We start from the raw sequence: 57671 nt of genomic DNA on the forward strand, positions 1-57671 counted from the left end.
AAATTGGTAGACGCACCATCTTGAGGGGGTGGCGCCTGAATGGGCATGGCAGTTCGAATCTGCTCCTAGGTACTTCCGAAAAACTAAAAAAGCCCTGCATGTGCAGGGCTTTTGTTTTATAGCTATTTTTCTATTTATTCTTAAATCTTATTGGCTTTCACGGTGATTTCTGCAATATCCAACACCTGAATCTCCTGCTCTTTATCTTTCTCTTTAACGCCGTCACGCAGCATCGTCATACAGAAGGGGCAGGCCGCAGCAACCACGGTCGCTTGGCTTTCAATCACATCTTCAATCCGCTCGATATTCACATCTTTGGTTCCTTTTTCAGGTTCCTTAAACATTTGAGCTCCACCGGCGCCACAGCAAAGACCATTCGACTTGCAGCGCTTCAGCTCTACTAAATCAGCATCCAAAACCTCCAGGGCTTTGCGCGGTGCTTCATACACATCATTGGCGCGGCCCAGGTAGCAAGGGTCGTGATAGGTTATCTTCTTGCCTTTAAACTCATGTCCGTCGGCAGGTTTAAGCTTGCCTTCGTCAATAAGCGATTGAATCAGCTGGCTATGGTGAATCACCTCGTAATACCCACCCAGGCTAGGGTATTCGTTTTTCAGGGTATTGAAGCAGTGCGGGCAGGCGGTGACAATCTTTTTGATTTCATAGCCGTTCAACACGTCAATATTCATCATGGCCTGCATTTGAAACAGGAACTCGTTGCCAGCGCGCTTCGCCGGATCACCGGTACAGCTTTCTTCCGCACCTAAAATAGCATACTTAATACCTACATGATGAAGGATCTTGCAGATGTCACGGGTAATGCGTTGTGCCCTTTCGTCGAAACTGCCGGCACAGCCAACCCAGAATAACAGATCAGGGCTTTCGCCTTTGGCAATCAATTCAGCAACGGTAGGGATATGTATCGTGTTTTCCATGTGTTTTCTTCTTATTGTTGGGTCCAATTCGCACGGTCGGCCTGCGCATATTTCCAAGGCGCACCGTTATTTTCCAGGTTCGAGAACATGTTGTTGATGCTAGATGGCGCTTGCGATTCTTCCATCACCGCATACTGTCTTAAACCAATGATAATTTCCAGGGGATTGATGTTCACCGGACATTGCTCTACGCAAGCATTACAGCTTGTACAAGCCCATATCTCTTCCCGGGTGATATATGTATCCAAAAGCGATTTACCATCGTCCTGGAAACTTCCATTCTTATCGATGTTCTTGCCGATTTCACTGATCCGGTCGCGGGTATCCATCATAATCTTCCGTGGCGAAAGCAGCTTGCCGGTGATATTCGCTGGGCAGGCCGATGTACAGCGTCCGCATTCGGTACAGGTATAAGCATCCAAGAGGTTCTTCCAAGTTAGGTCTAGGGCGTCTTTTACCCCGAATCGGCTCGGTTCTCCCGTTGGAGGAGGTAAGGAAGGATCCAGCATAACTTTCACCTCTGCCGTAACGGCAGGCATGTTATCAAATTTACCTTTCGGCTCCAAACGCGTAAAATAAGTGTTCGGGAAAGCCAGCAGGATATGTAGGTGTTTAGAAACAACCAAGTAGTTTAAGAATGCAAAAACCCCGATGATGTGGAACCACCAGCAAAAGCGTTCGATCAGTACCAGGCTGCTAGCTGTATCGGGAAGTATGCCCATCAGGTAGCTGCTGATTGGGAAAGCCCCGGCAATATGGTAATGCGGATCGCCTAAGCTTTGCAATTTCGCATCGGCAGCATTCATCAGTAAGAAAGCAGACATCAATAAGATTTCCGCAATCAAGATGAGGTTAGCATCCGTTTTCGGCCAATTATTCAACTCCGCTTGGTTCAAGCGTTTTAACTTCAAAACATTCCTACGGATAAAGAAGATGACACATCCTGTTAATACCAAGAAGGCCAGAATCTCAAAGGAATAGATCAGGAAGTCGTAGAAACCGCCCATAAAGGAAAATACACGGTGGGTGCCGAAAAGCCCATCGGTAACAATTTCAAGCATTTCTATATTGATGATACAGAAACCCACATACACAAAAAGGTGCAGTAGGGCAGGGATGGGCCGCTTGAACATCTTCTTTTGTCCAAAAGCTACCAATAGCATGGTCTTGATGCGCTCGGAAGGGCGATCAAAACGGTTTACCGCTTTCCCCAATTTAATGTTGCGGTAAATTTTCTTGGCATTGATAAAAAATAAAAGAAGAGAGGCGATTAATAATACGCCGAATATGAGCTGACCTATCATAGTTTACAAATTAGCTTGAACAAATATAATTAATTCGATTATACTATGCACGCATAATAAATTATTTAGAAAGATTAAAAATAATTGTCCTGATGAAATAAGTGAATACCCTGTTTTTCCATATTGTAACAAAATAGCATTATTAATTTGATTCCCGTTAAACTGCTTCTAAAAATTAAGGAAGAACTCGTAAATTGCCGGGAATTAACCAAACTTAACGGCCGGTTGGCAGGCTTGGTACAACGAAAAACCTCAACCCTATAAACCGTTATCTATAGAAAAACGATATGGCATCTGAAACGAATAAATACGATGTAATTGTAATTGGCTCCGGTATTTCGGGCGGATGGGCCGCCAAGGAATTCTGTGAAAAAGGATTGAAGACCCTCGTGCTGGAAAGAGGATACGACGTCAAGCATATTAAGGATTACCCCACTGCTTATACTGATCCTTGGCAGTTCGACCACCGCGGCGCCTTGAGCAAACAAATTAAAGAAGAAAACCCCATTGCCTCCAAATGCTATGCCTTCAAGGAAGATGCCATGCATTTCTTTACCAAAGACAAGGAACAGGAATATATCCAAGAGCATCCCTTCGATTGGATCCGTGGCTACCACGTAGGAGGGAAATCCCTCATGTGGGCCCGCCAGGTACAGCGGTGGAGCGATCATGACTTTGAAGGACCTGCCAGAGATGGCTTTGCCGTCGACTGGCCGATCCGCTATAAGGATATCGCACCTTGGTACAGTTATGTGGAGAAGTTTGTTGGAGTTTCCGGAAACCGCGATGGCAATGCGGCCATGCCTGATGGCGAGTTCTTGCCGGCTTTCGACCTGAATGCGGTCGAGCGTATGGTGCAAAGTAAGCTGCCGGGCAAGTATCCCGATCGTCAGGTTATCGCTGGACGCTGTGCGCATATTTCAAAACCCGAGCCTATCCATATTCAGCAGGGGAGAACCCAATGCCAGAACCGCACGATGTGTCAACGTGGCTGCCCTTTTGGAGGCTATTTCAGCTCCAATGCATCCACCTTACCTTGGGCCGAGAAAACAGGCAACCTCACCCTAAAACCGAACTCCATTGTCGATTCCATCATCTTTGATGAGGAAACACAAAAAGCTTCCGGGGTAAGGGTGATTGATGCGGAAACCTTGAAAACAACCGAATACCAAGCCAAAGTGATTTTCTTGAATGCTTCGGCCTTGGCTTCTAATATGGTGTTGTTAAACTCAACATCCAAACGATTCCCGAACGGATTAGGAAATGATAATGGCCTGCTTGGGAAGTATGTGGCCTTCCACAATTACTTAGGTAGCTTGGGGGGAACCATTGAGGGCTTTGAAGATCAGTATTATTTTGGTCGCCGTCCAACCCAACCCATCATTCCCAACTTCCGCAATGTGAAAAAACAAGAAACCGACTTCTTGCGCGGCTATGCTTCCTTCTTCAGTGCTTACCGTGGCCGTGGTGCCGGATCGGAAATGCAAGTAGGGGGCGACTTTAAAGATAGCCTTTGCGAACCTGGAGGATGGGGGATAGGCATGATGATGCAGGGCGAAACCATCCCTAAGGAAACCAACCATGTGCGCTTAAGTGCCGATAAGAAAGATAAGTTTGGCATGCCCCAGTTGATTACCTCGGTGCAATACGATGAGAACGATCAGAAAAGCATGCAAGACTTCCTGAACCAAGGTTCTGAAATGCTGGAATACATAGGCGCTAAAAATATCTATACGCATAACAGCAAGCAAAACCCCGGATTAGACATCCATGAGATGGGCGGTGTGCGTATGGGCTTAGATCCGAAAACATCCCTGTTAAATAAATGGAACCAGCTGCATAACTGCTTAAATGTATTTGTTACCGATGGCGCTTGTATGACCTCAACCGGAACACAAAACCCGTCGTTAACCTATATGGCTTTGACCGCGCGTGCGGCCAACTTTGCCATGGACGAAATGAAAAAGGGAAACCTCTAACCTTAGAAATTCCCCTAAATAGAAAAAGCCTCGATACCGAGGCTTTTTCTATGTAATCATATCGTTCTGCTTATTTCTTTGCAGCTGGTGCAGCAGCAATACCTAATTTAGATTTGATATCTGCTGTTAAGTCATCACCACCACCGAAGTAAGGAATTCCACCGTTAGAGATATCCAATACATAAGCATATCCTTTTTCTTTTGCTACAGCATTGATCGCTGTGAAAACTTTCTGCTCGATAGGGGCATAAAGCTCTTGTTGCTTTTTACCGATATCTTCTTGCGCTACACGTTGAACTTCTTGAATACGAGTTTCCATTTCACGCATAGAATTTGCAATTTCTTGAACTTCAGCATCCACGGCAGTTTTGTTCGCTTCGCTTCTGTTTCTCAATTTCTCGTTCGCATCGTTTTGTTTTTTCTGATACTCGGTATACATCCCTTGAAGTTCTTTTTGTTTTGCATCACTCAAGGTTTTCATTTGTTCTTCAGCAGCTTTAAATTCTGGAGTAGCTTGCACAATTTCCGCCGTGTTAATATGGCCGATCTTTTGTTGGGCACTTGCTGTGTTAGCTGCCAATAATACTCCTGATGCTACTACTACACTTTTCAATAAATTTTTCATGCTGTTTTTGTTAATTCCTTATATGCTGGATATAAGTGCTTTTTGCTATTTTAAATATTCTAGTTAAAAATTAGTTACACAATAATAGTAAAAAATCTTAGTTTGCTAAGGAAGGATTTGGTCTCAATCCCAATTTAGTCACAACATCGTTGCTTTTATCCATCGCCGGGTTGGCATATAAAAACGATACTTCGCTGCGTTTATCTAAAATGAAATCAAATTGTCCTGCTTTGGCAACATCCTGAACCGCTTTCTGTATCCGGTCCTGAATAGGTTTCATTAATTTTTCACGTTGTTGAAACAACTCCCCATCCATGCCGAATTTACCGCGTTGGAAGTCTTTCACTGCTTTTTCTTTGTTTACAATCTCGTCTTCACGACGTCTGCGCATGTCCTCATTCAAACGAGGAGCATCATTCTGATAAGCCTTGTACATGCTTTCAATAGCTTCATACTGCTTATCCACTTCGGCTTGCCATTGTTTGGACAAGTTATCTAATTGACTCTGGGCCGATTTATATTCAGGGATGTGTTTCATCACATATTCCGAATCTACATAAGCCACCTTCTGCGCATATGATACACTACCCATAAAGGCTAGCATAGCTACTAATACTAATATTCGTTTCATAGAGGTACAAATTTTAATCATTTCTTTGTTTATGACAAATATTGTGCTAAAAAGTTTAATCTAGAAACCACCCATGTTCTGAATAATACTGAACGTGAAGTTTTGCTTCCATTGTGAAGTCTGCATTCCAGGGATCGGATCTAAGGCATGACCGTAGTCAATACCTAGCATACCGAAGATCGGTAAGAAGATACGAGCACCCACACCTACAGCACGACGTACTTTGAATGGATTCACCTCGCTGAACTTGTTCCAAGTATTACCTGCCTCAGCAAAGGCTAATGCAAATACAGTCGCTTGCTCGTTCAACATAATCGGATGACGAAGCTCGATCTGGTATTTCGTGTAAATAGGGCTACCTGATTGTTGTGCAATACCCTGCATACCATTTCCTGTACTCGCTGGAATAACGGTACCATTGGCATAACCACGCATCGCGATAATCTCAGAACCTTGTAAGAAGTCAAAACCTTGCATACCATCACCACCCAGTTTGAAACGCTCGAATGGCGAGGTTGGCGACTCATCACCGTAAGTGCCTAAGTAACCGAATTGTGCTTGGGTTTTCAAGACTAACTTACCTACGATTTTAGTATACCATTGGGAGTCGAATTTCCATTTGTGGTATTCTGTCCATTTGTATTTCTCACGATCTGGCGCTGTCGCATAGTTAATGTCATTCCATAAGGAATAGGGAGGAGTCACCTGTACCGAGAATTTCAAGTGTGAACCTGAAGTCGGGTAGATTGGCGCATCGATCGAGTTACGGCTAATTTCTTGCGTAAAGTTAATGTTCGTTGCAGTACCATCCGAGAATAGGAAGTAGTTACCGTAGTTCTCCAAAGCATAGCGTTGGTAAGATAGGGAACTGTTAATCTGGAAGTAGTTATCTGGCCATTGCAAACGCTTACCTAAGGTTGCTGTCACCCCGTGCATATTGATCTTAGGGTTGTTCGCATAACCTTCGTAACGTCCTGTTTGGTAGTTGTAATACTGCGATTGCGAATTGGAGATATAAGCACTCAATCCGAAGTAGATTGGCTTTTTACCACCTAACCAAGGCTCGGAGAAAGAGAAGCTATACGATTGGTATCTTTTTCCGGAAGTTTGACCACGAATACTTAGTTTCTGACCATCGCCACGAGGAAGTGGTTTCCAGGCTTCTTTCTTGAAGAAGTTGCTGGTCGAGAAGTTATTGAAGGTCAATCCTAACGTTCCGATTACCTGACCGGCACCATAACCACCGGAAAGCTCTACTTGATCGGAAGGTTTCTCCGCTACGGAGAACTCGATGTCGGTTGTACCGTCTTCGTAGTTTAAGTTGGTTGGCATTGGCGTAATCTTCTGCTCGTCGAACATACCCAATTGGGAGATCTCACGAACGGAACGAACCAATAATTCACGGGAATATTTTTGACCTGGTTTCGAGTAGATCGAACGTAACACCACACGGTCGTTCGTCACATCGTTACCCTTTAAAATCACATTGTTAATCGTGTATTGTTTTCCTTCGAACATCTGGATTTCCAAATCAACCGTATCTTTATAAATACGTTTGATCACGGGTTGAACGTTGAAGGTTAAATACCCATCATTTTGATAGATGGCAGCAATATCATCGGAATTACGGGTAGGGCCTGATAGTTTAGAGTTTAATTTCTCCTCGCTGTATACATCGCCTTTTTGAATACCTAATAAAATATTTAATACCGAGTCTTTGTATTTCGCATTCCCTGTCCAATCAATGTTACCCACATAATATTTAGGGCCTTCATAGATTTCGAAGTCAATAGCCACCTCATTTTTGTCGTAACGCCAGATGCTGTCTTTTAAGATCTGCGCATCACGGTATCCTTTATCTTGCATTTTGGCCACTAATTTCTCTTTGGCCTCTTCGTATTTGTCTTCTTTGAATTTACCCGGACCAAATACACGGAACCAGGCACGTGGTTTCACGCCTTTTAAAAATTTGCGAAGCTGCTTATCGCTGAAGGCTTCGTTTCCTTCAAAATCAACCTTACGCACTTTGATTTTCTTGTTGCGCTCTACATCCACCTGAACAATTTGATAGTTCTGCTGGGAAGAATCTTTAATGGTTTTGATTTTGATATCAGGGTAGAGGTAAGATTTCTCGCGTAAGAACTTTTCAACCGTAGAACGTGTTGTTTGCAACAAGTTTTCATTAACGATTTTTCCGGTGTTCGAATTTAAGCGCTTGCGCACCTCTTCGGTTTGCGATTTGCTTAAGCCATTTAGGTCAACACGGGTCAATCGTGGTCGCTCAACCACGCGGATTTCTAAAAAGATGGTTTCATCTTGAATTTTTGTCGCATATAATTGCACATCTTCAAAAAGATTCTGTGCCATTAAATCCTTAATAACTTTGGCTGTTTGTTCACTCGGCACTTCAATATATTGCCCTACAATAAGGTTAGAAATCGAGATCAATACCTCGGTGTCTAAGTACTGAGCACCCGTTACGGTCACCCCGCCAATGATGTAGTTCTTAGGTTCTAAGTAGCTGATTTCATCGGAGTTATTTAAGTTAATCGGTCGGTTCCCGGTAATTTGGGCTTGCGCAAAATTGAATAGGAATATAGTCAGTAATAAGGACAGTTTAATTTTATGCTTCATCTACTCTTTATTATGTCTGCTAAAGTACAGCAAAGTCTTGTTAATTTTTGTTAAAAGAAATATTACGAATTGGGGCCGTTAAACGCGCCAAAATCAAAATGTTGCAAAAGTAATGATTTCTTATAATTGTTCACTAGTTTTCCCAAATCTTCTTTCCCGGTTCTGGAAAAGGTATATACATTCGAAGAGATGTTCACGGGTAAATTCCGGCCACATGATCGGTAGAAAGAACAGTTCGGTATACGCTAATTGCCAAAGCATATAGTTGCTGATGCGTTGCTCTCCACTGGTACGAATCAGCATCTCCGGGTCTGGCATACCATGCGTATATAAATGATCGCTGAATACGGCTTCATTGATGTCTTCGGCTTTTAGGCTGCCTTCTTGCACTTTTTTGGCAATAGCCTGTGTCGCATCTAAAATCTCTTGACGCGATCCATAGCTTAAGGCCAGGGTCAGGGTACAGCCGGTATTCTGTTTCGTTTGGTCGATGGTGCTTTGCAGAGTAACCTGGCAATGATCGGGTAGATCGCTGGTGCGCCCGATGGAATTTACCCGAATGTTGTTCTTTTGAAAAAGTGGTAACTCTTTATTCAAGGAGTCTACCAATAATTCCATCAAGGCGTTCACCTCAAATTCAGGGCGATTCCAATTCTCCGTTGAAAAAGCATACAGGGTGAGGTAGGAAACCCCAATTTCTACGGCCGCTTCCAAGGCCTCCCGCACGGCAGTAACCCCATTGCGGTGACCAAATACCCGTAGTTCTCCTTTTTCTTTTGCCCACCGGCCATTTCCATCCATAATTATGGCAATGTGTTTAGGTAGGTTTGTTGTGTCTATATGCTCTTTATAATCCATTTGTTCCTATTCGTTTCAGGTGCTGTATGCAACAGCAGGGGGGCTTTTAACAGCCAGAGAACAAGGAGTTGGAATCCTAACCTTGCTCGTCCCCAGGTTTTTCGGTGCTAAGCCAGCCTATACACACGAAAGCATTGTTTTGTTTTATTTTTGTAAAGATACAGGTTTTAGTAGAATCCTAACACTTAAAATATCGTTAAAAAGCAGTTTAAACATGCTTTAATAATTTCGCACATCAATACCCCACAACAGCTTCTCGCGGAGAATGCCAAAGTATTGATCGCCTTTTAAGCGAATCAGGTTCACATGGTAGGGCGCCTTAGTAATCAACAGGGACGTCTTGCTCGATAGGGTATAGCTCTTGGAGTCGCAGCTGACGATGTATTTCTCGCTGCGGCTTTCAATTTCCAGCTTCAGCTGCATGTTCTCTGAAACAACAATAGGGCGCACATTTAAGTTATGTGGCGAAACCGGCGTAATCACAAAATTACCACTGCCCGGCATAATAATAGGGCCACCACAACTTAAGGAGTAAGCGGTAGAGCCCGTAGGGGTGGCTATGATCAAGCCGTCGGACCAGTAGGAGTTCAGTAACTCCCCATCCAAAATGGCATGCACGGTAATCATGGCCGAGGAATCGTAGCGGAAGACGGTAATATCATTTAAGGCGACAGACTCACTGCTTTGCAAGGTGCCGTCTGAACTTTCCACCTGCAATAGGGCTCGGGGTTGAACAGTATATTCGTTTTTCAGAATCTGATCTAAGGCTTCTTCCATGCGGTTTTTGGAGATGTTGGCCAAGAAGCCTAAGCGCCCAAAGTTAATTCCCGCAATCGGGATGCCCGAATCGCCAATTAAGGTCGCCGCCGACAGCATCGTGCCGTCACCGCCCAAACTCAACATAAAAGACACATCTTTCGGGAGGTCTTTATGCGATTTGAATTTCTTAAACTTAAAATCAACCTTGCACAACTTTTTTAGAAAGCTGTGGAAATCTTGATAAATATAGACTTGAACGTTTCTTTCGCGTAAATAGCTAAACAGTTCAACCACATAGCCAATGACCGATTGGTTAAACTCGCGCCCATAAACCGCTATTGACAGTTCTTTCATGCTCGATAATTACGTTTTTTTTCCAAAGATGAGAAAATCATGGAAATTAAATGTTCAAATAATTCATTAATAGGTTATATCGCTCTTGAATATCGTTCTGATCAGAGCCATCGTTGAAGGATGCTTTTACCACATAATCATGGCGCCATAGGGAGGCTAGTACCGAAGAGATATTGTTCTTGTTCACCTTGATGGTCAACTCTACCTTGCTCGACTCGGCAATAGCGCGAACTCCGGTGCTTAATATCTTGCAGTTCTCCGACTCGATAATATGCGCCACATGGGTCAGCGAATTATCCCGGTCTTCCATTTCCAATACGATAATAGCGCCCTTCTCTTGATTGGAGAGGGTTTGGTTGATTGCTATTAACACATCCTTTTGTGTAATGCAACCCACGTATTGGTTCTGCTTATTTAATATCGGGAGCAGATCGTATTGATAGGTCTCCAAATATTGTAAAGCATCGTAAATGTGTTGAAAATCGTATAGGTAGATAAAGGGTAGGGTGATTTTTACTTCCGAAAGCAGGTCGGTTTCATCTTCTACACTCAGCAGGTCTTCTTCGGTCAATAAGCCCTGGTATTCTTTACCCTTAACGACGGGTAATTGGTGAAAGTGTAATTCATTAACCTTATTCAAGGCAAATTCCACCGTGTCAGATGGCCTAAGTTCGGTATAAAGTGTAGTTATGATTTCGCCAATAAACATACAGTCGTTTATGTATTAAATAGAAAGAAAACCAAAAGGTTTAATTTTCCTTTAATGTTGCTCTTCAGCTAAGGTAACGAAAAATTAGTATTTCAGATAAAATAAAAAGATGTTTTACGCTACTTTAAACTATTTGTGTAATTTTACGCTACTTTAAAAGAGGGTTTATTATATGGACTTACTAGAGAAAGAGCAATTTATTAAAATCAGGGAAGTCATCCATAAGAAAAGTCCGAAGTTAGCCCGATGGATACCCAAACCCTTAGTCAGTTATTTAGAGCGAGTTATACACGAAGATGAGATAAACTACATCATGACCAAGTATCATGATGACATGGGTTTAGACTTTGTAGACTCCTTATTATCCGAACTTAAGGTACATGTACATCTGGAAGGCGTAGAAAATATTCCTTTGGATGAACCTGTTATTTTTGCATCCAATCACCCTTTAGGCGGGCTTGATGGCGTCGCTTTTATGCAGGCTATCGGCAAATACCGGAAAGACGTGAAATTTTTAGTTAACGATATTCTAATGAATATCCGTAACCTAGAACCCTTGTTTATACCGGTTAACAAATTGGGGGGGCAGAGTAAATCAGGCATTGCAGCTATCGAGAATGCCTACGCCTCCGATCAGGCTCTCTTGGTGTTTCCCGCAGGCCTGGTATCCCGCAAAATAAACGGCCGAATTGTTGATTTAGAATGGAAGAAAAGCTTTATCAGCAAAGCCAAAAAATATCAAAAAGATATCGTTCCGGTTTATATTGATGGAAGAAATTCGAACTTTTTCTACAATTTGGCACGATTAAGGAATAAAATTGGGTTAAAAGCTAACATTGAAATGTTATATTTACCTGATGAGTTGTTTGCCCAACGCGGAAAGGATATCACCATCCGCATCGGAAAACGAATCCCTTATACCCATTTCGATAATAGTAAAAATGAACGCCAATGGGCTGCAGAAGTCAAAGATATTGTCTATGCAATGGCCGGAGGTAAAAAATAATATATGCAAGAAATAATTGAACCAGTTGACAGAGCATTGTTAAAAGCGGAACTTACTAAAGATAAATTCGTGCGCTATACAAACAATGGGAATAATGAAGTTTACCTCGTAAACTACCACAGCTCGCCAAACATCATGCGCGAGATTGGCCGATTACGCGAAGTAACCTTCAGAGGTGCTGGGGGTGGAACAGGTTTACCTTTAGATATTGATGAAAACGATACATGTGCCCATAACTATGATCAGTTAATCGCTTGGAATCCGGAAGATGAAGAAATTATCGCCGGCTACCGTGTGATTACCTGTGATAAAGCCATTGACGCCGATGGAACCTTCCACTTATCCACCGCACATTATTTCGACTTCTCGGATAAATTTGTGAAAGAATACCTCCCTTATACCATCGAATTAGGACGCTCTTGGGTGCAACCGAAATATCAACCCGCCATCGATAACCGCAAAGGACTATTTTCCTTAGATAACCTGTGGGACGGATTAGGTGCTTTGGTTTTGTTAAATCCAGATATTAAGTACCTGTTCGGAAAAGTAACCATGTATCCGCATTACAATGAGGAAGCACGCGATTTATTGATCTACTTCATGAATCATTACTTCCCAGATAAGGATCACTTGGTGAAACCTGTAGACGAACTTTTCTTAGGCTACAAAACTGATATTGCTAAACACGAAGGCATCTTCGATGGCTTGGACTATAAAGCCGGCTATAAAGTGTTGAACACAAAAGTTCGTGAACTCGGCGAAAACATCCCGCCATTGATCAATACCTACATGAACCTCTCGCCAACCATGCGTGTATTCGGCACTGCCCGCAATAACGAATTTGGCGAAGTGGAAGAAACCGGAATTATGATTACCCTGGATGATATTTACCCCGCAAAAAAAGAAAGACATATGTCGACCTTCGAACGCGACAAGGCCTATGGAAGCCGCAATGTAACAGATTAGAAAATAACGCAGATAAAAATAAAAAGAGGCTGGATAACTAATGGTTATTCAGCCTTTTTTTTGTGGTGAGGTGCTGAGTAGGTGTTTTTTCTTGTTGTTTTTTCGACGTGCTGTCCTCGATTTGTCATCGTGCTGTCATGGTGTTGTCATGGTGAGCGGAGTCGAACCACGAACCACGAACGACTGGTACGTCAATGCGATCAATTGTGGTCAAGATGTTTATTAACAGATTTTTACATTGTGCCTTCGTTAATATTAGGCATGTTGTTTTGCATTGTTGATTGCACTGACGTACCAGTCGTTCGTGGTTCGTGGTTCGACTCCGCTCACCATGACAGCACCATGACAAATTGATGACAAATTGCCCAACCAGCTACTGCTTACCCCTTTTTCACTTCCCTTTCTCACCCCTTTCTCACCCGTATCAATCCCCTTTGCAATAAGGTTTGCTACGCTTCAATAAAAGGTTTAAAAAAAGCCAAATACTAACCAAACAAAAAGTAACTAAGGAGAAATTAACCCGGATAATAGGCCATTTCGATATGCGGAATATCATCTTCCAGGTAGCTTTCGCTTTCCTGCTTAAAGCCTAGGTTTTCGTAGAAGCGTTTCAGATATAATTGGGCACTGATGCGGATTACCGTATTAGGGAATGCTGCGCATTGCGCTTCGATGGCACGTTGCATCAGCTCCTTGCCGTAGGCATGGCTGCGGTGCTTGGGGTGTACTACCACGCGGCCAATAGAACTGCAATTTGGGTAGGAGAGGTTTGGTGGTAATAGACGCGCATAGGCAAGGCATTCCGCTTCATTCAAAAGGAAGAGGTGCTCGCTTTTGAGGTCTTTGTTATCACATTCCGGATAGAGGCAGTTTTGCTCCAGCATAAATACATCTATCCGGACTTTCAGAATTCGGTAAAGCTCTAAGGGCGTTAAAGCGTCAAAAGATTTAATTACCCAATTCATGTGATACAATTTTTAACTTAATAAGGATTTAACGACTTCTGAAATGGTACGACCATCGGCCTGTCCGGCTAATTTTTGGTTCGCTAAGCCCATTACTTTACCCATATCCTTGATGGAAGAAGCGCCGCTTTCGCTGATGATGCCTTTTACGATTTCTTCAATCGCGGCACGATCTAACTGCTTCGGTAAGTAAGCTTCAATAACTTCCTGTTCCTCCACTTCAATTTGGTATAAGTCTTCACGCCCCTGTTGTTGGTAGATTTCTGCCGACTCCTTGCGTTGCTTTACCAATTTCTGCAATACCTTGATCTCGGTGTCTTGGCTCATTTCATCGGCACCGCCTTTTTCGGTTTTCGCCAATAAGATTGCCGCTTTGATGGCGCGCAATCCGCGTAATTTTGCTTGGTCTTTGGCGATCATGGCCGCCTTAATATCTTGATTAATCTGTTGTTCTAATGCCATTTTATTTGCTGTTTGATCTGTTTACAATTGTTCCTGTGGCCTGTACCGTAGGCATCACCAATAAGTCATTGATGTTTACATGCGCAGGGCGTGATAGGGCGAACACAATAAGTTCGGCAATATCTTTCCCGCTTAAAGGGGTAAGCCCTTCATACACGGCATCGGCACGTTGCTTATCGCCATGGAAGCGTACTTCTGAAAACTCGGTTTCCACCATGCCCGGGTTAATGGCCGTCACCTTAATGCCTTTCGGCAGCAGGTCGATGCGCATTGCTTTATTTAAAGCGTCTACGGCATGTTTTGTCGCGCAATAGACGTTGCCGTTCGGGTAAACTTCCTTGCCCGCAATGGAGCCTAGGTTAATGATGTGGGCGTTTTTACTGCCTTCCATCATCGGCAGCACCTGGCGTGTGACGTATAATAAGCCTTTGACGTTGGTGTCGATCATGCGATCCCAATCGCCAATATCACCGGTCTGGATGGGGTCAAAGCCCTGGCTAAGGCCGGCATTGTTAATTAATACATCGATGTTTTTCCATTCCGCCGGAAGGTTGGAAAGGGTAGTAGCAACCTCGTCGGCGTTGCGTACATCAAGCTTGAATCGATGTACTTCGCAGGCTGGGTTGATTTGTTGGATCTGACGGCAAAGGTCGTCCAAGCGGTCGATTCTCCGAGCGCAAAGTAGGAGGCGATAGGTTTTCTCGCTTGCCAACTCTAAAGCACATGCTGCACCAATTCCGGAGCTGGCCCCTGTGATTAATACGGTTCTCATAGGCCTTGTTATTATTTATTTTGGGTTTATTGCTATTTATCGCATTCGTAAATGGTACAAAAGCCGAAGGTTTGCGGGCGCACCTTGCATTGTGCAAAGCCTACTTGATCGCAAATGGCGGCAAATCGTTGCCCATCCGGGAATTTAGCGACCGATTCAGGTAAGTAGGCATAAGCGCGGTTATCTTTAGAAATGAGTTTCCCCATGGCGGGTACCACCTTATGAAAATAAAACTGAAACAGTTGCATGATCGGAAATGCCGTGGGGTTGGAAAGCTCCAAGATGATGGCTTTACCCCCCGGTTTTAACACGCGGCGGATTTCGGAAAGCCCTTGTTCGAGGTTTTCAAAATTACGAACACCGAAGGCTACTGTCACGGCATCGAAGCTCTGGTCGGCGAAGGGAAGATTCTCCGAGTCGCCAAGTTTCACTTCAAACTGCCCGCCTAATCCCTTTTTCTGGGCCTTTTGTTCGGCTACATCCAGCATGCCTTGGGAAATGTCGACACCAATAATCTTCTTCGGCTGTAGAATACGAATGGACTCCATGGCAAAGTCGCCCGTTCCCGTAGCTACATCCAGCAAAACTTGCGGGTGTAAAGGCTTCAGGGTTTTGATGGCTTTTTTGCGCCAAATCGTATCGATACCCATCGTCATAAAGCGGTTTAATAAATCGTAAGTCTTCGAAATATTGTTGAACATATCGGCAACTTGTTCTTTTTTACCGCCTTCGGGGTTATAAGGTTTTACAGTAGAAGCATCGTTTGACATAGCGACAAAGATACAATAAAACCTGTAAAAATTTCAGGCGTGAATTTCAGAAGTTTAAACCTAAAGACCACCTCAACTAGGCTAAGTGCTTGACTATGAATTTAAAGAGTGAGGACTGCCAAAATTGTGTGCGAAGCTAGCCCGCTGTCAGGCTTTTCCACATCGACCTAGGTTATTAACATTTTGTTAACTGCTTGATTTTTAGCGCCTAATTTTGTAAATTAACAACTTATACACATACAGTGTGGAATACAGGGGGCTTGGTTTTCAAAACAATAGCATGATTGTTGAAGCACCTATTTTGACTGTTTATAACTTGTATGGGGCTGCAGTCTTATTTTTCTTACATTTGTTACCCTGTCGTAGCGAACTGTGTTCAACGAGCCGTATAATAATATAGAATATGTCCTTAGAAAACGAAATGTCAAACAACGCGTCTAGCCAGTCTAGCCGTGCCAACTTTAACAAGAAGCGTACAAACCTGAATAACTTAGTAAGTGGTTTAGGCAAACTGCCTCCGCAAGCGGTAGACTTGGAGGAAGCGGTATTGGGTGCCCTCATGTTAGAGAAAAATGCGCTAAGTGAGGTTATCGATATTCTAAAACCGGATTCATTCTATAAAGAATCGCACCAGAAGATTTTCCAGGCGATTTATAACTTATTCCAAAAAACATCGCCAATCGATTTGCTGACCGTGGTTGCTGAATTGCGCCAGATGGGAGCCTTGGAAATGGTGGGCGGTGCTTATTATATTACGCAGTTGACCGACCGGGTAGTATCGGCCGCAAACATCGAGTACCACGCACGGATTATTTCGCAGAAATATATCCAACGCGAGCTTATTAAGGTGTCTACCGAAATCATCAACTCTTCTTACGATGAAACCAGTGATATCTTTGATTTGCTGGATCATGCCGAGAAATCTTTATTCGATATTGCCCAGAACAACCTTCGCCGAGATTCCAGAAAGATGGATGATATTATGCGCGAAGCCATCAATAACCTGGAGTTGCTGCGCGACCGTACCGACGGTTTAACGGGTATTCCTTCGGGCTTAACGGCCCTGGATCGGATGACCTCCGGTTGGCAGCCTTCCGACTTAGTAATTATTGCGGCACGTCCGGCCATGGGTAAAACGGCCTTCGTATTATCGGTAGCCCGCAACGCAGCCGTAGATCACCAGCGTCCCGTGGTGGTGTTCTCCCTGGAGATGTCATCCGTACAGTTGGTGAATCGTTTGATTGCCGGTGAAACGGAAATTGAACAAGAGAAATTGAAAAAAGGAAACCTGGCCGACCACGAGTGGCAGCAATTGCACTCTCGGATTGGCCGATTGACCGAAGCGCCGATTATTATCGACGATACCCCGGCATTGAACGTGTTTGAGTTCCGGGCAAAATGTCGTCGTCTGAAAGCGCAATACGATATTCAAATGGTCATCGTGGATTACTTGCAGTTGATGCATGGTAAAAGCGAGGGCAAGGGTGGCGGTAACCGGGAGCAGGAGATCGGTAGTATCTCGCGTTCCTTGAAGTCCGTAGCCAAAGAATTAAATATCCCGGTATTGGCCCTCTCGCAGTTAAGCCGTGCCGTGGAGTCTAGACCTGGTAACTCCAAGCGTCCGATGTTATCCGACTTACGGGAGTCCGGATCTATCGAGCAGGATGCCGATATGGTGTTGTTCCTGTACCGTCCGGAATACTACGGTATTACCGAGGACGAGGAGGGACGTTCGACACAAGGTGTGGGTGAGGTTATTATCGCCAAGCACCGTAACGGGGAAACCGGTTTGGTGCCCTTGAAGTTCGTGGGTAAATATGTGAAGTTCGTGGATTTGGATGATGACTTCTCCGGTATGCCACCAGAGGGCGGAAGCTTCTCGGATTTGGGCGGCGGATTCGGGTCGGCCATGTCACCATCGGATAACTTCGGCAATTTCGGTGGAGGAATTACCATGCCTTCCCGCATGAACGATATGCCTGACGACGCTCCGTTTTAACAGAGCCTCGTTTTAGCGCATCGTATTCCTGCATTTTCCCGAAGCCCCTTGTGCATAAAAGTACTAGCATAGCTTAAGTATTTTTATTATTTTTGAATCCCCCTTAATAGAGGCTATACTTAAGTTAAAATTAGGAGATCATTTTGGATTATTTAGCAGGATTGAACCCTTCCCAACGGGCTGCCGTTGAACAAACAGAAGGGCCGGTGATGATTGTTGCTGGCGCCGGATCAGGAAAAACACGTGTAATTACTTATCGAGTTGCTCACCTTGTACAAAAAGGTGTAGATCCCTTTAATATTTTAGTGCTTACCTTTACTAATAAGGCTGCCAAGGAAATGCGCGAGCGTATTACGAAGGTGGTGGGCATTGAGGCCAAGAATATCTGGATGGGCACTTTCCACTCGGTGTTCTCGCGGATTCTACGTGTGGAAGCGGAGCTGATCGGCTATCCGCGTAATTTTACCATTTACGATACAGACGATACCAAGAGTTTATTGCGTTCTATTTTGAAAGAAATGAACTTGGACGATAAGCTCTATAATGTAAACCATGTATACGGTCGGATTTCTTCGGCTAAGAACAACCTCATTTCTCCGCAAGAGTATAATAAAAACGAAGCCATTAAGGCCGAGGATATCGCGAACGGACGTGGGCAGATGGGCGAGATTTACATGACCTATGCACAACGCTGCTACCGTGCCGGGGCGATGGACTTTGACGACTTGCTGTTCAAAACCAACGTGCTGCTGAATAAGTATCCGGATGTATTGCATAAATACCAACATCAGTTTAAATACCTGATGGTGGATGAGTATCAGGATACCAACTTTTCGCAATACCTGATTGTGAAACGATTGGCTGCGGTTAACGAAAATATATGCGTGGTGGGCGATGATGCGCAATCGATCTATGCCTTCCGCGGTGCCAATATTCAGAATATCTTAAACTTCCAGAAGGATTATCCGGATGTGAAGGTGTTTAAATTGGAACAGAACTACCGTTCGACGCAGATGATTGTGAATGCGGCGAACAGCATTATTGCCAATAACAAGAATCAGTTGGAGAAGAATGTTTTCTCTGATAATGAAGAAGGTGATAAGATTAAAGTGACCCGGGCATTCTCGGATAATGAGGAAGGGAAGATTGTAGCTGAGGGCATTGCCCAAGAAAAAGCCCTGAAAGGCTTAAAATATAAAGACTTTTCCATCTTATACCGCACCAATGCGCAGTCGCGTTCCCTAGAGGAGGCCTTGCGCAAGTTAAATGTGCCGTATAAATTGTATGGAGGTACTTCCTTCTACCAACGCAAGGAGATTAAAGATTTAATCGCTTATTTCCGCTTGACGTTCAATCCGAACGATGAGGAGGCCCTGAAACGGGTGATAAACTATCCGAGAAGGGGTATTGGTGATACGACCGTAGAACGTATAATGGTTGCTGCGGATAAGCAGCAGGTACGGTTATGGGATGTGGTAACCAATGCACAGATGTTTTTGGATGGCCGTAGTGCAGCATCGGTAGGTAACTTCGGTATGATGATCCAGAGCTTTCAGGCTTTGGCAAAGAACCATACCGCCTTCGATACTGCGATGCATATTGCGCAGCATTCGGGTATTCTAAAAGAACTCTACGAAGATAAATCCGTGGAAGGTTTATCGCGTTATGAGAATATCCAGGAATTGCTGAACGGTATCAAGGAGTTTTCGGAGCGAGAAGACTTGGAAGAAAAAGGATTAGATGTCTTTATGCAAGATATCGCCTTATTGACCAATGACGATAATGATAAGGATCCGAATGCGGATACCGTATCCCTAATGACGATCCACTCGTCAAAAGGATTGGAATTCCCGGTGGTATTTATCGTAGGCTTGGAAGAGAACCTGTTCCCTTCGCAGCTTTCCTTAAATTCACGATCGGAACTGGAGGAAGAACGTCGCTTGTTCTACGTGGCGGTTACCCGTGCAGAGAAAAAGTTATTTCTATCTTATGCTACTTCCAGATACCGTTGGGGAACCTTGAATAACTGCGAGCCGAGTCGCTTTTTAGATGAGTTGAATCCGGCTTGTTTAGATCTGGACTTTAAACCTCGCTTCCAACAAGGCGGCGGCGAAGAGTTCAGCAGCGAAAGGGTGAGCTGGCAACGGAAAGAAACATCGGGAGATGTTTTCTCGAAGCCGAAGCCAAAGGTGATGAAAACAACGTCTATTTTACCGAAAGCGCACGTGCCGACCGCCGGATTTGCGCCATCTGATACCTCAGGCTTGCAAGTAGGCATGGAAGTGGAACATGAACGCTTCGGATTTGGTAAAGTAATCAACCTGGAAGGCAATAAACCCGACATAAAAGCAACTATTTTCTTCAAGGAGTTGGGACAGAAGCAATTGTTGCTTAAATTTGCCAAACTTAGAATAATAGAATAATTCGTATATTACAAATTAAAGGACTCCTTGGGAGTAAACCACAACACATATGATTTTTGATTATAACAGTACTAGACCAAAGCTTATACTAGCTGAATATGGTAGAAATGTACAAAATATGGTAGACTACATCTGTACGCTATCGGATCGTGAAGAACGCAATCGCTTAGCTCAGGTCGTAATCGATATGATGGGAGTCTTGAATCCGCACTTGCGTGATGTTTCTGATTTTAAACATAAACTGTGGGATCACCTCTACATCATCTCTGATTTTAAAATCGATGTAGATTCCCCTTACCCTATTCCTAAGAAAGAGGAAATCCACCATAAGCCGCAGCCTTTACAATACCCTAACCATAATATCCGCTATAAGCATTATGGCCATACGGTAGAGCAGATGATCAATAAGGCTAAGGCGATTCCGAATGAGGAAGCACGTCAGAAAATGACCGTAGGTATTGCCAATTTCATGAAGATGGCTTACCTGACTTGGAATAAAGACTCGGTGTCGGATGACTTAATCATTGAAGACTTAAGAACCCTTTCCAAAGGGGAGTTGCAGTTGCCTGCAGATACCGTGCTTACCAAACTAGACTTCAAAACCCCGCCTCCGGGAAGTCGTGTTAAAACTGCTGGAAATACAAACAATAACAATAATAACAACAATAATTCCCAGTATAAAAGCAAGCACCAAGGCAATAATAACAACAATAATAAGTTAAAGAATAACAAGCTTAACATTAAAAGGAAGAAATAAATAAATCAACAATAAACAAGAAAGAAGCAATGGTTCAAACAATAAAAACGATTGCTTTTTTGTTTTTGTAAGCACATACTATGAATGCATTTGAAATACGTGGTGGTAAACCATTAAAAGGAGAGATTGTTCCTCAGGGCGCTAAAAACGAAGCCCTCCAGATTATTTCCGCAGTATTATTGACTGCCGAGAAAATGACGATCAGCAATATCCCGGATATCAAAGACGTGAATAAATTGATCGACTTGTTGATTGCCCTTGGCGTCAAAGTAAATCGCACCGCCGGAGATACCTACGAGTTTGAAGCCAGCGATATTAATATAGATTATTTCCAGTCTGAAGAATTTAAACGCAAAGGGGGAAGCCTACGTGGGTCTATCATGATTGTAGGTCCTTTATTGGCGCGCTTCGGAAAAGCAGCCATCCCGAAACCGGGAGGCGATAAAATCGGAAGACGACGCTTGGATACGCACTTCTTAGGCTTTGAGAAATTAGGGGCTAAGTTTGTATACGACGCGGAAACTCACTTCTTCAATGTGGATGCTACCCAATTGCAAGGTACTTACATCTTGATGGACGAAGCTTCGGTAACCGGAACAGCAAATATCGTGATGGCTGCTGTATTGGCCAAAGGAACAACCACCATTTATAACGCTGCTTGTGAGCCTTATTTGCAACAGCTGTGCAAGATGTTGAACCGCATGGGAGCCAAGATCTCTGGAATCGGTTCGAACTTGTTAACTATCGAAGGTGTAGAATCGTTAGGAGGAACTAGCCACCGCATGTTACCGGATATGATTGAGATCGGATCTTTTATCGGATTGGCAGCTATGACGGGTTCGGAGATTACCATTAAGGACGTTTGTTTCCAAGAGTTAGGGATTATCCCGACCGTGTTCTCTCGCTTAGGAATCAAATTCGAGCTACGTGGCGATGATATCTTTATCCCAGCACAAGATAGCTATGAAATCGATACATTTATCGATGGCTCTATCCTGACCATCTCGGATGCACCATGGCCTGGTTTTACCCCGGACTTATTGAGTATTGTGTTGGTGACAGCGATTCAAGCGAAGGGCAATGTGCTCATTCACCAGAAGATGTTCGAGAGCCGCTTGTTCTTCGTGGATAAGTTGATCGATATGGGCGCGCAGATTATCCTTTGTGATCCGCACCGCGCTACGGTAATCGGTCTGAATAAGCAGCAACAGCTACGCGGTATCGAGATGACGTCTCCAGATATTCGTGCAGGGGTATCCTTATTGATTGCAGCGCTATCGGCTCAAGGAAAATCGGTGATTTATAATATTGAGCAAATCGAAAGAGGGTATCAGCATATCGAAGAGCGTTTGAAAGCATTAGGTGCCGATATTCGTCGCATTGATGCGCAGCCTTTAGGCCATTAAGATTAAAATTTTCGTTACGCTATTGTCTGCTTAATGTTAAAATTAAAACTAAGCATTTGTAATCAAGTGACTGTAAGTTACCTTTGCAGGACTTTAAAAATAAATGTTCAAACACATAACATGAAAAAAATCACATTACTATCTGCAATTGCTGCACTTGTGTTAGCATCTTGCGCAGGAAATCCTGATGGCAAAAAAGCTGAAACTTCTGATTCTGTTGAAACTACTTTAAATGCTGACTCTGTTGCTACAGGAACAGCTTATACAGTAGATACAGCAGCTTCTAAATTGGTATGGACCGGTACTAAAGTTACGGGAAAACACACAGGAACAGTTAACATTAAATCAGGTTCTGTTCAAGTGGACAATGGTTCAGTTACTGGTGGAAACTTTGTTTTAGACATGAACAGCATTAGCTCTACTGATCTTGAAGGCGAGTACAAAGAAAAATTAGACGGTCACTTAAAAGCTGATGATTTCTTCGGCGTAGCGACTCACCCGGAAGCAACTTTTGCTATTACAGAAGTTAAACCAGGTGCTGCAGCAGGTGATTTAGTAGTTTCTGGTAACTTAACTATCAAAGGAATCAGCAAAAACATTACTTTCGATGCGAAAGTGGTTGATTCAACTGATACCAATGTAAAAGCGACAGCAAACTTCAATATTGCCAGAGCGGATTGGGGAGTGAACTACGAAGGTAAATCTGATGATTTAATCTCCAAAGAAATTAACTTTGACATTACTTTAGTTGCAAATAAATAATACTTCCTTTGGAAGTAACAGCGAAACCCTTGCCCTTACGGCGAGGGTTTTTTTATGCTTCCTATGGAAGGGAAAAATGGCGCATTAAAACTTTCGGAACTCTTTAAGAACCTTTATTTTTGCATCATGAAGATAAGTTTAATCTGTATCGGGAAAACCGACGATAAGTATATCGAGGAAGGTATTGCGGTGTATACTAAGCGGCTAAAGCATTATTGCAACTTTCAGCTGCTGGTGATTCCCGACATCAAGAATGTGAAGAACTTAAGCGAAAGTCAGCAAAAGGAAAAAGAAGCGCAGCTTATCTTAAAAAATATTTCCAATCAAGATTATGTGTTGCTGTTGGATGAGCGTGGAAAAAGCTATTCCTCCATGGAATTCTCCGCTTTCTTAGAGAAGCAGCAGATTGCTTCCGTTTCCCATATCGTATTGGTGATTGGCGGGCCTTATGGCTTTGATCAGACGGTTTACGACCGGGCGAACGGCAAACTATCCCTATCCAAAATGACGTTCTCTCATCAAATGGTACGCTTGTTTTTCGTGGAACAATTGTATAGGGCCTATACAATTATGCGCGGAGAACCCTATCATCATGAATAATTTTATGTATTTTTAATGTTAATTGCATCTTTAATATAAAGTAAGGAGGGAAAAATGGATTTAGATAAATTTAAAAGAGAATATAAATATAAAAGTCAGGAAGGAGCCCATGGCGGCGATTACAACAAATGGATCATTATCATTGGAGGCGCTTTGGTAATTCTACTGGCCTATATTTTCAGTTAGAAATTTTATAAAAGAAAATAAAAGATGGTCTTCGGATCATCTTTTTTTGTTTTTAAACCAAGTGAAAACTAAATGAAGAATATATTGTTAATTATTTAAGGAATTGTAATAAGATTTATGGAAAAGGGGCGGGGAGTTGTGTTATTTAAAAAAATAAGGCGATACGGGGAGTATCGCCTTAAAATCACACTAACTATTAATAAAACCCTATAGAACTAGGTGTTTTCAAAACGTAGATCACAAAGTTTTAATATACATTGCCTCATGACCTACTGTAAAAGTAAAAACCTTTTATTATAAAATCAAATAAAAGTTGCAACATTTATATTATAATTGAATTTTGTCAGTTGTTTTTAAAAATTCAACCCACGCTACTTGGTCTGTTTTAAAGGTAAGGTCGTTTTCTTCTAATTTCTCGATTGGAATTAATCTAAAAGATTGTAGCTTACCATCTACGTTTTTTTCCGCGAAATCGAACGCTTTTGTCTTAATATTTAATTCTATTTTATTAATAGGACGAACTTGGTAATAAATGGAAATAATTTGACTATCATTAAAACTTGATTTTTCCCAGAAATCGGTGGTGTAAATATGCTTTAGCACCTCAATTTCCATCCCTGTTTCTTCCATGTACTCTCTTTTTAGGGCGTCCAAAAGACCTTCCCCATATTCTAATCCGCCCCCTGGGAATTTCGTGAATGAAACGTTCTCCGTGCGCTCATCAGAGATCAACACTTCGCCGTTATCATTAATCAGAATCCCATAGACCCTCACATTAAATAAAAACATGCTTATTATTTTATATTCGTATTCTTTCTTTACAATGCAACCTGCAGTTGCTATATCAATTCAAACCCAGAATTTACGGCCGTTTCATCCATCCCCACAATCGAGTAATGGCGCGGTAAAAACCAAGAAAGGCTATTCATAGCTTGCTGATAGTCTTTTTCATTCGCAAAATTCTTGGGTGTTAGGTTAAAAACCAAGTCTTGCGAAACGGTAGATTCGTCTTTATAGTTACGTGCGATCAACATAATCTTCGGCATTTTCACGCCTGAATATTGCAGGAACTCCCGGATTTGTTGGCGAACATAAGCTGGTAAAATGGCTTCTGAAGGTTGCCCTACCAGAATTTCTTCGTCCTTGCCGATGGCAAAGTTGCTGTTATTGCGTGAGAAGAGGTGCTCGTCGGTATAGAATTCGCCATTCAACTGGAGGTTCAATAAATCACCGAAGGTGAAAATCCAATCGGGCTGCGGTTTGTGGGCGTTAATAGCCACGCCAAATCCATTACTCATTATCGTTGGGAGTTTCCCCTTAATCACAAAGGCATGAAAGTTCTCGTCTTCCTGAATGGTCTTCAGGTTAAAATAAGGAAAGCCATCCTGGCTCATGATCACTTCTGGTTCGCCCACCTTCAGGTTGGCTTCGTCTATATGTTGCAGAAAATCTGCAATCCATTGTGCATCGCGCTCTTCCAACGGAGTTTCCATTAGTTTATTGATGGTGATGGTTTTTTCCAGGTCACCAAAATCATTTCCCCCCTTGTTGGCATCAAAAAAGTGTAACGTACTCATATTATTCTTAAATACGGCTAAAAGTACAGATTATTGCGGGAAAGAAAGACCTGGAATTCACTTTTCCTCCCAATTAGCCGAATTTGACTAAGATTACCGGCTTTATTTTATTACTTTTGTTAAAAAACAAACGCATAGATGTCAGAAACATTTACGACAAGACCAGTGCAGTTTAACTCAGCTAAAATGAGCTACGAAGAGTTCCGCCAATTGCTGATTACCGATTATAAACTAGCTGTACAAAGCCGTTTTGTTAGTCTACTGGGGAGGAAAGAAGTCCTTACCGGCAAGGCTAAATTTGGTATTTTCGGTGATGGGAAAGAACTCGCGCAGCTTGCATTAGCAAAGGTTTTTAAACCTGGTGACTGGCGTTCTGGTTACTACAGAGATCAAACATTGGCGTTCGCCTTGGGAATTAGTTCGGTTTACCATTTCTTTTCTCAGTTATATGCGAACCCTACTTTAGCAGCCGACAGCTCTTCGGGCGGCCGGCAGATGGTGGCCCACTTTTCCACCCCGCTTGTTGATAGCGACGGGGAGTGGATTGACCAAACCCAACAGTTTAACACGGTTTCCGATATTTCAACAACAGGCGGCCAAATGGCGCGGATTTTGGGTTTAGCCCTGGCTTCCAAGCTCTACCGCGATAATCCAAACTTATCACATCAGGATAAATTCAGTCTGCAAGGTCAGGAAGTGGTGTTCTGTACCATCGGTAATGCCGCTACATCCGAAGGGGTATTCTGGGAAACGGTAAACGCCGCAGGCGTGAAGCAAATTCCCGTGGTTATTTCCATTTGGGACGATGGTTACGGAATCTCCGTGCCCAATGAAATCCAAACCACCAAGGGCGATATTTCTTCGGTGCTGCGTGGCTTTCAAGCCGATGAGGCCGGCGCTGGATATGAGATCTTCCGCGTGAAAGGATGGGATTATGCCGGACTGTGTGAAGTTTACGAGAAGGCCGCCGAGATTGCACGTGAAGAACATCGTCCATGCATCGTGCATGTAACAGATATTACCCAGCCGCAAGGACACTCGACCTCCGGTTCGCATGAGCGCTACAAGGATCAAGATCGCTTGCACTGGGAAACCGAATTCGATTGTAATCGTAAAATGCGCGACTGGCTCTTAGAGTCCGGATTAGCAAGCGAAGAGGAATTGCAGGCCTTGGAAAGCGAGATGAAGGATGAGGTGCGCAGGGAACAGAAGCGAGCCTGGGCAGACTATCGGAAGAACCTGCAGGTTGATCTGGATGAGGCAATCGCCTTATTGGAGCATATCAACCACCATGCCGTCGAAATTCCGTTAAAAACATTATTGTCCATTACCGATTTATCGTTAAAGGAGGTCTATGTCAATGTACGTCGTGTTATTCGCGATTTACGGGGCTTAGACCTGCCGGGTAAGGCTGAATTACTGGCTTGGTATCGTGAGAAACAAGCGGTAAACCATGCTCGCTTCAACGATAAATTATTTATAGATACCAAATATTCACCCCTTCAGGTTGCACATGTGGCGCCTCAGATTGATGAGGAGTCGGCCATTGTGGACGGTAGGGAGGTGTTGAATGCCTGTTTCCGAGCCAACTTCGAGCGCGATGCGCGCTTATTGGCCTTTGGTGAAGACGTAGGAAAGATAGGCGATGTAAACCAAGGTTTTGCGGGCCTACAAGAAGAGTTTGGGGCGCAGCGTATCTTCGATACCGGAATCCGGGAATCGGCCATTATAGGCAAGGGAATTGGTCTTGCGATTCGTGGTTTCCGCCCGATTGCAGAAATTCAATACCTGGATTACCTGATTTATGCCATGCCTGTGCTTAGCGACGATTTAGCCAGCTTGAGCTACCGCACGAAAGGGCAACAACGCGCGCCATTAATCGTACGTACTCGTGGACACCGTTTAGAAGGCATCTGGCATTCCGGATCGCCCATGTCGGTACTGCTAGGCGGATTGCGCGGCATGCACATCTGTGTACCCCGCAATATGACCCAGGCTGCCGGTATGTATAATACCCTATTGCAGGGTGATGAGCCTGCTTTATTGGTGGAATGCCTGAACGGTTACCGCTTGAAAGAGAAAATGCCGCATAATGTGGGCGAGTTTACCGTAGAAATCGGTAAGGCCGAATTGCTACGCGAGGGTGCTGATTTAACCGTGGTATCCTACGGGTCGACCCTACGCATTGTGCAGGAAGCAGCGCTAGAGCTGGAGAAATTGGGAATCTCGATCGAGATTATCGATGCGCAATGTTTGGCCCCATTTGATAGAGATCATATTTGTAAAACCTCCTTACAGAAAACCAATCGCCTTTTAGTAGTCGATGAGGATTTCCCTGGGGGTGCTTCATCCTATATTATGCACGAGATTTTGGAGGTTCAAGGCGGGTATTACCTCTTGGATAGCCAGCCTCGTACCTTAACGGCAAAACCACATCGGCCGCCATATGGCTCAGATGGTGATTATTTCACCAAGCCGGCCGTAGATGATGTGGTAGAAGCGGCCTACCAAATTATGTCGGATAGTAAACCAACAGACTTCCCGTCTTTATTCTAAGCCGATTTAACAAGATTACTACAGCGCGCCTGCTATTCGCAAATGAATAGCAGGCGCGCTTTTTTAGTGCCCCTTGCCTTATAAAAACAAACCCCTGCCTTTCTTAGAACCAAGGCCCAGTTTCTTTCGCTATCCAACCTATTCCATGCTTTTTCTCTTCCCTTGCAATGCCCTTTGCAAAAGGCATTGATACGGCTGTGAAAGGGGAGTGAAAGGGATCTACAAAGGGACTAAGCAAAAGAAGGTCTTTGCTAGCTAGGTGAAAAATATAGCCCATAAAAAAGGAGCTGTTGCAGGCAACGGCTCCTCGTTTATCTATAGTAAAAGTTCTTTTTAATTGGAAAATAAAGAAGCAGCACCAATAATGGCGGCATGTTCCTGAAATTTTCCGATTTCAATATGGTAAGGTTTTAACATCGATTTATCCGGAAAAATAAGGTCCCAGGCTTTGGTAATATTACCTCCGATGACAAAGCGGTTGCAGGTATACTTCTGGCTAAAGAAGTATAGGAAATCCAACAATTGGTCGCGGTATTCTTCCAGGAGTTGCGCGGTTTCCGGACGTTCCACGTGTTTTTCCAGGATTTCGCGCAGTCCTGCCTCTTCGATGCCGGTTAATGCCGCAAAGCGCTTCACGAAAAATCGGGTGACCAAATACTCCTCGAAGATGCTTTCCTGATAAGGGGTATCCCATAGATCGGCATCGTAGGCTTTTTCACCTTTCTGCCAAACCGCACTCCCCAGGCCTGTGCCCAAGGTAATGCCCAGAATGCATTCCTCCTGATCTAATCCGCAACCGAAGACTTCCCCTTGCAAAAAAGCCGCTGCATCGTTAATGTAGCGGATGGGGTAATCGGGTTGGCCGATCAATTCCTTAATTGGTTCGCTAACCTCCATTTGGTAGAGGCTGTCGTACTTGGCTTGTCCCTTCATTAAGGCAATGCCTTTCTCATAATCGAAGGGGCCCGGCGCCGCAATTCCAATGGCCGTAACAGCATCTGGAATCTTGGAAAGGCAGCTTTTCATGTTGCCGGTCCAGCATTGTAAAATCGATTTAGCATCTGCTTGCGAATTTACATGGTTGCGCGTTATGGTCTCTTCTAAAATAGTCCATGTGGTCTTGTCGACAATGGCGGAAGTGATATGCGTTCCGCCAATATCACAAGAAAGTATCAGTTCTTGGTTAGGCATTATGATAAGCTTCATGTTTTAGGAGGTGATCAGCAATCACCAATGCAGCCATCGCCTCGACAATGATTACCGCGCGAGGAACCACACAAGGGTCGTGACGCCCTTTGCCAGAAATGGTGGTACTTTCTCCCTCTTCGTTAATCGTTGCCTGATCTCTCATAATGGTTGCAACAGGTTTAAAGGCTGTTTTGAAGGTAATATCCATCCCATTGGATATACCGCCTTGTATCCCTCCCGAAAAATTGGTTAATGTTTTTACTTGCTCTTGTTGGTTGACAAAAATATCGTTGTGTTCCGAACCAAACATCTCCGATCCGGCAAAACCGGATCCATATTCAAAGCCATGCACCGCATTGATGCTCATCATCGCCTTCGCTAAGTCGGCATGCAATTTATCGAAAACAGGTTCGCCTAAGCCTACGGGCACATTCCGGATGATGCAGCTGATGCGTCCGCCAACGGTATCTCCGTTTTTGCGTACCTCATCAATAAAAGTCACCATCTCTGCGGCGCTCGCCGGGTCGGCACAACGAACGATGTTTTGCTCGCGTCTTTCCAATAGGTCTTGCAGGTTGTTGCTGTCTAAATTAGGCGCTTCCAATTTGCCTACGCCCGATACATGGGCGAAGATTTCGATGCCACGTTGCTTTAAAAACAACTTAGCAATGGCGCCTGCAGCAACACGGGCTGCGGTTTCACGGGCTGATGAGCGTCCTCCGCCGCGGTAATCGCGTACACCGTATTTCATCTGATAGGTGTAATCGGCATGCGAGGGACGAAACTTGTCTTGAATATGCGAGTAATCTTTTGAACGTTGATCTTCGTTCGGAATAACGATGGCAATAGGGGTTCCGGTAGACTTACCTTCGAATACCCCGGAAAGAATCTGGGCAGTATCACTTTCTTTGCGCTGGGTGGTAATCTTCGATTGACCAGGCTTCCGCTTATCGAGTTCCGACTGGATGAAATCCTCGTCAATGTCGATTAGTGAAGGGCAGCCGTCGATTATTACACCGATGGCCTTTCCGTGCGACTCGCCGAAAGTGCTGATTTTAAAAATATCTCCAAATGAATTTCCTGCCATAATTTGTAATTGCTCGTAAATATATAAAATTGGTGGTAATTAATATCTTCGTTTGCGGTAATAATATAATTACGCTTGGGTATGGAATCCTTGGGCTTCCAAGTGCTTCCAGAATGTAGGGTACGACTTATCGACCACTTGTGGTTCTTCGATGATCACTTCTGGGAATACCAATGCCAAAGGGGCAAAGGCCATGGCCATGCGGTGGTCTTCGTAGGTTTGTATCGTTATGCTTTGCGGTTCGAATACCTGCTCGGTTTTAAGATGGTAGGTTTCACCATCTGCCAACAGCTGGGCGCCGAATTTTGCAATCTCCTGCTGTAGGGCCAGGATGCGATCTGTTTCTTTAATTTTTAGGGTTTCTAAGCCTGTAAAAGAAACATCTTTACGTAAGGCCGCCGCAACAACCACTACGGTTTGTGCCAGATCTGGACATTCTTTGAAGTCGAATAAGGATTTTTGCGAACTTATTCCAGACTTGCGTAAGTGTAAGCCATCGGTTTCAAACGTACTGGTGACACCAAAATGCTTCATGATTTCCGTAATGGCAAAATCGCCTTGTAAACTATGCTGTTTTAAGCCCGGAAGCACAATGTGTGCCTCCTGCGCTAAAGCCACCATGGCATACCAATAAGATGCGGCACTCCAGTCAGGCTCTACATAAATTGTAGCGGCCTGAAAAGGTTGTTTGGCGATTTGAATCTGCTGATCGGTGAACGTGTAGCTAATACCGGCTTCTTTCAGCATCTCCAATGTCATGGTGACATAAGGACGCGACGTTAACTCGCCTTGGATATGCAGGGTAAGGCCTTTCTTTAAGGAAGAGGCAACCAACAGGAGGGAGGAGATGTATTGACTGCTGATGTTGCCTTGAATAGCCACCTCCGCTTTGCTTTGTATCATCCCGCCTTCAATCTTCAATGGTGGATAGCCTGCTTTTTTTTCATAATGAATATCGGCACCAATGCTTTTTAAGGCGTCAACCAAAATACCGATCGGCCGTTGTTGCATCCGTTCTGTTCCGGTGAGGATAAAGTTTCCTTGCTGCAGATTGAGGTAAGAGGTCAAAAAGCGCATGGCTGTTCCCGCCGGACCAATATCAATGCTACACAGTTTGCTGCCGGCTGTTGCCGCCTGTTGCAAGGCTGCTTCCAGACTTACGGTATCTGCTGCTTCCGATAGGTTTTCTACGCGCACTGCCCCCTGACTCAAGGCCCGTATAATAAGAGCACGGTTGCTCTCTGATTTAGAACCAGTAAGTTGAACCGTGCCTTTAATAGTTTTGGATTGATGGGTTAGTATCAATTTATCTTCCGCCATTATGCCTCCGTAACAGAATTAGCATTCATGACTTCGTTTTGCTTGCGAATGGATTCGTTGTGCAATAATTCTAAGAATTTAACCGTAAACTCTTCGCTTAAGCTTAAAGCGCCGGCTAGTTTTACGCGTTTCTGCACAATTTCATCCCAACGGCTAACCTGCAAAATGGTTACATTATTATCGCGTTTAAATTCGCCGATTTTCTCTGCAATTTTCATACGGTCGCCAATCTGTTTGATGATTTGATCGTCTAATTTATCAATCTGACCACGTAATTCTGCTAATTTATCTTCGAATGCCGGGTTGTTCGACTCTGGTTTACGAACAGATACCGAATCCAATAAATCGGCTAGGGCCGCAGGAGTAACCTGTTGTTTGGCATCCGTCCATGCTACCGAAGGATCGATATGCGACTCGATAATCAAGCCTTGCATATCCATGTCCATGGCTTTCTGCGTTACGTATGGAATCAATTCGCGGTTTCCACAGATGTGGCTTGGGTCATTGATAATCGGTAAATCAGGGGCAATAGTTTTCAATTGAATGGCCAAATCCCACATCGGCTCATTGCGGAACGCTGTTTTTTCGTAGGAGGAGAAACCGCGGTGAATAGCACCTAATTTCTTGATGCCTGCGCCGTTGATACGTTCCAAAGCACCGATCCATAAAGATAGATCCGGGTTTACCGGGTTCTTCACCAATACCGGCACATCTACGCCACGTAAGGCGTCGGCAATTTCCTGTACGGTGAAAGGGTTAGCTGTTGAGCGCGCACCCACCCAAAGGATGTCGATGCCTGCCGCCAGCGCTTCTTCCACGTGTTTTGCTGTAGCAACCTCGGTTGCGGTTAATAAACCCGTTTCTTCTTTGGCGCGTTTCATCCAGCCTAAACCTACGCTGCCAATGCCTTCAAACTCTCCGGGGCGCGTACGTGGCTTCCAAATGCCGGCACGTAAAACATTCACTTTTCCAGTGTTCGCTAATAAATGTGCAGTAGATACCAATTGCTCTTCGGTTTCAGCGCTACAAGGTCCTGCAATGATTAATGGTTTATCTCCTGTATCGATCCATGATTTCAAAGGAAGAATGTCTAAAGAATGTTTCATCTTATTTCGTGTTTATTTTTTTTATGTTATGTAATAGATTTAGATTTTCTCGTTTTTCAGGTATTCACCCATGATGCTAAAGTTTACGGTATGTTTCAATACCTTTCGGATGGCCGCATCGTAATCCGCTTGTTTTTTCCATTCTACGTCAACATAGAAGTCGTATTCGTTTCTTCTGCCCACCACCGGCATAGATTGTATTTTGCTGAGGTTCACGTTTTGTTCGGCGAAGCATTGCAATACGGCTGCTAACGCGCCAATGGCATGGGAGGTTTGAAAGGAAAGGGAAGCTTTGTTTGCATTTTTAATTTCTTGAACCTCGTTTGAAAGAATTAAAAAGCGGGTAGAGTTCTTTTTATGTGTTTCAATACGTTTCTCAATTATTTCCAATCCGTATAATTTTGCAGCAGCTTCTGAAGCAATTGCAGCGGTATGGGTTAACTTTTCTTCCACAATCTTTTTCGCACAAGCGGCGGTATCCATGCCTTCTTTAATGGTAAGTTCAGGATGCTCGCTCAGGAATTCATCGCATTGACGGATGGCAATGGGGTGTGATTCAACAAATTTAACGTCGGCTAATTTTGTGCCCGGTAAAGCCAGTAAGTGCTGTTGAATATTCAGGTGCACCTCGCCAATAATATGAAAGCGGTAGTCTCGCAGTAGGTTGTAGTTGGGTAAAATGCTACCCGCAATCGAGTTTTCAATGGCCATCACCACGTAATCAGCCTTGCCCTGCTTTAGCATTTCGCAGGTCTTTTTGAAGGATTCGCATTCCAAGGTTTCGATGTCTTTTCCGAAATACTTATAAGCGGCTTCTTCGTGGAAGGAGGCTTTAACTCCTTGGATGGCAATTCTTATTTTATCACTCATTGTTAATTTTTATACGCTAATTCATGCAAAAAAAAAGAGGTCCCAAATTATTTTGGGACCCCTCGATATATTGTTTCCAATACTATATACTAGTCCCAGCTCTTATCGTAAAAATAAAAGTGCCAAAAGTAAGTATATGTATTCTTTGTGTTCATTCCCTATTGATTTCTGTCAAATATAGAGGTAAAAATGATAAGTGCAAAATTTTTTTAAAAAAATATTCAATTATGCATGTTTTATAAGGTGAAAAGTGCTGTAAAAATGACTAAAAAAACATCAAAAAATACAGTAATAATCGTGTAGTTTTGGCCTGTTTTTTTTATGTTGTGTTTTTGTTGTTTGTTTTGTAATATATTGCATTATAGGTGTTTTAGCTTTGTTTGTTGTATTTTATGTTGGATTTTATAGGGTAAAAAAGTATTAAAAAACTGATAAAAAATGAGTGAAAAAACACATGAAAATAGGTTTCAGAACATGTGTAAATAATAGTAAAAAAATAAAGAAAAACAGCTTGTTTTTGGCTGTATTTTATGTTGAAACATCTATTATTTAGGCCTTGGAAAGGAAATTATGACTGGATAATTAATTAGCCCCAGCTATTTTGGATATATTTGCCCAGCAATTTTCATCGGAAAAGCGATGCAAATTGTCTTGAAATAATCATCGATCATGTTCTATGTGCTCCTGTCGGTACTGTGCTCAGTAACCGTAGCTATTATCATCAAATTTGCCCGGCAACGGGGGGTAAACTACCTGCAATTGCTGGTGTGGAATTATCCGGTGGCCTTAATCCTGACCCATTTCTTATTAAAGCCCGAACGGCATGCTTGGACCAGTGATTTGGCTTGGCATCTGTATATTCCCTTGGGGATTTTGTTGCCCAGTATTTTTGTTTGTATTGCGTTTTCCATTCGCTTTGGAGGCATTGTGAAAACGGAAGTCGCTCAACGACTCTCCTTATTTATTCCGCTATTAGCGGCCTTTTTATTTATGGGAGAACAGTTGCAGCCCAAGAATTTAATAGGCATCAGTGTGGGTTTGTTGGCGATTGCCTTTTCGATCGGTTGGAAAAAAGAAGCCAACAGGGGCGAGGTTTCCTATTGGGTTTTTCCATTGCTGGTATTTTTTGGAATGGGGATTATCGATATTCTCTTTAAGCAAGTGGCGCAGCTCAGTAGCATAACTTATATGTCGTCCTTATGGATTGTTTTCGTTATCGCTTTGATTATCGCCTTTATATTCTTGGGCTATCTCTTGATCATCAAACGACAGGTTTTCGATAAAATGGCTATTGTTTATGGTGCCGTGTTGGGATTATTCAACTTCGGCAATATTGTATTTTATATGAAGGCGCACCGGGCTTTACCCGATCATCCTTCTTTGGTGTTTACGGCCATGAATATCGGGGTTATTGCGGTTGGTGCCTTGGTTGGCGTATTGCTGTTTCGAGAAAAGCTTAGCAAATACAATAAAATTGGGGTACTTTTGGCCATTATATCCGTATTATTAATTGCATTGCTGTGAGTTTATTTGACGATACCTATAGAACCATTACGGAACCCGCTGAGGGTATTTTTAGAGATAAGGGAAGTAAATTTATTGCCTATGCTTATCCGTTTCGCGATGAGTCTACACTTAAGGATATCATAGCGGAATTGAAAGCTGCCCACCCCAAGGCGAGACACCATTGTTGGGCATACCGCCTTTCACCAGACCGCTCGGTGTTCCGCGTGAATGATGATGGTGAACCCTCGGGAACCGCCGGAAGGCCTATCCTTAATGTCTTGCTGTCGCAAGATGTAACCAATATTATTGTGGTGGTTGTTCGTTATTTTGGCGGTACCTTATTAGGGGTGCCCGGCCTCATCAATGCGTATAAAACGGCAACCCTAGAAGCACTGGATTCGGTGGATATCGTAGAGCGTACCGTGAATGATGTGTATGCGGTTCATTTCGATTATCTGCAGATGAACGATGTCATGAAAATTGTGAAAGAACAAGAGCTGAAAGTACTTAGTCAAAACTTTGATACATCCTGTACAATTCATGTAGAAATGCGTAAATTACAGGTAAACGAAGTGGTCGGAAAACTCGAGACCATGGAGGGAATAGAAGTAGACTATTTACGAACCATATGATTAACGATTCTGAACTCATTATTAATGCGGATGGCAGCATTTACCATCTCAATTTAAAGCCTGAAGACATTGCCGATACGATTATTTTTGTAGGAGATCCGGATCGGGTGCCCGAGGTGTCTAAATACTTCGATAACATCGAAGTGAAAAAGGGAAAACGTGAATTTATTACCCATACCGGTTTCTTAGGCAATAAACGCTTAACCGTTATTTCAACGGGTATTGGCACGGATAATATCGATATTGTATTGAACGAGCTGGATGCTTTGGTGAATATCGATTTTAATACCAAGACCTTGAAAGAGGAGATCCGCTCGCTGGATATTATCCGGATTGGCACTTCAGGGTCAATCCAAGGGAATATTGCCATTGGTACTATCCTGGCCAGTGAATTTGCCATCGGCTTCGATACGCTGATGCAGTATTATAAAAAACCATATACCGATACCGAGAATGCTATCCGTGATGCGGTGCTACGTAATTTCGAAGATCTGACCTTTAAACCTTATGTGGGCCATGCTTCCGCGAAATTATTAGCGAAGTTTGCGTTCGATATGCCGAAAGGGATCACCATGACGGCGCCTGGTTTTTACGGTCCGCAAGGCCGATCACTACGTACCAACAATACCTATCCCTTTTTGATTAAACATGCGAGTCAGTTTGCGGTGGAACATAGGCAGATTACGAACTTGGAAATGGAAACTGCAGGCATTTATGCGCTCAGCAATATGCTGGGGCATCATGCGATATCCATTAACGCTATCCTAGCGAGTAGGGTGCAGGAAGCCTTCTGCAATAACCCGCAGGAAATAATCGATAACGCTATTAAAACGATATTGGAAAGGATCTAACAGATCCTTTCTATGTTAGATACCTACGGTTCCTTTGCGGGATGAATCGAATCGCAACAGGATAAACAATAAGATGGTAAAGGACCATAAAGAGGATCCTCCATAGCTGATAAACGGCAATGGAATCCCGATTACGGGCACAATTCCTATCGTCATCCCGATGTTGATAAAGAAGTGGAAGAATAGGATGGAGGCTACGCCATAGGCATAGATCCGGGCGAAGGCCGTCCGTTGTCTTTCCGCAATATTGACGATGCGCAGGAGCAAGGCCAAGTATATGGAAATCAGAAAGACCGAACCTACAAATCCCCATTCTTCACCTACCGTACAGAAGATAAAGTCGGTGCTTTGTTCAGGCACAAAGTTGTATTTTGTTTGCGTTCCTTGCAGGTAGCCTTTGCCGAAAAGCTGTCCGGAACCAATAGCAATTTTAGACTGGTTTAAGTTATAGCCCTGTCCCTTCGGATCGTCCATCTTACCCAAGATAATATCGATACGATTACGCTGGTGGGGTTGTAGAATGTCTTCGTAAGCAAAGTCTACACATAATACATAGACCGAGGATACGACAAAAAGGATAAGCATATTAATGACGTTCTTCCTTTTCTTACGCATCATAAAGGCGAGGAATCCGCAAAGCAAAGCGATGACCCCGATAATTACCCATTGGTTTATGAGCAGTGCCAACACGAAGAGGAAGATGGCCAAGCCACCGATGATTAAGAATCCGGTGCTCAAATAACCCTCTCTATAGAATACGAAGACCAAAGAAAAGAAAGCTAAGGCCGACCCTGTATCGGGTTGTAACATAACTAATCCGACCGGGAACAGCACAATACAAGCGCCTATAAACAGGGTTTTCATATTGGGGTTCTTGTTGGTTTGGTTACTAAGGTAGTAGGCCAGCGTTAAACAGGTGGCCAGTTTCCCGAATTCCGAGGGTTGCAATCGAAAGCTCCCCAGTGGAATCCAAGCCTGATTACCCGCAACATTACGCCCGACGATCAGTACAGCAATCAACAGCAAGACGACAATAAAGTAAATGACGGGAGCTGATGACATGAAGAACCGCGAGTCGATAATCAGGATACAGATCCCGATAATTAAGGCGGTAAAGATATAGATCGACTGCTTTCCGTAATTGGTCGCTAAGTTAAAGAGTCCGGGATTCTCGGCATCATAAACTGCCGCATGGATATTGAATAAGCCAATGATGCATAAGGCAAACCACAGCCCGATGGTTATCCAATCGATTCTTCCGAAAAAGCTTTTGTTTTGCCCACTATTCATGGTTTCTCCTTACTTGACTATGGTGCACTAATACGGAGCGTTCTTCTTTTGGCGCAAGGGCAGCTGACTTCAATGGCGCAGTTGTTTTATTCTTTGTTTGGGTACTGTCTTTTTTAACTTCGGGGGTCTTCGGCTTTTTAGGCTTCGGCAAGAGATTCGCATTGTACACCCGATCTTGAATATATTTCGGCAAGGAAATAGTATCCTTTAGGTATTTCTCTACCATCATGGAAGCGATAGGCGCGGCCCATGTTCCGCCATAGCCGGCATTCTCCACGAATACCGCGATAGCAATCTTCGGATTGTGTCGCGGTGCGAAGGCGAAGAATACAGCGTGGTTTTCGCCATGCGGATTCTGCACCGTTCCGGTCTTACCACACATCTCGATGCCTGTGATGCGGGATGCTGCGCCCGTACCACCTTGATTCACCGCCTGGCTCATGCCTTCAATTACAGGTTCGTAATATTTAGCATCTACACCTGCGAAGATTTTCTCCGTGAATTCTTCTTTTACTATTCGTTTCTCCCCAATTCCTTTAATAAGGTGCGGTCGGTAATAGAATCCACGATTTGCCACAATAGCCATAATATTAGCCATCTGTAGTGGAGTAATCCCTAGTTCTCCCTGACCGATAGACAAGGAAATGTTATAGCTAGAGCGCCAGGATCCATTGCCATAGCGTTTGGTATAGAAATCAGATGTAGGGACTAAGCCAGGTTTTTCACCCGGAAGGTCGATACCTAAGCGATGTCCTAATCCGAATTTCCCTAAGGCTTCCTTCCAAAGGTCGTAGGCTTTCGGTCCGCTCAAGCCTCTGGAGTCGATCATCTTGGCATACACGTATCCGTAATAGGTATTACAGGACATCTTAATGGATTTCACCAAGCTGGTGGCTCCATCCACGTGGGTGCAGCGCATAATTGCTCGTCCACCGCCATAACGATAGCCGCCGGGGCAATAGAATACCGTTTGTTCATTAATAACCCCTGCTTGCTGCCCGGTCAAAGCGGCTACAACTTTAAACACCGATCCCGGAGGATAGGAAGCTTGTATAGGCCGGATAAACATGGGCTTAGACTCATCGTGCAATAACTTCATGTAGTTATTGCCGAGTTCGCGGCCCACCATCAGGTTCGGATTGTAAGAAGGGCTACTCACAAAGGATAGAATTTCCCCTGTCGAGGGCTCGATAGCCACCACCGATCCTAATTTATTTTTCATCAGCCTTTCTGCCAATATTTGCAAGTCTTTATCCAGAGAGGATACCAAACCATCGCCTGTTACAGCCACCGTGTCGTATTTACCCTCCATAAAGCTGCCTTTCGGACGATTCAGGGCATCAACCATCTGGTTTTTCACGCCACGTTTTCCACGTAGTAAATCCTCGTAAGCACGCTCTACACCGGAGGCTCCGATATAGTCGCCGGGCCGATAGAAGCCATCGGATTTCTTGATATCCCGTTCGTTTACCTCTTGGATATAGCCGAGAAACTGCGCGGCAATACTATCCGGATAACTGCGAACTGTCCGGTTCTGGTAATAGAATCCCCGGAATTTATACAGGTGTTCCTGAAATTTAGCAAAGGTGGTCGAGCTGACCTGCTTCATAAACTGCGAAGCGCGGTAAGGGGAGTGAGCCCGTGCTTTCTGCATGCGGGTCTTGAAGTCGGTGCTATCAATGCCTAAGAGGTCGCAAAGCAACAGGGTGTCGATATCCTTCACCTCTCGCGGGGTGACCATAATATCGTATACCGGTTCGTTCTGTACTAAAACTTGACCATTGCGGTCTAAGATGACCCCCCGGGCCGGGTATACAATCACCTTGCGCATCACGTTGTTATTGGCCGACAGCAAGTAGCGGTCGTCAATAATCTGCAGGTAGAACAACCTCGCAATGATAACCAGGGCAATGGCTATAAAGATTCCTTGAATGACGTATTTACGGTTAAAGAAACTGTTATTCATGAATGAAATGACCGTAACAAAATTAATTACCTAATAAGCGAGACTTCCTTTTGTAGAACAATAAACTCATCAACATAATCAGAAGAATGGTAAAGATGCTGCTGAGCAAAATACTGAACAAGGTGCTCAGGTAGTTCGTGAAGCTGAAATATTCCACGTGCAACAATACCAAATGATGAATTAATGTGCCAATGGAAATATAAGAAAAAAACCACTTATTTCCCATTATTCCTAAAGATGGGGTTTCAAAGGAGTTCTGCGCATCCACATCCAGAGTGATGTTGCAGAAGAAGGTGCGGAACCAAACTAAGGCCACACAGGCCGCCGCGTGTACACCCAAAGAGTCGTAAAACGCATCTACGGTTAAGCCTGTTAAAAAGGCAATCACGTATAAAATAAAGTTTGGGGTACTGATGGGCAGTAAAAAAATAAATAAAATATAGGGAAAGGGAGTCGCCAGATTGTAATAGCCAATATTCTTGAATAAAACCACTTGCATGGCAATCAAGGCTATAAAGCGAATGATATTATAAATGATTACTCTACCCATTATTATCAGCGGTCTGCTCCTCCAATTTATTTTTCTCGTCCTCTAACAAATCCTTAACCACGTACACATGATTAATATTACTGAAGTTCGTTCGTAATTTTATCCGCACATCCAGAAAGCTCTCGCCCGATTGAATACCGGTCTCTTCCACACTGCCAATTTCAATTCCTTTTGGAAACAAGGAAAATCCTGAAGTGTATACTTTCTGACCTTTCTGCACTTTCACATGATTCGGAATGTCTTTCACCATCGCAAAGCGCGGATCTACATTATTTCCCCAAACCAAGGATCCGAAGACATTGCTGGTGTCTAAGGTTACTGAAATCCGGGTATCCGGATGTAATAGCGATTGAATGGTACTAAAGTGAGGGGATACATTCAGGACAATGCCTACCACCCCGTTTGAAGTGATGACACCCAATCCTTTCTGAATCCCATCCTGACTGCCTTTATTGATCGTTACGAAATTGCTTTTTTGATGAATGCTGTTGTTCACCACTTCGCCCATAATGAAATGATAGCGATTGGCTTCAATAGAATCCACAAGCTGTATGCTGTCCAGCGTATCCTTCAAGATGTAGCCCTGCAATTGTTGTCGCAGCAATGCGTTTTCCTGCGCCAAGTTCTTGTTGGTTTCATCCAGGGCCAAATAGCTTTTCCAGGAATTCAACTTATCGTAGAAAGAACCGACAACCACATTGGAAGAGTTAATGAAGGAAGAACGTTGGTATCTGTTGTTTTGAACAACCAGGATGATGGCAACAGTAAAGAAGAGAACAAACCAAAAAAAGGCGTTATATCTAACCAAGAAAAGCCAAAGGTTTTTCATTATTGTTGTCTTTTAATAGCTACGCGATATAACATTATGGAAACATTATATCGCGTGCCGAATATGGATATCTTCCTTGTATTACTGCATTAAGAACTTGAAGCGACCGATATTTTTCAGGGCGATACCTGTACCACGTACCACCGCACGTAACGGATCTTCAGCCACATGAACCGGAAGCTTTGTTTTCGCTTGGATACGTTTATCCAAGCCGCGTAACAAGGCACCACCACCTGTCAAGTAAATACCTGTTTGGTAAATATCGGCAGATAGCTCTGGCGGCGTAATTTCTAATGCTTTAAGAATAGCTTCTTCAATTTTGGAAATCGACTTGTCTAAACAGTGGGCAATCTCCGTATATGAAACGGTAATCTGTTTCGGAATACCGGTCATCAGGTCACGACCTTGAACCGCGAAATCTTCTGGTGGATCGGTCAGCTCTGGTAAAGCCGCACCCACTTCGATTTTAATTTTCTCCGCAGTACGGTCACCAATCATAATGTTATGCTGACGACGAATATATTGAACGATGTCTGAATCGAAGTTATCTCCTGCAACACGAATCGATTGATCGCAAACGATACCCGATAAGGCGATAACCGCAATCTCTGTGGTACCCCCACCGATATCGATGATCATGTTTCCTACAGGCTCTTCCACATCAATCCCGATCCCTACAGCTGCAGCCATGGGCTCATGGATTAAATAGACTTCTTTGGCTCCAGCGATTTCTGCCGAGTCACGAACGGCACGTTTTTCCACCTCGGTAATACCCGATGGAATACATACCACCATTCGCAAGGAAGGGAAGAACCAGCTTTTACCGTTGTTTACCAACTTCACCATCCCACGAATCAGGTGCTCCGCCGCAGTAAAATCGGCAATCACCCCATCGCGTAACGGTCTGACGGTTTTAATATTATCGTGGGTTTTACCCTCCATTTGCATGGCCTGACGGCCAATCGCAATTACCTTATTTGTCGTGCGATCAAAGGCAACAATCGAAGGTTCATCAACCACTACTTTATCATTATGAATGATTAGGGTGTTAGCTGTACCCAAGTCTATTGCAACTTCTTGCGTAAACCAATTAAAAAGCCCCATTTAGATGTGAAAGTATAATTTAAAATTTTTATGCAAACCTAATGAAAAAAAATGGTTATTGAACAATCCTGCCGGCATAAAAATCATCTTTTATCCCGCATTTCTATAATTTTTTTTCACCCGGTATTGCTAACGTATTCTCCTGATTTTTATTGTATAGAAACCCCGATATAATAGTTAAAACTGTCTACCTGCAAATCCTCTTTGTTATGGCCTTCCAGGCGTAGCGGTTTAAAACTTGTGGTCGGTTGCAGGCGGATCTTTTCGCCCGATTTTCCATACAGGTCAACCGGCATATCGAATCCAGAAACCTCCGCAATCCATCGGTAGATAAACTGACCTTCCTTGTTTTGGATAATCTCCAAGGTCGGGATGCTTTTGCGTCGAACATATTGTTCAAAAACGCGGGTCAAATCAAGGCCTGTGCTGCTGTTCATGTAGCTCAAAATGTCGTTATAGTCTACGGTTTGATGGTAGAATTTCTTGTTCATGCCGCGCAAAACCTGCCGCCATTTCTCATCATCATCAAGGATGGTTCTGATCATGTTGTGCAGCACGCCGCCCTTGTTATACATATCGCCGGAACCTTCCTTGTTCACGTTTAGCGGGCCTTGTAAAGGCCTGTCGTTCAGGATGCCGCGTCGGTTTCCATTCACATAAGCCTGGCTCGCTTCCTTGCCATAGAAATAGTCGATAAATAGGGCTTCCGAATAATTAGTGAAGCTTTCATGAATCCACATATCGCCCAAATCTTTGGCGGTAATGTTGTTGCCAAACCACTCGTGGCCCGACTCGTGCACCACGATAAAATCCCATTTTAAACCCCAACCTGTGCGCGAGCCATCATTGCCCAAATAGCCGTTTTTATAGCCGTTGCCATAGGCAATAACACTCTGGTGTTCCATGCCTAAATGGGCTGTTTCCACCAGTTTATAGCCATCTTCATAAAAAGGGTAAGGGCCAAACCAATGCTCAAAAGCCATAAGGGTTTCCTTGGCATTCTTTTGCAAGTGGGGCAGCTTGGCTTTATTCTCCTTCAATACGTAATAATCGAGGGTCAATTTGCCGCCTTCCCCGTTATAGGTTTCCCGAAGATGGGCATAGTCGGCAATGTTTAAGGCCACATTATAGTTATTAATCGGGTTTGCTACTTTCCAATGAAATTTACGGTAGCCATCCTTCAGGTCTTCGGTTTTCACCAATCGCCCGTTGGATACGTTCATTAAGCCTTTGGGTACCGCTACAGAGATCAGCATGCTGTCTACCTCATCCGATTGATGGTCTTTGTTGGGCCACCACACACTGGCACCCAAGCCTTGGCAGGCGGTTGCCACCCAGGGTTTTCCCTTGCTGTCTTTTTTCCAATCGAAACCACCATCCCAAGGCGCACGCGTGGCTTGGATAGGATGACCGGAATAATGCACCGTAAAAGAATCGACCTTGCCTTTCTCGATAAAGCCTGGGAACTCCACAAATACGGCGTTGTATTCCCGGCTGAAGGGGAGAGGTTTGCCCTGATACAGCACCTGATCTACCGAAAGGTTATCGAACAGGTCGAACTGTAATTTCTGGAATCGATCGACCGCTTTAAACTTAAACAGGTTGCTGCCCGAAATAAATTTCTGATCAATATCCACTTTCACATCCAGGTGATAATATTGAATATCGTAACATGTGCGCAAAGGGGTCAGCTTGCCCCGCAGGGAGTCCGCTTTGGAGTAAATCTCCTTGGCCTTCATCAATTGCCCATGGGCGCTATTTATCAGCAGGCATAATAGGGCTGCCCAGCATAAACGAAACGCTTTGTTGCTCATAATTTAATATAATTGGTTTGGCTATTCGCCTTTTTTACGCTTAAAATATTGTTCAATTTCAGGCAAGCTAAATGCATTTAAGCATTTATCAGCCGTCAATCCGCCTTTTCTTGCTACATACACGCCAAACTCCATATCCAAGAAGCCTTCCTTGCGGTGGGCATCCGGATTAATGGATAATAGCACTCCTTTTTCCAACGCATATTGATGCCAACGCCAGTCTAAGTCCAAACGTAGCGGATTGGCATTAATCTCGATCACCACCTGATTGGCTGCGCAGGCATCAATTACTTTTTTATAGTCTATCGGATAGCCAGCCCGTGAAAGCAATAAACGACCCGTAGGGTGCCCCAAAATTGTTGTATAGGGGTTTTCAATGGCCTTAATTAAGCGGGCTGTTGCTTTTTCTTCTTCCATCTTCAGGTTGCCGTGGATGGAAGCCACCACGAAGTCGAATTTCGCTAAAATCTCATCTGGATAATCAAGAGAGCCATCGCTCAGGATATCCGATTCGATGCCTTTGAAAATCTTGAAAGGAGCAAGACTTTGGTTCAAGGCGTCAATTTCCTGCCATTGGGCTTCCACGCGCTCAACGCTTAAGCCGTTCGCATAAACAGCCGTTTTCGAGTGGTCGCAAATGCCTAAATATTCCAAGTTCAACTCTTCCTTCAGGTAGAGCGCCATGTCTTTTAAGCTGTGTACACCATCACTGTAAGTCGAGTGGTTATGTAAAGATCCTTTTAAATCGCTGTAGCTTATCAAGCTTGGCAACCTGCCATCTTTCGCTTGCGCTACCTCCTTGCCGCCTTCCCGCAGTTCCGGCTCCACATAAGCGAGGCCCAAGCTTGCGTATATGGCATCTTCGGTCGCTAAGGGTTTTATTTCTCCTAAGGCCTCCAGTTGGGCAATATGTTGTTTCGAACCGGTGGTCAATAGCTGCATTTTAGCAAAAAGATCCGGCTCACAGAAGAACAGTTTGAAGGGAATGCTGTTTTCATCCCGAAACTGAATATAGCCCTGTTCGGCCTCCACCTTCATTTCATGGTCTAAGGCCGTAACCGCCGCTAATAATAAGGCTTGCGGCGCATCGCTTAACAGCTCTACCTCCTGCAGTACTTCCGCTTTCCGACGGAAGTCTCCCGTATAGGAGATTCGGCTGCCACTAAGGCTTTCGCGCAGGGCCGCTATGGTTTTTTCTGCCGATTGCATCACTTTCGCAAAATGATACCAACCCTGATTGGCCATGGCAAATTCAATGGCTTTTTTTATATCCTCCTGCGTTTTCAGTCCAAACCCTTTGGCTTCCATCAAGCGGTTTTCATTGCAGGCATAGTAGAGTTCGCCAACCGACTCAATTTCCATATCCTGCCAAACAACCTGCACCTTTTTCGGACCCATGCCTTTAATTTTTAGCATCTCAATAATGCCTTCAGGCGTTTTCTCGCGTAACTTTTCCAATTCCGGAAATGTGCCGGTGGTTACGACCTGCAAAATGCGTTCGGCCGTACTTTTCCCAATATTTGGTTGTTCGCTCAGTTCTTCCAAGGTAGCACCCGATGCTGCGAAAGGTAGTTTGTCGATACGAAAGGAGGCACTGGCCATAGCTTTGGTTCGAAAAGCGTTCTCATTATGTAGTTCCATCAATTGGCCGCATAATTTGAAAACTTTAGCTATGTCTTTATTTGTCATGGTGATTTTCTTTTAAGGTTCTCAAAAATACAAATCTTAAAGGGAGGAAGGACTATAATGGCGGAATAATTTAGTTTGCTGCTTTTCGACATAAAAAAAATCCTGAGGCGGGGAACCTCAGGATTTTTACCAAACCAATTATTAACCTAAATTATGAAATTTTTACTCTTTTACTCTTTTGCTTTTTCTACAGTTATAAACGCAAAGCTTATGCCTTTCGTACGTTTATCTTCTGCTATTAACATCTTTTAACAAAATCGCCCTAAAAAAACAAAAGTCTCACCCTGGGGTAAGACTTTCATCCTTATGTTTCGTTTGTTTTATTGTTCAGTTTGCGGTACAACCGGTTTGCTGGGTTCCGGTCTGTTGTATTTATTAATGATCAAACGGATACCGGAGTTCTTGGTTAAGAACTTAATGGTCCAGTTCACGAAGGTTACCAACCTGTTGCGGAATCCGAAAATGGAAACCAAGTGCACAAACATCCAGGTAGCCCAAGCTAGGAAGCCTTTCATATGAAAGTTGCCTAAGTCTACCACTGCTCTGGCACGACCCACAGTAGCCATCGATCCTTTATCGAAATACTTAAAGTTTTCGCTGCTTTGTTTGTTCAGGCTGTTCACGATATGGTTGGCCACGTATTTCCCTTGTTGTTGCGCCACGGGAGCAACACCCGGAAGGCCTCGCGGATTCTCGTCGGTCATCAAGGCCGAAACGTCGCCAATGGCGTAGATATCATTTTCGCCTTCAACCCGACATTGCTCATCGATTTTAATACGATTGCCACGTTGGATAAGCTCTGGATTGATACCTGTTGGCATTTGACCCATCACACCAGCACCCCAGATCACGGTTTTTGTAGGAATCTGTTCGCCGGAAGATAGGGTTACTGTATTGCCATCATAACCGTTTACCGTCGTGTTTAACACGATGTTTACGCCAAGTTCTTGTAAGTATCGCTCGGCATCGCGGGATGATTTCTCCGATAAGGCACCTAATATTTTACCGGTACCTTCCACTAAATGGACTTTCATTTCGTAGGAAGATAGCTCAGGATAATCTTTTTTCAACATGTGTTGCTGGTATTCCGCAATAGCGCCGGAAAGTTCAACCCCAGTAGGGCCACCACCAACCACCACAAAATTCAAATAACGTTCTCTGTCGGAAGCATTTTTACGCAAAACAGCTTCTTCCAGGTTCTGCAACAGGTAGCTACGGATATTTAAGGCTTCCACAATGTTTTTCATCGGTAAAGCATATTTTTCCACCTCCTTATTGCCAAAGAAATTCGATGTTGCACCGGTCGCAATTACCAAGTAATCGTAATCGTAGTCTGCAACAGAGGTTTGCACCACCTTGTTGGCCGCGTCGATATGCAATACTTCGGCTAAACGGAAACGGAAATTCTTCTGGTTTTTGAACATCTTCCGAATCGGAAAAGATATCGAATCGGAGGCTAATGTCCCTGTTGCCACTTGATACATTAAAGGTTGAAACGTGTGGTAATTGTTACGGTCTATTAATAAAACCTCCACCTCCTTGTTTTTCAGCTGGCGCGCTACTTCCACACCCCCGAATCCGGCTCCAATAACGATAACTCTTGGAAAGTTTCTTTCAGAACGATTTAGCAACATAATACTTTCTTGTTATAAGAATTTTAAAATAAGGCACAAATATCCGACATTTTATCGGCTAATTCAGCAAAATATTACATTATTTTAAGGTTCTTCAATGTTATATTATTGTTATCGCATCTATCTATCTTGCTATCAGTTGTTTAGCCAACTATCTTGAGTGTTAAAAGTACACTAAGCTTTTTCTTTATTGTAAGCTACCTCGAATGCGCACGCTCAAACCGTCGTTTTGCTGCCCCAGGCGAAGCTGGCAGGCAAGCCGACTGCTGTCGGTTACATCGGGTAGGGTATCTAACATATCCAGTTCTTGATCCTCCGCGGGGTGCAACTGTTCTGCACCCTCCAAAACCTCCACATGGCAGGTGGCGCAAAGCGCCATGCCACCACAAGTGGCCAGGATATCGTATTCCGAAGCTTTCAATATTTCCATTAAGCTCAGGTTGATATCGGTAGGTACTTCCACCGTTTTGCGTAGCCCATCGCGGTCTTCCACAATAATGTTTATGATATTATCCATGTTTAAAATGCATTAATTCCGTTAACAGTGGTGTATTTAAAACTTAACTTCTGATCCGGATATACATATTTAAACGCACTCTGCGCCATAAGGGCTGCTTCATGATAACCACATAAAATGAGTTTTAGTTTGCCCGGATAGGTATTTATATCGCCAATGGCATAAATGCGCTCTATATTCGTAGCATAATCGAAGGTATCCACCTCGATGGCATTTTTATCGATATTCAGCCCCCATTCTCCAATCGGGCCTAGTTTTGGACTTAAGCCATACAGGGGAATAAAATGGTCGGTAGGCACCAACACGCCTTCTTTTTGTTTATTGATTAAGGAGATGCTTTCCAAATGTCCGTTGCCGTTTAAGCTCTGCAGGTTATGCGATAAAAGGAGGTTTATTTTTCCGGCCTGTGCCAGGTTAAAAACTTTTTCTGCTGAATCTGGAGCGCCACGGAAGCTGTCGCTGCGGTGTACCAAGGTCACTTCTTTGGCCACATCGGCTAAAAATACCGTCCAGTCTAAGGCTGAGTCGCCACCGCCGGCAATCACGATACGTTGGTCCCGGAATTTCTCCGGATTTTTCACCATATAGTGCACATGTTCTTTTTCAAAATTTTCCAAATTGGCAAGCTCTGGTTTCCGGGGCTCGAAACAACCTAAGCCCCCCGCGATCACCACCACCTGGCAATGGATAACGGTGCCATCCGATCCGATGACATGGTAGGAGCCGTCGGCCTGTTTTTCCAACTGTTCCACCCGTTCGCCTAGGGTAAAACTAGGTTGAAAGGGCGCAATCTGCTCCAGTTGATTGTCGATTAATGCTTGTGCTGTAATGCTGGGGTATCCGGGAATATCGTAGATGGGCTTATGGGGATAAATTTCTGAGAGTTGACCGCCAATTTGCGGTAAAACATCAATCAGGTGACACCTCATCTTTAACAAACCGGCTTCAAATACTGCAAACAGACCTACTGGTCCGGCGCCGATGATACAAATGTCTGTTGTAATCATGTTATTTAGTCTCTAAGTTATTATAAATTGTATTCAGTATACGTGTAAAATGCTCAAAGTCTTCCTGGCTTAGGTTCTCCCAAGCGCGCATGCGAAAATCTTTCACCAAAGGAGCCAAGGCCTGCACCTTGCTGCCGCCCAAGTCGGTCAATTGCAAGTGCAAACATCGCCGATCGCTCGGGTGCTCTACGCGTTTCATGTAGCCCTTTTTTAGCAAGAGATCCACCATGCGCGTGAGGGTAGGCTGGTCCTTGCCACACTTGTCGGCAAGCTCCTTATGCGTCAGCAGCGGAAACTCGTAAAGGGTTTTTAGCACCGACCATTGATCGACCGTCAAATCGATGCCTTGCGCCGAAAAAGAATTTTGCGCAAACTGCTTCACACGCTTCGCCGTCTTGTCTAAAATGAATGAATATTGATTAAAAGATTCCTTTAGCATAACAATTATTAGTATAACAAGTAAATCTACCGAATATATTCCATATCAAACAGGGAATTCTTCTTTTTTGACAATGACTTTACCTGCTGCTGGCCTAGCAACTCCGGCCTTCCGCAGCCCTTCCTTCGCTTAGCTCCCTTTTACTTCCCTTTCACACCCCTTTCACACCCGTATCAATCCCCTTTGCCATGGGCGAGGATAGGGGGGTGAAAAGCAAGAACAAGGCAGCAACAAAGCCCCAGACCGATCGTATTTATAGGCCAATCTCGATTCAGCTAGCAAAGGAATAGAAACAAAAAAAGGAACACCTTGCGGTATTCCTTTTGTAATAGTTTATTGAATTCGGCTTAGCCGTAAATCCATTTAAATTTGTATTGTTTTTCTGGGATGCTCATGCGGTCGGCCAAGCGTACTAAACGGTCTGGCAAGCGCATTAAATAATCTCTTGCTTTTTCGCCTTTTTCATTTAAGCCGGTCACCTGATCGATTTTCCAATCGGCGATCAGCGTGCGCAGGATGTCGACATAGTCTAACGCCGTGTACACTTCCAAACGCTGGGCAGCATCCGAGAAGTGTGCGAAAGCATCGCCCTGTGGCTCGCCAGCTTCCCGCAGGAAGTGGGCCGGCATCACGATTTTCTTACGCATCATATCTTCAAAAGCATACATCACTTCGGAAGGATCGACCACCATGGCATGCGAAATAAACGACATGTAGGCCTTGGCGTGGCGTGCCTCATCGGCAGCAATAACCCCACACATTTTTGCCAGTAGTTTGTCGCCATTCTTTTTGGAAATAGCGGCTACGCGGCGGTGGGATACGTTGGTGGCCAATTCTTGAAAGGAGGTGTAGATAAAGTTACGGTATGGATCGGCACCTGTACCGATGTCAAAACCGTCTTTAATTAAATATTGAACGGATATTTCAAACTGACGCATATCAATACGTCCGGATAAATACAAGTATTTATTAAGCAAGTCGCCGTGGCGGTTTTCCTCTGCAGTCCAAGCACGAACCCAGCGCATCCAGCCGCCTTGTTCGTTTTTCTCCACATCGTCCACCATCGTTAACCAAGATTCGTAGGTCGGAAGGGCTTCTTCTGTTACTGTGTCGCCAATTAAAACGGCCACTAAGTCGTAAGGCAATTCCTTTGCGCTTTCCTGTAGGTCGCGCACTTCTTCAAAAAAAGTATCGCGTGAGGAGTCAGGAAGGAAATCGGCAGGTTGCCACATTTCTTCTACCGGTTTTAAATAGTCAGCCATTTCATTCAGCATGAATGGTTCTAAGTAGGTCATCACCTCTTTCCTTGATCCTTCAGGTATATTTAAGGGTAGTTCTTGCATAATCATCACAAAGGTAAACAAAGTTAAGTTAATATAAGTTTTATATTTTCATAATTCCTTATCGAATTTCGGGTGTTTTTTTGGGTAGGAATGCCTGGCCTTGAAGGGCTTTCACTTTGGCGGCAATGCCGAATTATTACGTTTAAATAACGGAATATATACTCGTTTTGTAGGCATTATTGTTAACTTTGTTCTTCATAAAAAATTAAAACATTGAGCAGTTTAGATATTCAGCGGATCCGTGAGGATTTCCCCATATTAAAAAGAGAGGTGAACGGAAAGCCTCTGGTTTATTTGGATAATGGCGCCACCACGCAGAAACCGAAAGTGGTGATTGATGCCATTATGAATTACTATACCGATATGAATAGCAATGTGCACCGCGGTGTGCATTACCTAAGCCAAATCGCTACCGATGCTTTTGAAGTGACCCGTAGAAAGGTGCAAGACTTTATTCATGCCAAGCATGATTATGAAGTGATCATTACCAAAGGTACCACCGAAAGCATTAACCTCTTGGCCCATTGTTATGGCCGTGCCTTTATTCAGGAAGGCGATGAGGTGATTATTTCGGCCATGGAGCATCACTCGAACATTGTGCCTTGGCAAATGGTTTGTGAAGAAAAAGGCGCCAAATTGCAGGTGATTCCGATGAAGGAAACGGGTGAATTGGATATGGACGCTTATAAGAAGCTGTTGGGGCCAAAGACGAAGATTGTTTCGGTAAACTATGTGTCCAATGCCTTAGGCACCATTAATCCAGTGAAAGAAATTATTGCTTTAGCGCATGCCCAAGGGGTGCCGGTGATGTTGGATGCCGCGCAAGCCGTGCAGCATATTAAAATTGATGTACAGGCATTAGATGTTGATTTTCTAGCCTTCTCGGGCCATAAAATGTATGGACCAACCGGTGTTGGCGTATTGTATGGAAAAGAAGAATGGCTAAATAAAATGCCGCCTTACCAAGGCGGGGGCGACATGATTAAGGATGTAACCTTTGAAAAGACCACCTACAATGAGTTGCCTTTTAAATTTGAAGCGGGTACCCCAAATATTGAAGCGGGTATTGCTTTAAATGCGGCTATCGATTATATCGAAGAACTGGGCTTGGATAATATTAAAGCCTATGAAGATGAATTGTTGGCCTATGCCACCGAAAAGCTCAGTACCGTGGAAGGGATTAAATTTATCGGTACAGCCAAGGAAAAATCATCGGTGATTTCCTTCGTCGTGGAAGGTACCCATCCCTATGATATCGGTGTGATTCTGGATAAGTTGGGTATTGCCGTACGTACAGGTCACCATTGTGCGCAGCCTATTATGGAGCAGTTCCAAATTCCAGGCACGGTGCGTGCTAGTTTAGCAGTTTACAATACAAAAGAAGAAATTGATGCGTTGGTTGCGGGCGTAAAACGTGCCACAGCCATGCTGGTATAAGAGGATATGACGATTAACGAAATACAAGATGAATTGATCGATGACTTTGCTTTCTACCAAGACTGGATGGAGAAGTACGAGTACATCATCCAATTGGGTAAGGAATTGCCTTTGATTGACGAAGCAAATAAACAAGACCAATATATTATTAAGGGTTGCCAATCTAAAGTGTGGCTTTTCCCGGAAATTAAAGGCGATAAGCTGTATTTTACGGCAGATTCTGATGCGGTGATTACCAAAGGATTGGTGAGCTTGATGGTGAAAGTGCTATCGGGCCATACCCCCAAAGAGATTGCGGAAACCGAGTTGTACTTTATTGAGCAAATTGGGTTGAAAGAACATCTTTCGCCTACACGTGCCAATGGTTTATTGGCCATGGTGAAACAGATGAAGTTATATGCCCTGGCTTTTCAAGCCAAAGGGGTTTAAGAAAGAAAAGGCAGTGAGAACTGCCTTTTATAATTTTATACTTTGTGATTGGATTTTCTTGCCAAAGAAAATCTCCGCTTTGCTGTTGAAGTCCTCGGCATTGTCGGTGGTGTAAAAGGCAAGCTGTTTACCCTTACTACACTGTTCCTCAACCTCGGGATGTCTTTTTAAATAATCAACTAAACTATCGGCTACTAATTTGCCCTGCGATATAATCTGTATGCCTTCCGGTACGTACTGCCGGATGACAGGAAGCAATAGGGGGTAATGGGTACAAGCCAACAGGATGGTATCGATGTTTTTCGCCTGAGCAAGCAATTCCTCGATATCTTGTTTCACGAAATAATGCGCGCCGCTACTATCCAGTTCGTTATTTTCTACCAAAGGAACCCAAAACGGACAAGCATGTTGATAGACGTTAATATCGGGATGGAATTTATTGATTTCAATGACATAGGATTCGGAGTTCACCGTGCCCTGAGTAGCCAGAATACCTACGGCATTCGTTGTGGTAAATTGATCGACAATTTCGGAAGTCGGACGGATGACCCCCAATACCTTCTTGCCGGGCGGTAAATCGTGCTGCTGAATGCTGCGCAAGGCTTTCGCAGAGGCCGTATTGCAGGCCAAAATCACCAAGTTGCAGCCCATATCGAAGAGTTTGAACACCGATTGTTTGGTGAATTCATATACAGTTTCGAAGGAGCGTGTACCATAAGGAACCCGGGCGTTATCGCCGAGGTAGATATAGTCGTACTCGCTTAATTGTTTATGGATTTCTTTGAAAACGGTTAGTCCGCCATAACCGGAATCAAAAATGCCTATTGGCCCTGCTGTTGTCGTTTTGCTCATGGTGCTGGTAGAAGGTTTTCGCATAAAGCTCTTATTTTTTATTCGGCTTCCACGGGGCAAAGATATTAAGAATTATGGCTATGTAGGAAGAATTCGCAAAAAGCTAACCTAAAGTTCATCCAAAATATTCTTATATCATTTTCTTTTTACTTATATTTATTTTCGTTAATTGTAAATTTAAAATGAGCCAGCAAAATAGAATAGTTCTCGAAGCAGAATGGCAGGCCTTTATTCAAGAACAGGTAAAAGCAGGCAACTTCGTGGATGCTGCCGCCGTACTTAAAGCGGCGCTGAAGTTGTTGAAAAGTACACAAGACCATAAAAAAGAAATGAAACAGGCCTTTAAGCCTGAGGAGGAAGACCGCTGGAACACTGATTTTTCCCGGGAATCTTTCGTGGCTGGCATGCGCCAGAAAAGTAAAAATACAGACTAACCGAAAGGATTTACACGATATACCTAAATGCGAAAGCCCGCTTGTCCGCGGGCTTTCTTAGGTGTTATGCTTTTAATAAATGTGGTTTTTCTTTGTAGAGCTTCCACATCAATTCCCCGAATAAGGTATTTGTCCAGGCAAACCAATGGCGGGTGAATTTTTTAGGATCGTCTTTATGGAAACTCTCATGCATAAAACCCGTGCCCCCATGGGTGGTTTTTAACATCTGCACGCATTTTTTAATTTCCGCATCGTCTGTGGAGGTGAAAGCACGCATGATGATAGACATCGGCCAAATCATATCGCGGCCAATATGCGGCCCACCAATACCTTCGCCGGCTGTACCCTTAAAGAAAAATGGATTCTTCTCCGATAAAATAAAGGCGCGCGTGCGTTGATATACTTCGTCGTTTACATCGACTGCCCCTAAATAGGGTAGGGCCAATAGGCTAGGCACATTCGCATCATCCATCATTAAATAGCTACCAAAGCCATCTACCTCGAATGCATAGATGCGTCCATGTACCGGATGATCCACGATGCCATATTGCTGTACGGCTTTTTCCACCTCATTCGCTAGGGCTTCATATTTCTCGGCCAGGGCATTGTTCTTTTTCACCTTGCGCATGATCTCTGCCGATTGCCGTAGGCTGACTACCGCAAACAGATTCGAAGGAATCAGGAAAGGGAAGATGCTGCAATCGTCGGATGGGCGGAAACTGGATACAATAAGTCCGACAGGATTTACCGGGTAGCCGTAACCATCAACCTGCAAGGTGTCGGTTCCGCGTGCGGTGGTGCGCTCAAACTTATAGGGCCCTAAATTTTCTTTCCGTTGTTGTTCCACAAAGGTTTTGTAGATCAACTCTTGAGATTTTACCCAGGTATCGTCGAAAGGCGTTTCGTCCTGCGTTAATTTCCAATAATGGTAAGCCAATCGTGTCGGGTAACATAGCGAGTCAATCTCCCATTTACGCTCATGCAATCCCGGTTTCATAGCGGTATGGTCTGAAAACCATTCGCCTTTCTTGGTCGGGTCGTTGTAGAAGGCATTTGCATAAGGGTCTATCAAGATACACTCGGCTTGCTTGTTAATGAGGCCTAATACCAAATTCTGCAGCTTGCGGTCTTTTTTCATAAAGGCCAGGTAGGGCCACACCTGTGCACTACTGTCGCGCAACCACATGGCATCAATATCGCCAGTAATCACGTAGGTCAGTTGGCGATTGCCTTTGGTTTCATCGTATACGGTGGTGTCCAACGTGTTGGGTAAACAGTTGTTGAACAACCAGCCTAATTCCTTGTCAGCAACTTGCTTTTGGAATTCTGTAATCATGTCTTCAATCACCTTGCTACGGAAATGTCTATCCTTTTCGGCAACCCGAACACTGGGAAAGGTAGACCCTCCCGCGAAGGAAAGTTTACTACTGAGCAGCCCTGCTCCCAATAGGGCACTCTGTTGTATAAATAGTCGTCGTTTCATATCGTATAGTATGTAGATTTATAATTTTGCCCTAGCAAGATACAAATTGTGCACGATTAACAAAAGAACTAATCGATTTAGCAAGAGATTAAGTTGGGTCAAATCCCCATTAAAAATTAATACCTACCTTTACAAGGTTTTAGGAATAATATTTGATACGATAACCTCCAAACACCTTCAGGATTATATGAAACATAATATATCAGGTGCGTTGACCGCCCTGCTTTTTTTAGCGGCAGGGAGTTCATTGCAAGCACAGGTGAGAAGCCAACCCTATTCTTACCAACAATACCAAAAGTTAAATGAGGAGCTCTATTCTCCGTACACAAGATACCATACGTCCTCCAAACCAACCCTTTTTAAAGGGCGCCTGTTGGAAAAATTAGACTCCATTGAATCCTTGCATGCAAGTTCTTCCGATAAGTGGATTATGCGGAAGCTTTTTAACGAGCATTTAATTCAAGTGGAAAAGGAAGACCATACCTTTTATTTGGATGCCTTGGGCGATTTTCAGATCGGATCGGAGGTGATTTCACCGGATAAAAGAACGACATGGACCAATACGCGGGGTCTTCAAGCCGGTGTAACCATTGGCGAGAAGTTTACCTTCTACGGTAACTTTTTTGAAAATCAGGCGGTTTTTCCTGAACATATCGACAATTATATTGCCCGCACGATGATAGTGCCGGGGCAAGCACAGTCTAAAAACCACCAAGGAAGGGAAAAAGATTGGATGTATGCCACCGCAAATTTGACTTATGACTTTAGCGATTATTTCCAAGCAACCTTAGCCTACGATAAGAATTTTATCGGCGATGGTTACCGTTCCTTGCTCTTGTCTGATTTCTCCTCAAATTACGCGCATCTGAAATTTACCGGTAAAATCGGTAATGTGCAATATACCTCTATATGGGCGTATATGCTGGATCCTACAAACCCGCGCGTGGATTCCCTGAACTCGGGAGGCCGCTTCGGCGATGGTATCAAATGGGGGGCATTTCAGTTCTTAGATTATAATGTAACCAACCGCTTGTCTGTTGGCTTCTTTCAGGCCGTGACCTGGGCCAATCGGAATGAGGCCGGACACCGTGGCTTCGACTTTAACTACCTGAATCCGGTGATTTTCCTACGCCCGGTAGAAAACTCCAACCGTTCGTCACCAGATAAGATGTTCTTGGGCTTAAATGCCAAATATAAAGTGCTTGATAATGCGACTGTGTACGGACAATTCTTATTGGGTGAATTTACCGCAAAGGAATTTTTCTCGAGCAATGGCTATGTGCACAATAAATGGGGTGCACAAATTGGTGCCAAGGCTTTCAACATCTTTGGCGTAAGAAACCTGAATGTGTTGGGTGAGTATAACCTGGTTCGTCCGTATACCTATCAGCATTATGTTTCGATATCGAACTATAGTAATCGGGGCGAGCCATTGGCGCATCCTCGTGGTGCCAACTTCCGCGAATTACTCGGTATTGCGAACTATTCCTGGAATCGCTTCGACTTCTCCTTGCAAGGCCTTTACAGTATGTATGGAACCGATGAATTGACACCTACAGGATACCTTAACTGGGGTGGCGATATCTTTCAATCGTATAACTCTGCACCTAATACCTATGGCAATAAAATTGGACAGGGGGTGAAAAACAACCTGTATTATGCCGACTTTAAAGCAGCCTATGTGTTGAATCCGAAATATAACCTACGCCTGGAAGTGGGCTATACCCAACGCTATAACAAGGTGGAGGATGCAGCAACCCAGAAATCTGGGGTCTTTAATGTAGGATTGCGGACTACTTTCCGTAATTTCTATGGAGATATGTAGGATTGTTTTATCTTTATTGGATTAAGCATACATATGAAAAGAATATTGATTATTAACGGCCCTAATTTAAACCTGCTGGGGGTAAGAGAGAAAAGCATCTATGGCGACCAGTCGTTTGATGCGTATTTCAAAAGCCTGCAAGCACGCTATGCCGATCAGGTGGAGCTGACTTACTTTCAAAGCAATACCGAAGGATTTATCATCGATAAATTGCATGAAGTGGGTTTTAGCCTGGATGGGGTGGTGTTAAATGCCGGTGCTTATACGCATACCTCGGTTGCTATTGCCGATGCCATTGCGGCCATTAATACGCCGGTGGTGGAAGTGCATATTTCCAATGTGCACCAACGGGAATCGTTCAGACATCATTCTTACCTTTCCAAAAGCTGTAAAGGTGTTATCCTGGGCTTTGGACTCGATAGTTATCGATTAGGCATTGAAAGCTTTATCTAGGTAAAGCAACTATACAGATAC

The 57671-nt window shown here is 43.9% G+C and carries 52 protein-coding genes and 1 tRNA gene (1 of these 53 running past the window's edge); 20 read left to right on the plus strand and 33 right to left on the minus strand.

The annotated features are described in order from the left end of the window. Window positions 1–72, plus strand: a tRNA-Leu gene (locus GQF63_RS04920); it begins 12 nt to the left of the window's first position. Window positions 73–140: 68 nt separating this feature from the next. Here the strand turns inward: GQF63_RS04920 and GQF63_RS04925 are convergent. Beyond that, the gene (locus GQF63_RS04925; protein ID WP_160367997.1) at window positions 141–935 is read right to left on the minus strand and encodes a (Fe-S)-binding protein; all 795 of its coding nucleotides are present in this window, start codon (window positions 933–935) and stop codon (window positions 141–143) included. Window positions 936–946: 11 nt separating this feature from the next. Then, entirely contained in the window at window positions 947–2239 is a 1293-nt protein-coding gene (locus tag GQF63_RS04930; RefSeq protein WP_160367998.1) for a 4Fe-4S dicluster domain-containing protein, read from the minus strand. A gap of 287 nt (window positions 2240–2526) precedes the next feature. Here GQF63_RS04930 and GQF63_RS04935 point away from each other — a divergent pair, with 287 nt between their 5' ends. Next, window positions 2527–4218: a GMC oxidoreductase gene (locus GQF63_RS04935; protein ID WP_160368000.1), complete on the plus strand. Its 1692-nt coding sequence runs from the start codon at window positions 2527–2529 to the stop codon at window positions 4216–4218. Between the two features lie 70 nt (window positions 4219–4288). Here GQF63_RS04935 and GQF63_RS04940 read toward each other — a convergent pair whose 3' ends face one another. From GQF63_RS04940 to GQF63_RS04965, 6 genes are all read right to left on the minus strand, one after another. Next, window positions 4289–4843: an OmpH/Skp family outer membrane protein gene (locus tag GQF63_RS04940; protein WP_160368001.1), complete on the minus strand. Its 555-nt coding sequence runs from the start codon at window positions 4841–4843 to the stop codon at window positions 4289–4291. A 97-nt stretch (window positions 4844–4940) separates the two neighbouring features. Continuing rightward, the gene (locus GQF63_RS04945) at window positions 4941–5474 is read right to left on the minus strand and encodes an OmpH/Skp family outer membrane protein (RefSeq protein WP_160368002.1); all 534 of its coding nucleotides are present in this window, start codon (window positions 5472–5474) and stop codon (window positions 4941–4943) included. A gap of 60 nt (window positions 5475–5534) precedes the next feature. Beyond that, window positions 5535–8108, minus strand: coding sequence for an outer membrane protein assembly factor BamA (gene bamA, locus GQF63_RS04950; protein ID WP_160368003.1), 2574 nt, complete (start codon window positions 8106–8108; stop codon window positions 5535–5537). Window positions 8109–8228: 120 nt separating this feature from the next. After that, on the minus strand, window positions 8229–8966 hold the full coding sequence (gene uppS / locus GQF63_RS04955) for an undecaprenyl pyrophosphate synthase (protein ID WP_160368004.1): 738 nt from the start codon (window positions 8964–8966) through the stop codon (window positions 8229–8231). 219 nt (window positions 8967–9185) lie between these two features. After that, window positions 9186–10079 (minus strand): NAD kinase, encoded by an 894-nt coding sequence (locus GQF63_RS04960; RefSeq protein WP_343031031.1) that lies wholly within the window; start codon window positions 10077–10079, stop codon window positions 9186–9188. 46 nt (window positions 10080–10125) lie between these two features. Next, on the minus strand, window positions 10126–10788 hold the full coding sequence (locus GQF63_RS04965; protein WP_160368005.1) for a CBS domain-containing protein: 663 nt from the start codon (window positions 10786–10788) through the stop codon (window positions 10126–10128). A 172-nt stretch (window positions 10789–10960) separates the two neighbouring features. Between GQF63_RS04965 and glsA the strand changes: the two genes are divergently transcribed. Further along, on the plus strand, window positions 10961–11794 hold the full coding sequence (gene glsA, locus GQF63_RS04970) for a lyso-glycine lipid O-acyltransferase GlsA (RefSeq protein ID WP_160368006.1): 834 nt from the start codon (window positions 10961–10963) through the stop codon (window positions 11792–11794). Window positions 11795–11797: 3 nt separating this feature from the next. Then, window positions 11798–12760: a glycine N(alpha)-acyltransferase GlsB gene (gene glsB, locus GQF63_RS04975; RefSeq protein ID WP_160368008.1), complete on the plus strand. Its 963-nt coding sequence runs from the start codon at window positions 11798–11800 to the stop codon at window positions 12758–12760. A gap of 515 nt (window positions 12761–13275) precedes the next feature. Here the strand turns inward: glsB and GQF63_RS04980 are convergent. From GQF63_RS04980 to ubiE, 4 genes are read right to left on the minus strand one after another with little or no spacing between them, the layout of a single operon-like run. Next, window positions 13276–13725 (minus strand): GNAT family N-acetyltransferase, encoded by a 450-nt coding sequence (locus GQF63_RS04980; RefSeq protein WP_160368010.1) that lies wholly within the window; start codon window positions 13723–13725, stop codon window positions 13276–13278. A 12-nt stretch (window positions 13726–13737) separates the two neighbouring features. After that, window positions 13738–14187: a GatB/YqeY domain-containing protein gene (locus GQF63_RS04985; RefSeq protein WP_160368011.1), complete on the minus strand. Its 450-nt coding sequence runs from the start codon at window positions 14185–14187 to the stop codon at window positions 13738–13740. 1 nt (window position 14188) lies between these two features. Next, window positions 14189–14959, minus strand: a complete 771-nt coding sequence (locus tag GQF63_RS04990; protein WP_160368012.1) for an SDR family NAD(P)-dependent oxidoreductase — start codon at window positions 14957–14959, stop codon at window positions 14189–14191. Window positions 14960–14991: 32 nt separating this feature from the next. Continuing rightward, on the minus strand, window positions 14992–15729 hold the full coding sequence (gene ubiE, locus GQF63_RS04995; RefSeq protein ID WP_160368013.1) for a bifunctional demethylmenaquinone methyltransferase/2-methoxy-6-polyprenyl-1,4-benzoquinol methylase UbiE: 738 nt from the start codon (window positions 15727–15729) through the stop codon (window positions 14992–14994). Window positions 15730–16132: 403 nt separating this feature from the next. Here ubiE and dnaB point away from each other — a divergent pair, with 403 nt between their 5' ends. The 7 genes from dnaB to GQF63_RS19855 all read left to right on the plus strand — a co-directional run bounded on the left by dnaB (window position 16133) and on the right by GQF63_RS19855 (window position 23862). Further along, window positions 16133–17728 carry a replicative DNA helicase gene (dnaB, locus tag GQF63_RS05000; RefSeq protein WP_160368014.1) on the plus strand — a complete coding sequence of 532 codons (1596 nt, stop codon included), beginning with the start codon at window positions 16133–16135 and terminating at the stop codon, window positions 17726–17728. Window positions 17729–17871: 143 nt separating this feature from the next. Continuing rightward, window positions 17872–20151 (plus strand): ATP-dependent helicase, encoded by a 2280-nt coding sequence (locus GQF63_RS05005; protein ID WP_160368015.1) that lies wholly within the window; start codon window positions 17872–17874, stop codon window positions 20149–20151. 49 nt (window positions 20152–20200) lie between these two features. After that, complete coding sequence (locus GQF63_RS05010; protein WP_160368016.1) at window positions 20201–20908, plus strand: DUF4290 domain-containing protein; 708 nt, start codon at window positions 20201–20203, stop codon at window positions 20906–20908. A gap of 80 nt (window positions 20909–20988) precedes the next feature. Beyond that, complete coding sequence (gene murA, locus GQF63_RS05015; RefSeq protein ID WP_160368017.1) at window positions 20989–22314, plus strand: UDP-N-acetylglucosamine 1-carboxyvinyltransferase; 1326 nt, start codon at window positions 20989–20991, stop codon at window positions 22312–22314. A gap of 120 nt (window positions 22315–22434) precedes the next feature. Beyond that, window positions 22435–23076 (plus strand): YceI family protein, encoded by a 642-nt coding sequence (locus GQF63_RS05020; protein WP_160368018.1) that lies wholly within the window; start codon window positions 22435–22437, stop codon window positions 23074–23076. A 126-nt stretch (window positions 23077–23202) separates the two neighbouring features. Further along, on the plus strand, window positions 23203–23676 hold the full coding sequence (gene rlmH / locus GQF63_RS05025) for a 23S rRNA (pseudouridine(1915)-N(3))-methyltransferase RlmH (RefSeq protein ID WP_160368020.1): 474 nt from the start codon (window positions 23203–23205) through the stop codon (window positions 23674–23676). A 54-nt stretch (window positions 23677–23730) separates the two neighbouring features. Continuing rightward, complete coding sequence (locus GQF63_RS19855; RefSeq protein ID WP_281346836.1) at window positions 23731–23862, plus strand: hypothetical protein; 132 nt, start codon at window positions 23731–23733, stop codon at window positions 23860–23862. A 327-nt stretch (window positions 23863–24189) separates the two neighbouring features. Here GQF63_RS19855 and GQF63_RS05030 read toward each other — a convergent pair whose 3' ends face one another. Both GQF63_RS05030 and GQF63_RS05035 read right to left on the minus strand, forming a co-directional pair. Beyond that, window positions 24190–24651 carry an NUDIX domain-containing protein gene (locus GQF63_RS05030; RefSeq protein ID WP_160368021.1) on the minus strand — a complete coding sequence of 154 codons (462 nt, stop codon included), beginning with the start codon at window positions 24649–24651 and terminating at the stop codon, window positions 24190–24192. A gap of 50 nt (window positions 24652–24701) precedes the next feature. Next, a complete protein-coding gene (locus GQF63_RS05035; RefSeq protein ID WP_160368022.1) occupies window positions 24702–25439 on the minus strand; it encodes a hypothetical protein in 738 nt (245 codons plus the stop codon). A 138-nt stretch (window positions 25440–25577) separates the two neighbouring features. Here GQF63_RS05035 and GQF63_RS05040 point away from each other — a divergent pair, with 138 nt between their 5' ends. Beyond that, window positions 25578–27995, plus strand: a complete 2418-nt coding sequence (locus GQF63_RS05040) for an alpha-ketoacid dehydrogenase subunit alpha/beta (protein ID WP_160368023.1) — start codon at window positions 25578–25580, stop codon at window positions 27993–27995. 333 nt (window positions 27996–28328) lie between these two features. On the opposite strand, the gene GQF63_RS05045 is transcribed toward GQF63_RS05040, so the two are convergent. The 5 genes from GQF63_RS05045 to GQF63_RS05065 form a co-directional block, all read right to left on the minus strand. Then, window positions 28329–29201 (minus strand): ROK family protein, encoded by an 873-nt coding sequence (locus GQF63_RS05045; protein WP_246163319.1) that lies wholly within the window; start codon window positions 29199–29201, stop codon window positions 28329–28331. Then, entirely contained in the window at window positions 29179–30270 is a 1092-nt protein-coding gene (gene aroC / locus GQF63_RS05050; RefSeq protein WP_160368024.1) for a chorismate synthase, read from the minus strand. Before aroC ends, GQF63_RS05045 begins: the two co-directional genes overlap by 23 nt. A gap of 69 nt (window positions 30271–30339) precedes the next feature. Continuing rightward, window positions 30340–31590 carry a 3-phosphoshikimate 1-carboxyvinyltransferase gene (gene aroA, locus GQF63_RS05055; RefSeq protein ID WP_160368025.1) on the minus strand — a complete coding sequence of 417 codons (1251 nt, stop codon included), beginning with the start codon at window positions 31588–31590 and terminating at the stop codon, window positions 30340–30342. Beyond that, window positions 31590–32696 carry a chorismate mutase gene (locus GQF63_RS05060; RefSeq protein WP_160368026.1) on the minus strand — a complete coding sequence of 369 codons (1107 nt, stop codon included), beginning with the start codon at window positions 32694–32696 and terminating at the stop codon, window positions 31590–31592. Before GQF63_RS05060 ends, aroA begins: the two co-directional genes overlap by 1 nt. Window positions 32697–32735: 39 nt before the next feature. Further along, a complete protein-coding gene (locus GQF63_RS05065) occupies window positions 32736–33566 on the minus strand; it encodes a prephenate dehydratase (protein ID WP_160368027.1) in 831 nt (276 codons plus the stop codon). Between the two features lie 669 nt (window positions 33567–34235). Between GQF63_RS05065 and GQF63_RS05070 the strand changes: the two genes are divergently transcribed. From GQF63_RS05070 to GQF63_RS05080, 3 genes are read left to right on the plus strand one after another with little or no spacing between them, the layout of a single operon-like run. Beyond that, window positions 34236–35090, plus strand: coding sequence for a DMT family transporter (locus tag GQF63_RS05070; RefSeq protein ID WP_160368028.1), 855 nt, complete (start codon window positions 34236–34238; stop codon window positions 35088–35090). Continuing rightward, window positions 35087–35704: a YigZ family protein gene (locus GQF63_RS05075; RefSeq protein ID WP_160368029.1), complete on the plus strand. Its 618-nt coding sequence runs from the start codon at window positions 35087–35089 to the stop codon at window positions 35702–35704. The genes GQF63_RS05070 and GQF63_RS05075 overlap by 4 nt, the downstream gene beginning before the upstream one ends. After that, window positions 35701–36555 (plus strand): nucleoside phosphorylase, encoded by an 855-nt coding sequence (locus GQF63_RS05080; protein ID WP_160368030.1) that lies wholly within the window; start codon window positions 35701–35703, stop codon window positions 36553–36555. The genes GQF63_RS05075 and GQF63_RS05080 overlap by 4 nt, the downstream gene beginning before the upstream one ends. A gap of 15 nt (window positions 36556–36570) precedes the next feature. Here GQF63_RS05080 and rodA read toward each other — a convergent pair whose 3' ends face one another. The 12 genes from rodA to GQF63_RS05140 all read right to left on the minus strand — a co-directional run bounded on the left by rodA (window position 36571) and on the right by GQF63_RS05140 (window position 50737). Beyond that, window positions 36571–37845 carry a rod shape-determining protein RodA gene (gene rodA / locus GQF63_RS05085; protein ID WP_160368031.1) on the minus strand — a complete coding sequence of 425 codons (1275 nt, stop codon included), beginning with the start codon at window positions 37843–37845 and terminating at the stop codon, window positions 36571–36573. After that, window positions 37838–39811 carry a penicillin-binding protein 2 gene (gene mrdA / locus GQF63_RS05090; RefSeq protein ID WP_160368032.1) on the minus strand — a complete coding sequence of 658 codons (1974 nt, stop codon included), beginning with the start codon at window positions 39809–39811 and terminating at the stop codon, window positions 37838–37840. Before mrdA ends, rodA begins: the two co-directional genes overlap by 8 nt. Before the next feature lie 22 nt (window positions 39812–39833). Then, on the minus strand, window positions 39834–40361 hold the full coding sequence (locus GQF63_RS05095) for a rod shape-determining protein MreD (protein WP_160368033.1): 528 nt from the start codon (window positions 40359–40361) through the stop codon (window positions 39834–39836). Continuing rightward, window positions 40354–41190, minus strand: coding sequence for a rod shape-determining protein MreC (gene mreC, locus GQF63_RS05100; RefSeq protein WP_160368034.1), 837 nt, complete (start codon window positions 41188–41190; stop codon window positions 40354–40356). Before mreC ends, GQF63_RS05095 begins: the two co-directional genes overlap by 8 nt. An 81-nt stretch (window positions 41191–41271) precedes the next feature. Then, entirely contained in the window at window positions 41272–42294 is a 1023-nt protein-coding gene (locus tag GQF63_RS05105) for a rod shape-determining protein (RefSeq protein WP_149526761.1), read from the minus strand. Window positions 42295–42443: 149 nt separating this feature from the next. Next, window positions 42444–44108: a M1 family metallopeptidase gene (locus tag GQF63_RS05110; protein WP_160368035.1), complete on the minus strand. Its 1665-nt coding sequence runs from the start codon at window positions 44106–44108 to the stop codon at window positions 42444–42446. 21 nt (window positions 44109–44129) lie between these two features. Beyond that, window positions 44130–45797, minus strand: a complete 1668-nt coding sequence (locus GQF63_RS05115) for a DNA polymerase/3'-5' exonuclease PolX (protein WP_160368036.1) — start codon at window positions 45795–45797, stop codon at window positions 44130–44132. Window positions 45798–46117: 320 nt separating this feature from the next. Then, window positions 46118–47431 carry an NAD(P)/FAD-dependent oxidoreductase gene (locus tag GQF63_RS05120; protein WP_160368037.1) on the minus strand — a complete coding sequence of 438 codons (1314 nt, stop codon included), beginning with the start codon at window positions 47429–47431 and terminating at the stop codon, window positions 46118–46120. Window positions 47432–47618: 187 nt separating this feature from the next. Then, window positions 47619–47948, minus strand: coding sequence for a 2Fe-2S iron-sulfur cluster-binding protein (locus GQF63_RS05125; protein WP_160368038.1), 330 nt, complete (start codon window positions 47946–47948; stop codon window positions 47619–47621). 2 nt (window positions 47949–47950) lie between these two features. After that, the gene (locus GQF63_RS05130; RefSeq protein ID WP_160368039.1) at window positions 47951–48955 is read right to left on the minus strand and encodes an NAD(P)/FAD-dependent oxidoreductase; all 1005 of its coding nucleotides are present in this window, start codon (window positions 48953–48955) and stop codon (window positions 47951–47953) included. A 1-nt stretch (window position 48956) separates the two neighbouring features. Next, window positions 48957–49394, minus strand: a complete 438-nt coding sequence (locus GQF63_RS05135) for a MarR family winged helix-turn-helix transcriptional regulator (RefSeq protein ID WP_160368040.1) — start codon at window positions 49392–49394, stop codon at window positions 48957–48959. A gap of 347 nt (window positions 49395–49741) precedes the next feature. Beyond that, on the minus strand, window positions 49742–50737 hold the full coding sequence (locus GQF63_RS05140; RefSeq protein ID WP_160368041.1) for an acyl-ACP desaturase: 996 nt from the start codon (window positions 50735–50737) through the stop codon (window positions 49742–49744). 213 nt (window positions 50738–50950) lie between these two features. On the opposite strand from GQF63_RS05140, the gene GQF63_RS05145 reads away from it, so the two are divergent. Together GQF63_RS05145 and GQF63_RS05150 are read left to right on the plus strand one after the other, a co-directional pair. Next, window positions 50951–52174, plus strand: a complete 1224-nt coding sequence (locus GQF63_RS05145; protein WP_160368042.1) for an aminotransferase class V-fold PLP-dependent enzyme — start codon at window positions 50951–50953, stop codon at window positions 52172–52174. A gap of 6 nt (window positions 52175–52180) precedes the next feature. Continuing rightward, window positions 52181–52603 carry a SufE family protein gene (locus GQF63_RS05150; RefSeq protein ID WP_160368043.1) on the plus strand — a complete coding sequence of 141 codons (423 nt, stop codon included), beginning with the start codon at window positions 52181–52183 and terminating at the stop codon, window positions 52601–52603. Window positions 52604–52630: 27 nt separating this feature from the next. Here GQF63_RS05150 and murI read toward each other — a convergent pair whose 3' ends face one another. Next, window positions 52631–53479, minus strand: coding sequence for a glutamate racemase (murI, locus tag GQF63_RS05155; RefSeq protein WP_246163321.1), 849 nt, complete (start codon window positions 53477–53479; stop codon window positions 52631–52633). A 158-nt stretch (window positions 53480–53637) separates the two neighbouring features. Between murI and GQF63_RS05160 the strand changes: the two genes are divergently transcribed. Further along, on the plus strand, window positions 53638–53889 hold the full coding sequence (locus tag GQF63_RS05160) for a type II toxin-antitoxin system ParD family antitoxin (protein WP_160368046.1): 252 nt from the start codon (window positions 53638–53640) through the stop codon (window positions 53887–53889). A 64-nt stretch (window positions 53890–53953) separates the two neighbouring features. On the opposite strand, the gene GQF63_RS05165 is transcribed toward GQF63_RS05160, so the two are convergent. After that, window positions 53954–55372: a glycoside hydrolase family 125 protein gene (locus GQF63_RS05165; RefSeq protein ID WP_160368047.1), complete on the minus strand. Its 1419-nt coding sequence runs from the start codon at window positions 55370–55372 to the stop codon at window positions 53954–53956. 187 nt (window positions 55373–55559) lie between these two features. Here GQF63_RS05165 and GQF63_RS05170 point away from each other — a divergent pair, with 187 nt between their 5' ends. After that, window positions 55560–57197, plus strand: coding sequence for a gliding motility protein RemB (locus tag GQF63_RS05170; RefSeq protein WP_160368048.1), 1638 nt, complete (start codon window positions 55560–55562; stop codon window positions 57195–57197). 33 nt (window positions 57198–57230) lie between these two features. After that, window positions 57231–57650, plus strand: a complete 420-nt coding sequence (gene aroQ, locus GQF63_RS05175) for a type II 3-dehydroquinate dehydratase (RefSeq protein WP_160368049.1) — start codon at window positions 57231–57233, stop codon at window positions 57648–57650. Window positions 57651–57671: the final 21 nt, after the last annotated feature.

The sequence above is a fragment of the Sphingobacterium humi genome, from assembly GCF_009768885.1.
GTDB lineage: Bacteria > Bacteroidota > Bacteroidia > Sphingobacteriales > Sphingobacteriaceae > Sphingobacterium > Sphingobacterium humi.

Excerpts from the sequence above, each read along its gene's own strand:
- bamA (WP_160368003.1), bottom strand. The coding sequence starts at position 8,108 with ATGAAGCATAAAATTAAACTGTCCTTATTACTGACTATATTCCTATTC.
- mrdA (WP_160368032.1), bottom strand. The coding sequence starts at position 39,811 with ATGAATAACAGTTTCTTTAACCGTAAATACGTCATTCAAGGAATCTTT.
- GQF63_RS05125 (WP_160368038.1), bottom strand. The coding sequence starts at position 47,948 with ATGGATAATATCATAAACATTATTGTGGAAGACCGCGATGGGCTACGC.
- glsA (WP_160368006.1), top strand. The coding sequence starts at position 10,961 with ATGGACTTACTAGAGAAAGAGCAATTTATTAAAATCAGGGAAGTCATC.
- GQF63_RS05150 (WP_160368043.1), top strand. The coding sequence starts at position 52,181 with ATGACGATTAACGAAATACAAGATGAATTGATCGATGACTTTGCTTTC.
- GQF63_RS19855 (WP_281346836.1), top strand. The coding sequence starts at position 23,731 with ATGGATTTAGATAAATTTAAAAGAGAATATAAATATAAAAGTCAGGAA.
- rlmH (WP_160368020.1), top strand. The coding sequence starts at position 23,203 with ATGAAGATAAGTTTAATCTGTATCGGGAAAACCGACGATAAGTATATC.
- murA (WP_160368017.1), top strand. The coding sequence starts at position 20,989 with ATGAATGCATTTGAAATACGTGGTGGTAAACCATTAAAAGGAGAGATT.
- GQF63_RS05065 (WP_160368027.1), bottom strand. The coding sequence starts at position 33,566 with ATGAGTGATAAAATAAGAATTGCCATCCAAGGAGTTAAAGCCTCCTTC.
- GQF63_RS05020 (WP_160368018.1), top strand. The coding sequence starts at position 22,435 with ATGAAAAAAATCACATTACTATCTGCAATTGCTGCACTTGTGTTAGCA.
- GQF63_RS05135 (WP_160368040.1), bottom strand. The coding sequence starts at position 49,394 with ATGCTAAAGGAATCTTTTAATCAATATTCATTCATTTTAGACAAGACG.
- aroA (WP_160368025.1), bottom strand. The coding sequence starts at position 31,590 with ATGGCGGAAGATAAATTGATACTAACCCATCAATCCAAAACTATTAAA.
- aroQ (WP_160368049.1), top strand. The coding sequence starts at position 57,231 with ATGAAAAGAATATTGATTATTAACGGCCCTAATTTAAACCTGCTGGGG.
- dnaB (WP_160368014.1), top strand. The coding sequence starts at position 16,133 with ATGTCCTTAGAAAACGAAATGTCAAACAACGCGTCTAGCCAGTCTAGC.
- GQF63_RS04985 (WP_160368011.1), bottom strand. The coding sequence starts at position 14,187 with ATGGCATTAGAACAACAGATTAATCAAGATATTAAGGCGGCCATGATC.
- GQF63_RS05120 (WP_160368037.1), bottom strand. The coding sequence starts at position 47,431 with ATGTTGCTAAATCGTTCTGAAAGAAACTTTCCAAGAGTTATCGTTATT.
- GQF63_RS05045 (WP_246163319.1), bottom strand. The coding sequence starts at position 29,201 with ATGAAGCTTATCATAATGCCTAACCAAGAACTGATACTTTCTTGTGAT.
- GQF63_RS05010 (WP_160368016.1), top strand. The coding sequence starts at position 20,201 with ATGATTTTTGATTATAACAGTACTAGACCAAAGCTTATACTAGCTGAA.
- ubiE (WP_160368013.1), bottom strand. The coding sequence starts at position 15,729 with ATGTCAAACGATGCTTCTACTGTAAAACCTTATAACCCCGAAGGCGGT.
- GQF63_RS05105 (WP_149526761.1), bottom strand. The coding sequence starts at position 42,294 with ATGGGGCTTTTTAATTGGTTTACGCAAGAAGTTGCAATAGACTTGGGT.
- GQF63_RS04935 (WP_160368000.1), top strand. The coding sequence starts at position 2,527 with ATGGCATCTGAAACGAATAAATACGATGTAATTGTAATTGGCTCCGGT.
- GQF63_RS05170 (WP_160368048.1), top strand. The coding sequence starts at position 55,560 with ATGAAACATAATATATCAGGTGCGTTGACCGCCCTGCTTTTTTTAGCG.
- GQF63_RS05035 (WP_160368022.1), bottom strand. The coding sequence starts at position 25,439 with ATGAGTACGTTACACTTTTTTGATGCCAACAAGGGGGGAAATGATTTT.
- GQF63_RS04945 (WP_160368002.1), bottom strand. The coding sequence starts at position 5,474 with ATGAAACGAATATTAGTATTAGTAGCTATGCTAGCCTTTATGGGTAGT.
- mreC (WP_160368034.1), bottom strand. The coding sequence starts at position 41,190 with ATGAAAAACCTTTGGCTTTTCTTGGTTAGATATAACGCCTTTTTTTGG.
- GQF63_RS04925 (WP_160367997.1), bottom strand. The coding sequence starts at position 935 with ATGGAAAACACGATACATATCCCTACCGTTGCTGAATTGATTGCCAAA.
- GQF63_RS05130 (WP_160368039.1), bottom strand. The coding sequence starts at position 48,955 with ATGATTACAACAGACATTTGTATCATCGGCGCCGGACCAGTAGGTCTG.
- GQF63_RS04940 (WP_160368001.1), bottom strand. The coding sequence starts at position 4,843 with ATGAAAAATTTATTGAAAAGTGTAGTAGTAGCATCAGGAGTATTATTG.
- GQF63_RS04930 (WP_160367998.1), bottom strand. The coding sequence starts at position 2,239 with ATGATAGGTCAGCTCATATTCGGCGTATTATTAATCGCCTCTCTTCTT.
- GQF63_RS04990 (WP_160368012.1), bottom strand. The coding sequence starts at position 14,959 with ATGAGAACCGTATTAATCACAGGGGCCAGCTCCGGAATTGGTGCAGCA.
- GQF63_RS04965 (WP_160368005.1), bottom strand. The coding sequence starts at position 10,788 with ATGTTTATTGGCGAAATCATAACTACACTTTATACCGAACTTAGGCCA.
- GQF63_RS05060 (WP_160368026.1), bottom strand. The coding sequence starts at position 32,696 with ATGAAACATTCTTTAGACATTCTTCCTTTGAAATCATGGATCGATACA.
- GQF63_RS05070 (WP_160368028.1), top strand. The coding sequence starts at position 34,236 with ATGTTCTATGTGCTCCTGTCGGTACTGTGCTCAGTAACCGTAGCTATT.
- GQF63_RS05160 (WP_160368046.1), top strand. The coding sequence starts at position 53,638 with ATGAGCCAGCAAAATAGAATAGTTCTCGAAGCAGAATGGCAGGCCTTT.
- GQF63_RS05095 (WP_160368033.1), bottom strand. The coding sequence starts at position 40,361 with ATGGGTAGAGTAATCATTTATAATATCATTCGCTTTATAGCCTTGATT.
- GQF63_RS04980 (WP_160368010.1), bottom strand. The coding sequence starts at position 13,725 with ATGAATTGGGTAATTAAATCTTTTGACGCTTTAACGCCCTTAGAGCTT.
- GQF63_RS04960 (WP_343031031.1), bottom strand. The coding sequence starts at position 10,079 with ATGAAAGAACTGTCAATAGCGGTTTATGGGCGCGAGTTTAACCAATCG.
- aroC (WP_160368024.1), bottom strand. The coding sequence starts at position 30,270 with ATGGCAGGAAATTCATTTGGAGATATTTTTAAAATCAGCACTTTCGGC.
- GQF63_RS05030 (WP_160368021.1), bottom strand. The coding sequence starts at position 24,651 with ATGTTTTTATTTAATGTGAGGGTCTATGGGATTCTGATTAATGATAAC.
- rodA (WP_160368031.1), bottom strand. The coding sequence starts at position 37,845 with ATGAATAGTGGGCAAAACAAAAGCTTTTTCGGAAGAATCGATTGGATA.
- uppS (WP_160368004.1), bottom strand. The coding sequence starts at position 8,966 with ATGGATTATAAAGAGCATATAGACACAACAAACCTACCTAAACACATT.
- murI (WP_246163321.1), bottom strand. The coding sequence starts at position 53,479 with ATGCGAAAACCTTCTACCAGCACCATGAGCAAAACGACAACAGCAGGG.
- GQF63_RS05115 (WP_160368036.1), bottom strand. The coding sequence starts at position 45,797 with ATGACAAATAAAGACATAGCTAAAGTTTTCAAATTATGCGGCCAATTG.
- glsB (WP_160368008.1), top strand. The coding sequence starts at position 11,798 with ATGCAAGAAATAATTGAACCAGTTGACAGAGCATTGTTAAAAGCGGAA.
- GQF63_RS05110 (WP_160368035.1), bottom strand. The coding sequence starts at position 44,108 with ATGAGCAACAAAGCGTTTCGTTTATGCTGGGCAGCCCTATTATGCCTG.
- GQF63_RS05080 (WP_160368030.1), top strand. The coding sequence starts at position 35,701 with ATGATTAACGATTCTGAACTCATTATTAATGCGGATGGCAGCATTTAC.
- GQF63_RS05140 (WP_160368041.1), bottom strand. The coding sequence starts at position 50,737 with ATGCAAGAACTACCCTTAAATATACCTGAAGGATCAAGGAAAGAGGTG.
- GQF63_RS05040 (WP_160368023.1), top strand. The coding sequence starts at position 25,578 with ATGTCAGAAACATTTACGACAAGACCAGTGCAGTTTAACTCAGCTAAA.
- GQF63_RS05165 (WP_160368047.1), bottom strand. The coding sequence starts at position 55,372 with ATGAAACGACGACTATTTATACAACAGAGTGCCCTATTGGGAGCAGGG.